Source organism: Bradyrhizobium sp. F1.13.3 (assembly GCF_040548265.1).
Taxonomy (GTDB): domain Bacteria; phylum Pseudomonadota; class Alphaproteobacteria; order Rhizobiales; family Xanthobacteraceae; genus Bradyrhizobium.
The window spans coordinates 391,527-446,600 of the sequence record NZ_JBEPRI010000007.1 but is presented as its reverse complement, the minus strand read 5'-3'; the positions used below and the strand labels follow the sequence as shown (position 1 = coordinate 446,600).

Annotated in this window: 56 protein-coding genes and 1 tRNA gene (2 of these 57 running past the window's edge); 32 read left to right on the top strand and 25 right to left on the bottom strand. The window is 64.2% G+C overall.

Annotated elements, in window-relative coordinates; translation table 11 throughout:
- The 3 genes from ABIB66_RS21840 to ABIB66_RS21830 all read right to left on the bottom strand — a co-directional run.
- Positions 1–930: the 5' portion of an acyltransferase family protein gene (locus ABIB66_RS21840; RefSeq protein WP_354210718.1), read on the bottom strand. The gene continues 294 nt to the left of window position 1, outside the view; only the first 930 of its 1,224 coding nucleotides appear in the window; the start codon lies at positions 928–930; its stop codon lies off the left edge, out of view.
- Positions 931–1,060: 130 nt separating this feature from the next.
- The gene (locus tag ABIB66_RS21835) at positions 1,061–1,729 is read right to left on the bottom strand and encodes a helix-turn-helix domain-containing protein (RefSeq protein WP_354058858.1); all 669 of its coding nucleotides are present in this window, start codon (positions 1,727–1,729) and stop codon (positions 1,061–1,063) included.
- Between the two features lie 905 nt (positions 1,730–2,634).
- Positions 2,635–2,865: a hypothetical protein gene (locus ABIB66_RS21830; protein ID WP_354210719.1), complete on the bottom strand. Its 231-nt coding sequence runs from the start codon at positions 2,863–2,865 to the stop codon at positions 2,635–2,637.
- Positions 2,866–3,041: 176 nt separating this feature from the next.
- On the opposite strand from ABIB66_RS21830, the gene ABIB66_RS21825 reads away from it, so the two are divergent.
- Both ABIB66_RS21825 and ABIB66_RS21820 read left to right on the top strand, forming a co-directional pair.
- Positions 3,042–3,281: a DUF378 domain-containing protein gene (locus tag ABIB66_RS21825; protein WP_275167922.1), complete on the top strand. Its 240-nt coding sequence runs from the start codon at positions 3,042–3,044 to the stop codon at positions 3,279–3,281.
- A 10-nt stretch (positions 3,282–3,291) separates the two neighbouring features.
- Positions 3,292–3,936 (top strand): hypothetical protein, encoded by a 645-nt coding sequence (locus ABIB66_RS21820; protein ID WP_275167921.1) that lies wholly within the window; start codon positions 3,292–3,294, stop codon positions 3,934–3,936.
- A 95-nt stretch (positions 3,937–4,031) separates the two neighbouring features.
- Here the strand turns inward: ABIB66_RS21820 and rpmG are convergent, their stop codons facing one another.
- The 6 genes from rpmG to topA all read right to left on the bottom strand — a co-directional run bounded on the left by rpmG (position 4,032) and on the right by topA (position 12,211).
- Positions 4,032–4,199, bottom strand: coding sequence for a 50S ribosomal protein L33 (gene rpmG, locus ABIB66_RS21815; RefSeq protein WP_007603295.1), 168 nt, complete (start codon positions 4,197–4,199; stop codon positions 4,032–4,034).
- Positions 4,200–4,323: 124 nt separating this feature from the next.
- Complete coding sequence (locus tag ABIB66_RS21810) at positions 4,324–5,649, bottom strand: LLM class flavin-dependent oxidoreductase (protein ID WP_354210720.1); 1,326 nt, start codon at positions 5,647–5,649, stop codon at positions 4,324–4,326.
- A gap of 245 nt (positions 5,650–5,894) precedes the next feature.
- On the bottom strand, positions 5,895–6,641 hold the full coding sequence (locus ABIB66_RS21805) for an NUDIX hydrolase (protein WP_354210721.1): 747 nt from the start codon (positions 6,639–6,641) through the stop codon (positions 5,895–5,897).
- A gap of 32 nt (positions 6,642–6,673) precedes the next feature.
- Positions 6,674–7,108 (bottom strand): DUF983 domain-containing protein, encoded by a 435-nt coding sequence (locus tag ABIB66_RS21800; RefSeq protein ID WP_275167918.1) that lies wholly within the window; start codon positions 7,106–7,108, stop codon positions 6,674–6,676.
- On the bottom strand, positions 7,102–9,459 hold the full coding sequence (rnr, locus tag ABIB66_RS21795) for a ribonuclease R (protein ID WP_354255516.1): 2,358 nt from the start codon (positions 9,457–9,459) through the stop codon (positions 7,102–7,104). The genes ABIB66_RS21800 and rnr overlap by 7 nt, the downstream gene beginning before the upstream one ends.
- 7 nt (positions 9,460–9,466) lie before the next feature.
- Positions 9,467–12,211, bottom strand: coding sequence for a type I DNA topoisomerase (gene topA, locus ABIB66_RS21790; RefSeq protein ID WP_354058862.1), 2,745 nt, complete (start codon positions 12,209–12,211; stop codon positions 9,467–9,469).
- Between the two features lie 227 nt (positions 12,212–12,438).
- On the opposite strand from topA, the gene ABIB66_RS21785 reads away from it, so the two are divergent.
- A complete protein-coding gene (locus tag ABIB66_RS21785; RefSeq protein WP_247286819.1) occupies positions 12,439–12,678 on the top strand; it encodes a hypothetical protein in 240 nt (79 codons plus the stop codon).
- A gap of 33 nt (positions 12,679–12,711) precedes the next feature.
- Here the strand turns inward: ABIB66_RS21785 and ABIB66_RS21780 are convergent, their stop codons facing one another.
- Both ABIB66_RS21780 and ABIB66_RS21775 read right to left on the bottom strand, forming a co-directional pair.
- Positions 12,712–13,296 carry a flavodoxin family protein gene (locus ABIB66_RS21780; RefSeq protein WP_354255513.1) on the bottom strand — a complete coding sequence of 195 codons (585 nt, stop codon included), beginning with the start codon at positions 13,294–13,296 and terminating at the stop codon, positions 12,712–12,714.
- Positions 13,297–13,616: 320 nt separating this feature from the next.
- Positions 13,617–14,087 (bottom strand): winged helix-turn-helix transcriptional regulator, encoded by a 471-nt coding sequence (locus ABIB66_RS21775; protein ID WP_354210723.1) that lies wholly within the window; start codon positions 14,085–14,087, stop codon positions 13,617–13,619.
- Between the two features lie 121 nt (positions 14,088–14,208).
- On the opposite strand from ABIB66_RS21775, the gene ABIB66_RS21770 reads away from it, so the two are divergent.
- Both ABIB66_RS21770 and ABIB66_RS21765 read left to right on the top strand, forming a co-directional pair.
- Positions 14,209–14,982 (top strand): SDR family oxidoreductase, encoded by a 774-nt coding sequence (locus ABIB66_RS21770; protein WP_354255510.1) that lies wholly within the window; start codon positions 14,209–14,211, stop codon positions 14,980–14,982.
- 176 nt (positions 14,983–15,158) lie between these two features.
- A complete protein-coding gene (locus ABIB66_RS21765; protein WP_354210725.1) occupies positions 15,159–15,341 on the top strand; it encodes a hypothetical protein in 183 nt (60 codons plus the stop codon).
- Between the two features lie 71 nt (positions 15,342–15,412).
- Here the strand turns inward: ABIB66_RS21765 and ABIB66_RS21760 are convergent, their stop codons facing one another.
- Positions 15,413–16,021, bottom strand: coding sequence for an FMN-dependent NADH-azoreductase (locus ABIB66_RS21760; protein ID WP_354058865.1), 609 nt, complete (start codon positions 16,019–16,021; stop codon positions 15,413–15,415).
- Between the two features lie 83 nt (positions 16,022–16,104).
- Between ABIB66_RS21760 and ABIB66_RS21755 the strand changes: the two genes are divergently transcribed.
- On the top strand, positions 16,105–16,515 hold the full coding sequence (locus ABIB66_RS21755) for a winged helix-turn-helix transcriptional regulator (RefSeq protein ID WP_275167910.1): 411 nt from the start codon (positions 16,105–16,107) through the stop codon (positions 16,513–16,515).
- Here the strand turns inward: ABIB66_RS21755 and dprA are convergent.
- The gene (gene dprA / locus ABIB66_RS21750) at positions 16,512–17,654 is read right to left on the bottom strand and encodes a DNA-processing protein DprA (protein WP_354210726.1); all 1,143 of its coding nucleotides are present in this window, start codon (positions 17,652–17,654) and stop codon (positions 16,512–16,514) included. The genes ABIB66_RS21755 and dprA overlap by 4 nt on opposite strands.
- Positions 17,655–17,744: 90 nt before the next feature.
- On the opposite strand from dprA, the gene ABIB66_RS21745 reads away from it, so the two are divergent.
- On the top strand, positions 17,745–18,989 hold the full coding sequence (locus tag ABIB66_RS21745; RefSeq protein WP_354210727.1) for an amidase: 1,245 nt from the start codon (positions 17,745–17,747) through the stop codon (positions 18,987–18,989).
- On the opposite strand, the gene ABIB66_RS21740 is transcribed toward ABIB66_RS21745, so the two are convergent.
- The 4 genes from ABIB66_RS21740 to ABIB66_RS21725 form a co-directional block, all read right to left on the bottom strand.
- Positions 18,981–20,183, bottom strand: coding sequence for a patatin-like phospholipase family protein (locus ABIB66_RS21740; RefSeq protein ID WP_354210728.1), 1,203 nt, complete (start codon positions 20,181–20,183; stop codon positions 18,981–18,983). The two genes, ABIB66_RS21745 and ABIB66_RS21740, sit on opposite strands and share 9 nt — an antisense overlap.
- Positions 20,184–20,327: 144 nt before the next feature.
- Positions 20,328–20,924, bottom strand: coding sequence for a glycerol-3-phosphate 1-O-acyltransferase PlsY (gene plsY / locus ABIB66_RS21735; RefSeq protein ID WP_354210729.1), 597 nt, complete (start codon positions 20,922–20,924; stop codon positions 20,328–20,330).
- A gap of 32 nt (positions 20,925–20,956) precedes the next feature.
- Positions 20,957–22,258 (bottom strand): dihydroorotase, encoded by a 1,302-nt coding sequence (locus ABIB66_RS21730; protein ID WP_354210776.1) that lies wholly within the window; start codon positions 22,256–22,258, stop codon positions 20,957–20,959.
- Between the two features lie 5 nt (positions 22,259–22,263).
- Positions 22,264–23,211, bottom strand: coding sequence for an aspartate carbamoyltransferase catalytic subunit (locus ABIB66_RS21725; protein WP_007603315.1), 948 nt, complete (start codon positions 23,209–23,211; stop codon positions 22,264–22,266).
- 210 nt (positions 23,212–23,421) lie between these two features.
- Between ABIB66_RS21725 and ABIB66_RS21720 the strand changes: the two genes are divergently transcribed.
- A complete protein-coding gene (locus tag ABIB66_RS21720; RefSeq protein WP_354210730.1) occupies positions 23,422–24,171 on the top strand; it encodes a M15 family metallopeptidase in 750 nt (249 codons plus the stop codon).
- A 46-nt stretch (positions 24,172–24,217) separates the two neighbouring features.
- Positions 24,218–24,988, top strand: a complete 771-nt coding sequence (locus tag ABIB66_RS21715) for a CPBP family intramembrane glutamic endopeptidase (RefSeq protein ID WP_354210731.1) — start codon at positions 24,218–24,220, stop codon at positions 24,986–24,988.
- Here the strand turns inward: ABIB66_RS21715 and ABIB66_RS21710 are convergent.
- Together ABIB66_RS21710 and ruvX are read right to left on the bottom strand one after the other, a co-directional pair.
- On the bottom strand, positions 24,985–25,908 hold the full coding sequence (locus tag ABIB66_RS21710) for an AEC family transporter (protein WP_354210732.1): 924 nt from the start codon (positions 25,906–25,908) through the stop codon (positions 24,985–24,987). The genes ABIB66_RS21715 and ABIB66_RS21710 overlap by 4 nt on opposite strands.
- Positions 25,909–25,911: 3 nt before the next feature.
- The gene (gene ruvX / locus ABIB66_RS21705; protein WP_275167902.1) at positions 25,912–26,403 is read right to left on the bottom strand and encodes a Holliday junction resolvase RuvX; all 492 of its coding nucleotides are present in this window, start codon (positions 26,401–26,403) and stop codon (positions 25,912–25,914) included.
- A gap of 46 nt (positions 26,404–26,449) precedes the next feature.
- On the opposite strand from ruvX, the gene ABIB66_RS21700 reads away from it, so the two are divergent.
- Entirely contained in the window at positions 26,450–26,662 is a 213-nt protein-coding gene (locus tag ABIB66_RS21700) for a hypothetical protein (RefSeq protein WP_275167901.1), read from the top strand.
- A 303-nt stretch (positions 26,663–26,965) separates the two neighbouring features.
- Positions 26,966–29,191 (top strand): DNA/RNA non-specific endonuclease, encoded by a 2,226-nt coding sequence (locus tag ABIB66_RS21695; RefSeq protein ID WP_354210733.1) that lies wholly within the window; start codon positions 26,966–26,968, stop codon positions 29,189–29,191.
- A 175-nt stretch (positions 29,192–29,366) separates the two neighbouring features.
- Here ABIB66_RS21695 and ABIB66_RS21690 read toward each other — a convergent pair whose 3' ends face one another.
- Together ABIB66_RS21690 and ABIB66_RS21685 are read right to left on the bottom strand one after the other, a co-directional pair.
- The gene (locus ABIB66_RS21690) at positions 29,367–30,302 is read right to left on the bottom strand and encodes a cyclase family protein (RefSeq protein ID WP_275167899.1); all 936 of its coding nucleotides are present in this window, start codon (positions 30,300–30,302) and stop codon (positions 29,367–29,369) included.
- 216 nt (positions 30,303–30,518) lie between these two features.
- The gene (locus ABIB66_RS21685) at positions 30,519–31,409 is read right to left on the bottom strand and encodes a LysR family transcriptional regulator (protein WP_354210734.1); all 891 of its coding nucleotides are present in this window, start codon (positions 31,407–31,409) and stop codon (positions 30,519–30,521) included.
- Between the two features lie 97 nt (positions 31,410–31,506).
- On the opposite strand from ABIB66_RS21685, the gene ABIB66_RS21680 reads away from it, so the two are divergent.
- From ABIB66_RS21680 to ABIB66_RS21645, 8 genes are all read left to right on the top strand, one after another.
- The gene (locus tag ABIB66_RS21680; protein WP_275167897.1) at positions 31,507–32,484 is read left to right on the top strand and encodes an NAD(P)H-dependent flavin oxidoreductase; all 978 of its coding nucleotides are present in this window, start codon (positions 31,507–31,509) and stop codon (positions 32,482–32,484) included.
- Between the two features lie 17 nt (positions 32,485–32,501).
- Positions 32,502–33,578: an NAD(P)H-dependent flavin oxidoreductase gene (locus ABIB66_RS21675; RefSeq protein WP_275167896.1), complete on the top strand. Its 1,077-nt coding sequence runs from the start codon at positions 32,502–32,504 to the stop codon at positions 33,576–33,578.
- A gap of 76 nt (positions 33,579–33,654) precedes the next feature.
- Positions 33,655–33,942, top strand: coding sequence for an Asp-tRNA(Asn)/Glu-tRNA(Gln) amidotransferase subunit GatC (gene gatC / locus ABIB66_RS21670; RefSeq protein WP_275167895.1), 288 nt, complete (start codon positions 33,655–33,657; stop codon positions 33,940–33,942).
- 82 nt (positions 33,943–34,024) lie between these two features.
- Positions 34,025–34,237: a hypothetical protein gene (locus ABIB66_RS21665; protein ID WP_007611210.1), complete on the top strand. Its 213-nt coding sequence runs from the start codon at positions 34,025–34,027 to the stop codon at positions 34,235–34,237.
- Positions 34,234–35,709, top strand: a complete 1,476-nt coding sequence (gatA, locus tag ABIB66_RS21660) for an Asp-tRNA(Asn)/Glu-tRNA(Gln) amidotransferase subunit GatA (RefSeq protein ID WP_354255503.1) — start codon at positions 34,234–34,236, stop codon at positions 35,707–35,709. The genes ABIB66_RS21665 and gatA overlap by 4 nt, the downstream gene beginning before the upstream one ends.
- The gene (locus ABIB66_RS21655) at positions 35,700–36,002 is read left to right on the top strand and encodes a hypothetical protein (protein WP_354210736.1); all 303 of its coding nucleotides are present in this window, start codon (positions 35,700–35,702) and stop codon (positions 36,000–36,002) included. Before gatA ends, ABIB66_RS21655 begins: the two co-directional genes overlap by 10 nt.
- Positions 35,999–37,477, top strand: coding sequence for an Asp-tRNA(Asn)/Glu-tRNA(Gln) amidotransferase subunit GatB (gene gatB, locus ABIB66_RS21650; protein WP_354255499.1), 1,479 nt, complete (start codon positions 35,999–36,001; stop codon positions 37,475–37,477). The genes ABIB66_RS21655 and gatB overlap by 4 nt, the downstream gene beginning before the upstream one ends.
- Positions 37,478–39,184: 1,707 nt before the next feature.
- Positions 39,185–39,451: a hypothetical protein gene (locus ABIB66_RS21645; RefSeq protein ID WP_275167891.1), complete on the top strand. Its 267-nt coding sequence runs from the start codon at positions 39,185–39,187 to the stop codon at positions 39,449–39,451.
- A gap of 153 nt (positions 39,452–39,604) precedes the next feature.
- On the opposite strand, the gene ABIB66_RS21640 is transcribed toward ABIB66_RS21645, so the two are convergent.
- Positions 39,605–39,697 (bottom strand) — tRNA-Ser (locus tag ABIB66_RS21640).
- Positions 39,698–40,331: 634 nt separating this feature from the next.
- A complete protein-coding gene (locus ABIB66_RS21635; protein ID WP_354210777.1) occupies positions 40,332–42,737 on the bottom strand; it encodes a transglycosylase SLT domain-containing protein in 2,406 nt (801 codons plus the stop codon).
- Positions 42,738–43,030: 293 nt separating this feature from the next.
- Here ABIB66_RS21635 and dapA point away from each other — a divergent pair, with 293 nt between their 5' ends.
- The 4 genes from dapA to ABIB66_RS21615 are packed head-to-tail and all read left to right on the top strand — an operon-like array spanning position 43,031 to position 45,521.
- Positions 43,031–43,921 (top strand): 4-hydroxy-tetrahydrodipicolinate synthase, encoded by an 891-nt coding sequence (dapA, locus tag ABIB66_RS21630; RefSeq protein WP_007603384.1) that lies wholly within the window; start codon positions 43,031–43,033, stop codon positions 43,919–43,921.
- A gap of 52 nt (positions 43,922–43,973) precedes the next feature.
- Entirely contained in the window at positions 43,974–44,390 is a 417-nt protein-coding gene (mscL, locus tag ABIB66_RS21625) for a large conductance mechanosensitive channel protein MscL (protein ID WP_473305171.1), read from the top strand.
- A gap of 59 nt (positions 44,391–44,449) precedes the next feature.
- The gene (smpB, locus tag ABIB66_RS21620) at positions 44,450–44,923 is read left to right on the top strand and encodes an SsrA-binding protein SmpB (RefSeq protein ID WP_027567292.1); all 474 of its coding nucleotides are present in this window, start codon (positions 44,450–44,452) and stop codon (positions 44,921–44,923) included.
- Positions 44,924–44,927: 4 nt separating this feature from the next.
- A complete protein-coding gene (locus ABIB66_RS21615; protein ID WP_275167887.1) occupies positions 44,928–45,521 on the top strand; it encodes a peroxiredoxin in 594 nt (197 codons plus the stop codon).
- Here the strand turns inward: ABIB66_RS21615 and ABIB66_RS21610 are convergent.
- Together ABIB66_RS21610 and ABIB66_RS21605 are read right to left on the bottom strand one after the other, a co-directional pair.
- A complete protein-coding gene (locus ABIB66_RS21610; RefSeq protein WP_354210738.1) occupies positions 45,518–46,192 on the bottom strand; it encodes a uracil-DNA glycosylase in 675 nt (224 codons plus the stop codon). The two genes, ABIB66_RS21615 and ABIB66_RS21610, sit on opposite strands and share 4 nt — an antisense overlap.
- Entirely contained in the window at positions 46,173–46,820 is a 648-nt protein-coding gene (locus ABIB66_RS21605) for a LabA-like NYN domain-containing protein (protein ID WP_007603390.1), read from the bottom strand. The genes ABIB66_RS21610 and ABIB66_RS21605 overlap by 20 nt, the downstream gene beginning before the upstream one ends.
- A gap of 329 nt (positions 46,821–47,149) precedes the next feature.
- Between ABIB66_RS21605 and rpoZ the strand changes: the two genes are divergently transcribed.
- The 9 genes from rpoZ to recO all read left to right on the top strand — a co-directional run.
- Positions 47,150–47,542, top strand: coding sequence for a DNA-directed RNA polymerase subunit omega (gene rpoZ, locus ABIB66_RS21600; RefSeq protein WP_007603391.1), 393 nt, complete (start codon positions 47,150–47,152; stop codon positions 47,540–47,542).
- Between the two features lie 207 nt (positions 47,543–47,749).
- A complete protein-coding gene (locus ABIB66_RS21595; RefSeq protein WP_275167885.1) occupies positions 47,750–50,035 on the top strand; it encodes a RelA/SpoT family protein in 2,286 nt (761 codons plus the stop codon).
- A gap of 45 nt (positions 50,036–50,080) precedes the next feature.
- Positions 50,081–50,833, top strand: a complete 753-nt coding sequence (locus ABIB66_RS21590) for a pyridoxine 5'-phosphate synthase (RefSeq protein WP_354210739.1) — start codon at positions 50,081–50,083, stop codon at positions 50,831–50,833.
- Positions 50,830–51,249 (top strand): holo-ACP synthase, encoded by a 420-nt coding sequence (gene acpS, locus ABIB66_RS21585; RefSeq protein WP_354210740.1) that lies wholly within the window; start codon positions 50,830–50,832, stop codon positions 51,247–51,249. The genes ABIB66_RS21590 and acpS overlap by 4 nt, the downstream gene beginning before the upstream one ends.
- Positions 51,250–51,497: 248 nt before the next feature.
- A complete protein-coding gene (gene lepB / locus ABIB66_RS21580; RefSeq protein ID WP_275167883.1) occupies positions 51,498–52,262 on the top strand; it encodes a signal peptidase I in 765 nt (254 codons plus the stop codon).
- Positions 52,259–53,125 carry a ribonuclease III gene (gene rnc, locus ABIB66_RS21575; RefSeq protein WP_354255494.1) on the top strand — a complete coding sequence of 289 codons (867 nt, stop codon included), beginning with the start codon at positions 52,259–52,261 and terminating at the stop codon, positions 53,123–53,125. Before lepB ends, rnc begins: the two co-directional genes overlap by 4 nt.
- Complete coding sequence (gene era / locus ABIB66_RS21570; protein WP_354210741.1) at positions 53,115–54,041, top strand: GTPase Era; 927 nt, start codon at positions 53,115–53,117, stop codon at positions 54,039–54,041. The genes rnc and era overlap by 11 nt, the downstream gene beginning before the upstream one ends.
- A 21-nt stretch (positions 54,042–54,062) precedes the next feature.
- On the top strand, positions 54,063–54,443 hold the full coding sequence (locus tag ABIB66_RS21565; RefSeq protein WP_275167881.1) for a hypothetical protein: 381 nt from the start codon (positions 54,063–54,065) through the stop codon (positions 54,441–54,443).
- Between the two features lie 90 nt (positions 54,444–54,533).
- Positions 54,534–55,074: the 5' portion of a DNA repair protein RecO gene (recO, locus tag ABIB66_RS21560; RefSeq protein WP_354255491.1), read on the top strand. 212 nt of this gene lie beyond the right edge of the window; 541 of the gene's 753 nt are visible here — the first part of the coding sequence; the start codon lies at positions 54,534–54,536; its stop codon lies off the right edge, out of view.

Below are 55,074 nucleotides of genomic sequence, written 5' to 3'. Positions count from 1 at the left end.
GGTGATCAGTCCGAGCGTTCTCAGATAGGCTGGCGTCTTGGGGGACGCGATGCCCGCCGAGCGCCGGTGCCGGTTCGCGGCGAGGGCAATGAGGAGCACCGCAGCCGCCCACACCATGATCGGCACTAGGGCTGATTGATCCGCGATGGCGGGGATGGACGTCAAGAAAAACGAGGCAAAGAAGCAGATTTCCGCCGCGCCCGAAAGGCACGTGATGGCAATTGCGATCTGTTCGAGCACCGTCAATTGTCTGTTCGCGGAGATGAACAGCCAGATCCCCAGCGCAAAGAAGCAGCCATGCGTCAGCAGGAACGCCGCGCACGGCACCCGGAACATGAGAATGACCAGATAAGGCAAGTCGGACGGCGTCGTGCAAGACAGCACGAGCAGCGCGACGGCATTGAAGATTGCGCTGTAGATGGTGAGCCCCCAGGCCAGGTGCCGCAGGGTGATCCTCTTCGTGAGCATCGCGCAGAACACGAGACCATAAAATGCCGTCTCGGCGGCCAGCGTCCAGTAGACCTCGTCAAGCCATTGGCCTGTGACGCCCTTCGGGACCATCAGCATGGCGTGGATATAGGGCAGAATGAATTCGGATGCGGGTCCGCTTCCGAAGAGGAGCAGAACGAGGAAGGTCGCGGTGGCGCAAACCCAGACCGCCGGATAAATCCTGAGCGCGCGGCCAAGGAGAAACTCGCCCGGCGAAGATGTGCTCGCGGAATTCGCGATGACGAAACCGGAAATGACAAAGAAGATTTCAACGCCGACCCAGCCGAACCATGTGTAGGGCGCGGCGGACGGGTAGAGAACATCGGCGGCGACGGTGCGCTCGAAACCCGGGACGCCGATCGAGGTCCAAGCCCAGGACCAGAACATCTGGTGAAACATGGCGACGCCGAGGGCGGCGGCGAAGCGCAGCGGATCCAGCAACGGCAAATGGCTCTTCACGGGAATGGACCAGGTTCATGCAACGATCCCGCTGGAGATATTGAAACCGGTCACGGCGCTCTGCGAGGTGGGTCACACTTGGTCTGTCCCGGGCCAAATGCATCAATTCCGCTCATTGATCGAACTCGGTCAATTTTGCTCGATCCCGCAATATGATTTGTCGCTGGGACTGCCCGATGAAGCTGAGAATGTCACGATCCCTGAGTTGTGACAGAGCACGTGACACCGTCTCCAGCGTCAGCCCCAAATAGTCGGCGATATCGCGACGGTTCATGGGGAGGCTCATAATTCCGGCCGCAGTCAAGCGGACGTCCATCTCGATCAAGAAAGCCGCGACCTTCTCGATTGCCGTTTTCCTCCCGAGTAACAGCATGTGAGTTTCGGCATGTTGAAGGCTGCCGGTGACGAGCCTGAGCACGTTGTTGGTCACGGTCGCACTGCCACGCTCGTGCTCGGCGACATTCTGGCGGTCGGTCAGGCGGACAATCGTTTCCACAATCGCCTCGGCGGTAAATCGGTGAACTGCACCGTTCTCGACGCCGAAGATGTCACCCGGCAGATGAAAGGCCATAATCTGCCGCCGACCGTCGGCCAACAATTTATAGCTTCGAACCGCCCCGCTCTTGACCTGGTAAAGATATTGGATCGGCTCCGCCTCTCCGAAGATCTCGGTGCCGCGTCGATATTTGAATTCGCTGCAAAACACAGCGTGCCCGGCGAGCGCATTCAATTCGCTCGAGCTTGGCCGTTGAGGCACAATTTGTTGCTTTCTTACGAGCATCGTTCCTCCCCCGCTTGCGCGGAACCCAACTGAGGCTATGGGAAAAATCGGCAAGCAAGATTGAGGGAGATCAAATTCGATGCAATGAGCGCAGCGGTACTGCAGCAAGGCAAAATGAAAAGCCGCCAGCTTTTGGGCAGGCTGGCGGCTCGTTGTTCGCTACGCCAGCGGTATGAACTAACGCGTGCGTCCTGACCGCTTGAGATCGGCGACCTTAAACCTGTTGCCGGCGGCCAGGCTGCTGCACAACCAGTGGGCCTTGTTGCGGCCTTCGCCCAAGAACGTCTTTGTTTCGACGCAACCCAGGTAAGATGTGTGGGTGATGGTGTCTCGGCAGGTTGGTGAGAAGGGTCCGTAGTCTAGTTGGCCGCCCGACTCGCTACATCCGATCCAAGGCTCCTTGCCTTTCGGAAAGCTCGATGCACAGCCACCGTTGCAGCTGCTGGCGACTTTCTCCAGGCTGGCAATTCTCCCCATCACAGAACCCGGCGCGTAAGAAGGCGTGCGCGCGGCTGACGTTTGAGCTGTTGGCGCAGTCCGACGCGGCGCAATTGTGTTTGCACCCCGCACCAGCACGTGCGGCCTTGCCACCTGTTTCGGCGCGTCGACCGTGACAGGGGGAATCGTGGCGGCGGAGCCGGTTGGGATTTGCGACGCTGCCGGCGCGCACAGCAAGATTGTTGACAAGGCAGCGACGGCTGAAGGCACGACAAGGCTTGATGAGAATCTCATGACCATGTCCTTCCAAAGCCGGGACGGACATTCTGCCCGGCAAGTGCACGGTAACATACATTTTGCGCCGAGCAACCGGGGGTTGAGAGGATATTCCTGTCGACACGCGAGAGCCGGCATCGTGGCCAACAGATCGGCGAGGTTTTTGGGCTTGCCAATCTGAGGTCAGCTGGTCAGTCGCGCACCTTGGCGATATTCCGAGGCTGCTGACGCGCAACCTTGCCGGGCTTCTGTCCGGTCTTGTTTGCAAGATCAGGCACGTCCAGCAATTCGGTGTCGAGCTGGCGCTGGCTGTAGGACGCGTCGAAGATCACGAGCACAGTGGCGGCAATGACGAGACCGAATCCGCCGAACGCTGTTGCCGTTCCGAACAACGCGAGCACTGCATTGTGGGGAATGATCACATCCAGCCCACCCGCGATCATCGTCAGCAGGAACAAAATGGCCGAGGCAAGACCGCTGAAGCAGGTCCTTTGATCCAGGTTCTTGCTTGATCCAAGTTAATGCGCGTTGGTGTTCTCAGGAACGGTGGCTGGCCGGGTGCTTTGACTGCGCGTGTTTTTTAGCTCGGAGGTCAATAATGCGCGCAGTCAACATCATCTCTTTGCTTCTGGTTATCGTCGGCGGTGTGAACTGGGGCCTGGTCGGACTTTTCGACTTTGATCTCGTGAGTGCCATCTTCGGCAACGGCGCGGCAGAGACCGCGACATCGTCGGCAGCATCCCGCGTGATCTATGTGGTCGTGGCGCTCTCGGCGATCTGGCAGATTGGAGCGCTCGCACGTACAGCGTCGGCGGACCGACAAGTCAGTTATCGGTGAACGCGGGCCGGTGGACCAGTTCGCAATTCTGGAAGGCAGCGCCCGGACAGGGCCGATCTACTTCCTGCCGTGGCGAACGGGGTTTGGGCTGGCGCAGAAGGTCGGATTAATTCCGAACTCCGCGTTCGCCGCCTGTTACCGCCTGCCAGACGATGTGGTCTGCCCAAATCCCCTGATCTGTGCGGCTCGCATCGGCGACATGGTCGACATTGCGGTTCGGCGTGCACGTTTGCATGACCTGCCGCGGGCCGTCGTGGGCTACAGCATGGGGACAGTTCCGGCGACGCTTGTCGCTGCAGCGCTCGGCGTACCGCTCTGGAGCTTCGCGTCGGCTGACAGGGGGGACCTCATGATATGGTCGAGCCCGGCTGCGCGTACGGTCCAGCGCGATGCGGTGCGCATGGGATTTTCGCGGAATGATTTCTCTATCGCGCTCAGGAATCTCAACCCGATCGATTCGATCCACAGTGTCCACCGGGATAGCCGGATTGTCGTTGGACGTTTTGACCGTCTCGTTCCGCGAGCCCGCAGCCAGGCGTTAGCGGAGAGGGCGCGTCGATACCTGCCTACGAAGAACGTCGTCGAACTGCCGCTTGGTCACCTCGGCGTGCTCGGGCTGAGCCCGTGGTTGCAGCGACGATGGATGGCCGGGTAACGGCCGCAGCGCGTCCGGCACCCGAGAGGCTGGGCGCAAAATGAAACGGGGCCCGAAAGGGCCCCGCGAAAGTCTTCTACGTTCCGCGATCTTGCTTACTTGATCTTGGCTTCGCGGAATTCGACGTGCTTGCGCGCGACGGGGTCGTACTTCTTCTTGACCAGCTTGTCGGTCATGGTGCGCGAATTCTTCTTGGCGACGTAGTAGAAGCCGGTGTCGGCCGAGGACACGAGCTTGACCTTGATGGTGACCGCTTTGGCCATGTTCAGAACCTCAGGAATGAAGGGAATCTGGAGCCGGCCAAATGGCCCGCGTTGGCCGGCAACCTAGCCAGAAACGGCTTGATGTCAAGATTTTAGGGGTCGGAAACCGCTCAAATCGGCCCGATTACGCCTCGAAGAACCGGTTTTTAGGCCGGGGCAGGCCCAGATTCTCTCTCAAAGTGGGCCCTTCGTACTCTTTCCGGAAAATCCCGCGGCGCTGCAGCTCCGGGACCACCTTGTCGACGAAATCGTCGAGGCCGGCGGGCAGGAACGGGAACATGATGTTGAAGCCGTCGGAGCCGCGCCCGACCAGCCATTCCTCCATCTGGTCGGCGATGGTTTTGGCCGTGCCGACGAAGGACAGCCCGCCATAGCCGCCGACGCGCTGGGCGAGCTGGCGCACGGTGAGCTTGTCGCGGGCGGCGAGGTCGACCATGCGCTGCCGGCCGCTCTTGCTGGCATTGGTCTCGGGGATTTCGGGAAGCGGTCCATCCGGATCGAAGCCGGAGGCATCGGTGCCGAGAACGACCGAAAGCGAGGCGATGGCGCTGTCGTAGTGCACGCGGCTGTCGAGCAGCGCGCGCTTCTCCCTGGCCTCGTTGACGCTGTCGCCGACCACGACGAAGGCGCCGGGCAGGATCTTGAGGTGCTCAGGGTCGCGGCCGATCTTCGCCATGCGGCCCTTGACGTCGGCATAAAGCTTTTGGCTGTCGGCAAGGCTGCCGCCGCCGGTGAAGACGGCTTCCGCGGTCTCGGCGGCGAGCTGCCGGCCGTCCTCGGAGGCGCCAGCCTGCACAATCACCGGCCAGCCCTGGACCGGCCGGGCGATGTTGAGGGGACCGCGCACTTTCAAATATTTGCCTTGGTGGTCGAGCACATGCATCTTGGCGGGATCGACGAACACGCCGCTTTCGACGTCGCGCACGAAGGCGTCGTCGGCGAAGGAATCCCACAGGCCGGTGACGACGTCGTAGAACTCGCGGGCGCGCTTGTAGCGCTCGGCGTGCTCCATGTGGTCGTCGAGACCGAAATTCAGCGCCGCATCCGGGTTCGATGTGGTGACGATGTTCCAGCCCGCACGGCCGCCGCTGAGATGGTCGAGCGAGGCGAAGCGCCGCGCGACGTGATAGGGCTCGTCGAATGTGGTCGAGCCCGTCGCGATCAGGCCGATCCGCTCGGTGACGGCGGAGAGCGCCGACAACAGCGTGAAAGGTTCGAACGAGGTGACCGTGTGGCTGCGCTTGAGCGCATTGACCGGCATGTTCAAGACGGCGAGGTGATCGGCCATGAAGAAGGCGTCGAACTTGCCGGCCTCGAGCTTCTGGATCAGCGTCTTGATGTGGCCGAAGTTGAAATTGGCGTCCGGCCAGGCCCCGGGATAGCGCCAGGCGCCGGTGTGGATGCTGATCGGGCGCATGAACGCGCCAAGCTTGAGTTGCCGTTGTGCCATCGCCCGGTGTCCGTTCTTGGTGTCGTTCCGGAAGACATAGGCATGCCCTGGAACTCCGCCATCGGGGGAGGCGGGAAGATTATTTTGTTTTTGAGTGGCCGCTCAGCACATTCCCGTCATTCCGGGGCGCCGCGTAGCGGCGAACCCGGAATCATCGAGCAGCAAGGACGGTGATGAATGGATTCCGGGTTCGCGCTTCGCGCGCCCCGGAATGACGGAGGAGAGACGTGGGCCCGCGCGGCCAGTCAGCTCAAAATATCCTTCTGCATCTTGCCGCCGTAGAAATGGAAGAACGGCACCGGCGCATCATGGCGGAGCGGGCCGGTGGCAAGGCGCGCGTCGAGCTCGTTGAGCACGTTGCGCGTCATCGGATGCAGGTCGGCGAGTGGCTTCGAGCCGAGCTCGACCCAGACCAGTTCGACCAGCTCGGCATCGGCATGGATCACGCCGTCGACGCGATGAGCGATCGCGGAGGCGTCCGCCGTGAAGAAGCGCGTGTCGAACCGCTTGACGCGGCCGGGCGGGGTGATCGCGCGCGCGATCAGGAACAGGCTGGAGGGATCGGGCAACAGTCCCGCATCCGCGAACGGCTTCCAGGGGCCTTCGAGCTTGGCCTTCATCTCCGCCTTGCGTCCCAGGCAGAGACCCGTTTCCTCGCAGGCCTCGCGGATCGCGGCAACCGCGAGCGACTTCGCGCGCGAGGCCGGCGTCTTCGGACTGCCCTTGGCGAGATTGGCTTCCAACTCGGCGGTGACCGGCGCCGCGCACGGCACGCGATAATCGTCCTTGTCGACACGGCCGCCGGGGAAGACGAACTTTCCGGGCATGAACACCACGTTGTCGTGGCGCTTGCCGACCAGGACTTTTGGAGTTGTGCCGCTGCGATCGACCAGGATCAGTGTCGCCGCATCCCGCGGGCGGAAATAGGGATGATGGTCGGCTTCCTTGCCCTCGTGGATCTTCGCCTTTTCTGCCTGCGCCGTATCCGTCATGTCCTCACCCAAACCACTTTTGCTTATTTTGCTTACACCGGCGGAATACCATCGGTCGGGTTCTCGTCAAACCCATGCATGCGCAGAGCCCATTGCAATCCTACCACGGCTCCCTTCACCGGCTGCAGCAGGGCGAGCGAGGCGACGAAGGTGAAGGGCAGATAGGCCGCGAAGCTGATCCAGACCGGCGTGGTGTAGTTGGTCTCGATCCACAGAATAGCCGGCACCACGATGTGCCCGACGATGACGATGACGAGATAGGCGGGCAAATCGTCGGCGCGATGCGGCGTGAAATCGAGGCCGCAGACCGAGCAATTGTCCGCGGTCTTCAGGAAGGCGCGGAACAGCTTTCCCTCGCCGCAGCGCGGGCAGCGGCCGCGAAAGCCGCGCCTCATCGCAGCAAAGACGTCACGCTTCTCGACGAGGCCGGTCTCGCGCGTCCAGATCTTCGGGGCTGCGCTCACCATGCCTTGCCCTTCTGGCCCTTGCCCTTGCTTTTTCCCTTGGCCTTTTTGCCCTTGCCGGGTTTCTTCGGCTTGTCCGGCTTGCGCTTCTTGTCGGGACTGCGCCCGGGGTGCGCCTTGAACGAGGGGCGGCGCTGCGGACCGGATGACCTGCGGCCCCGCGGCGCGGTCTCGCCGGACGATGACGACAGCAGCTCGAAGCGTAGCGCGCCTGCGATGGGGGCTGCTTCAATCAAGCGGACGTCAACGACGTCACCGAGCTGATGCATGGTGCCGCTGCGCGTGCCGACCAGGGCATGGCGGCCCTCGTCATAGTTGAAATATTCCGTGCCGAGGGAGCGGATCGGGATCAGGCCGTCGGCGCCGGTCTCGGCGAGCTTGACGAACAGGCCGGCGCGCGTGACGCCGGAGACGCGGCCCTGGAAGCTCGAACCGATGCGGTCGGCGAGATGGTGCGCGATCAGGCGGTCGACGGTCTCGCGCTCCGCTTTCATCGCGCGCCGCTCGGTGACCGAGATGTGGGCTGCGACCTCGCTTAAGGTTTCCGGCGTCTCGGTGTCGGGCAGCGCGCCTTCGCCGAGCCCGAGCGCGCGAACCAGCGCACGGTGCACGACGAGATCGGCATAGCGGCGGATCGGCGAGGTGAAATGCGCATAGCGGCGCAGGTTCAGGCCGAAATGACCGTAGTTCTCCGAGGAATATTCGGCCTGCGCCTGGGCGCGCAGCACGACCTCGCTCACCAGCGGAAAGTGGTCGTGGCCTTCGAGCTGCGCCAGTACGCGGTTGAACAGAGCGGGGCGCAGCGCGCCGCCTTTCGCGAACGGAACGTCCAGCGTCTCCAGGAATTCCGCAAGCGCGTGGACCTTTTCCAGGGTCGGCTCGTCATGCACGCGGTAGATCAGCGGCAGCGACTTCTTCTCGAGCATCTCGGCTGCCGCGACATTGGCGAGGATCATGAACTCCTCGATCAGCTTGTGCGCGTCGAGCCTGTCGGGGACGACGACGCGGTCGACGGTGCCGTCGCTCTTCAACAGGATCTTGCGCTCGGGCAGGTCGAGATTGAGCGGATCGCGTTCGTCTCGTGCGCGCTTGACGCAGGCATAGGCGGCATAGAGCGGCCGCAGGATCGGATCGAGCAGGGGGCCCGTGGTGTCGTCCGGCCGGCCGTCGATCGCGGCCTGCGCCTGGGCATAGTTCAACTTGGCTGCGGAGCGCATCAGGATGCGATGGAAGCTGTGCGAGCGTTTCCGCCCGTCGGGGCCGATGATCATCCGCACTGCGAGCGCGCCGCGCGGCTCGCCCGGCACCAGCGAGCACAGATTGTTGGAGATGCGCTCCGGCAGCATCGGCACGACGCGATCGGGGAAATAGACCGAGTTGCCGCGATCGAGCGCGTCGCGGTCGAGCGCGGTGCCCGGCCGCACGTAGAAGCTCACATCGGCGATGGCGACATCGACGATGAAGCCGCCCTTGTTGTTGGGATCAGGATCCGGCTGCGCGTGCACCGCGTCGTCGTGATCCTTGGCATCCGGCGGATCGATGGTGACGAGCGGCACGTCGCGCCAGTCCTCGCGCCCCTTCAAAGTGGCCGGCTCCGCCGCTTCGGCCTCGCGCTCCGCCGCGGGGCGGAATTGCAGCGGGATGTCGTGCGCGTAGATCGCGATCAGGCTGATCGCCTTCTCCGACTTGACCGAGCCGAGCTTCTCCTTGACGCGGCCCGATGCCAGCCCAAAGCCGCGCGAGCGGATGATGTCGACGCTGACGAGATCGCCGTCCTGCGCGCCGTGCGTCTCGGTCGGGGCGATGTTCAGCTCGCGGTCGGCGGACTTCTTGTCGACGGGGATGATCCGTCCGCCGCCTTCGGGCAGGCTGCGGAAGACGCCGAGGATGCGGCTCTTGGTCTTGTCGAAGACCTTGATGATGTGGCCGCGATAGGCCGGGCCTTCGGTCTCATCGGAGCGCTCGACCCGCAGCAGCGCGCGATCGCCGACGCCGGCCGCGGTGCCGGGCTTGGGCCGGCGCGGCATCGTGATGAGGATCTTTGGCGGTTCGCCGCTTTCGACCTCGTCCCATTCGGTCGGGGAGGCGACCAGCTCGCCGTCGGCGTCGCGCCCGGTGATGTCGGCGACCAGCGTCGGCGGCAGGCTGTCCGGCTCTGAAATCGCATGGCGCTTTTTCTTGACGAGCCCGTCGTCGGCGAGCTCGCGCAGCATGCGCTTGAGCTCGATGCGGTCGGCGTTCTTCAGGCCAAACTCGCGTGCAATTTCGCGGGTTCCGACCTTGCCAGGATTTGCCTTAATGAAGGCGACGATGGCTGCCCTGTCGGGAAAGCCACGGTCATTCTTGCGTTTCACTTAACCTCTATTTGGTGCCGGCACTTTTCTTGGCCGGAGCTTTGGCGCCAGCTGCCTTGGTCGGCGACGTTTTGGCCGTCGACGACACGGCGGCGCGCGCCTTGCTGGTGGATTCGGATTTGGGTTTGGCCGCCTTCTTCGCGGCCGGCTTTTTGGTTTTTGGCGCGGCGTCGTCGCCGTCGGCGGCCTTCGCCGCAGCCTTCTTGGCCTTGGCCGGCTTCGCCGCCTTCTTCGGTTTCTTGCCGCCGCCCTTGGCCGCGCGCTCGTCGATCAGCGCGATCGCCTGCGGCAGCGTGATGGCATCTTTCTCGATGTCGCTCGGGATCGTCGCATTGACGCCGCCCGCCGTGACATAGGCGCCGTAGCGGCCGCCCTTCACCGTGACGGTGCCGAGGGTGGGATGATCGCCGATCGCCTTGCCGGGATCGGCGCCGAAGCGGCGGCTCGGGCCCTTGGCGATCTTCTCCGCGATCAGCGTCACGGCGCGGTTGATGCCGATGTCGAACACTTCGTCGCCGGCCTCCAGGCTCGCGTAGGTCTTCTCGTGTTTCACGAACGGGCCGAAGCGGCCGAGACCTGCGGTGATCGGCTCACCGGTTTCCGGATGCTTGCCGATCTCGCGCGGCAGCGACAGCAGCTTGAGCGCAAGCTCGAGCTCGACATCTCCAGGGGAAGTCCCCTTCGGAATGCCTGCGCGCTTCGGCTTCTCGCCCTCCGCATAATCCTTCTGCTCGCCGAGCTGGATGTAGGGGCCGAACCGGCCGGCCTTGACCCAGACATCGCGACCCGTATCAGGGTCCTGGCCGAGAGAGCGGTCGGCCGTCGCCTCGCCGTCGGCGGCGAGCTGACGGGTGTAGCGGCATTCCGGATAGTTCGAGCAGCCGACGAAGGCGCCGAACTTGCCGGCCTTGAGATTGAGCCGTCCGTTGCCGCAGCTCGGGCATTGCCTGATGTCGCCGCCATCGGTGCGGGGCGGATAGATGTGCTGCCCCAGCATGTCGTCGAGCACGTCGAGCACCTGGGCTACGCGCAGATCCTTGATCTCGTCGACCGCGCCGATGAAGCCGGTCCAGAAATCCTTCAGCACCTGCTGCCAGGAGATCTCGTTGTTGGAGATGCGGTCGAGCTGCTCTTCCAGATTGGCGGTGAAGTCGTATTCGACGTAGCGGGCAAAGAAGCTTTCGAGGAAAGCGACCACGACGCGGCCCTTGTCCTCGCCGTGCAGGCGCTTCTTCTCGAGCTTGACGTAGCCGCGGTCCTTGAGGACCTGGAGGATCGAGGCATAGGTCGAGGGCCGGCCGATCCCGAGCTCTTCCATGCGCTTGACCAGCGAGGCTTCGGAGAAGCGAGGCGGCGGCTCGGTGAAGTGCTGGGTGACGGCGAGCGACTGCCGCTTCAGCGCGTCGTTGGGGCTCATCGCGGGCAGGCGGCGGGAGTCCTCGTCCTCCTCGTCGTCGCGGCCTTCCTGATAAAGTGCGAGGAAGCCGTCGAACTTGACGACCTGGCCGGTGGCGCGCAGGTCCAGCGTGCGGCCGCCGACCTTCGCGGTGATGTCGACCGTGGTGCGTTCCAGCTCGGCCGATTCCATCTGGCTCGCGATGGTGCGCTTCCAGATCAGTTCATAGAGCCTCGCCTGATCGGACTCGAGCTTGCGGCTCATGCTGTCGGGACGGCGCGACATGTCGGTCGGCCGGATCGCTTCGTGGGCTTCCTGGGCGTTCTTGGCCTTGGCCTGGTACTGGCGCGGCGCGTCCGGCACATAGGCGTTGCCGTAATCCTCGCCGATCACCTTGCGTGCCTGGGTGATCGCGGACGGATCGATCTGCACGCCGTCGGTCCGCATATAAGTAATGAGTCCGGTGGTCTCGCCGCCGATGTCGATGCCCTCATAGAGCCGCTGCGCGATGCGCATGGTGTGCGCCGGCGCGAAGCCGTATTTGCGGCTGGCTTCCTGTTGCAGCGTCGAGGTGGTGAAGGGCGCCTGCGGATTGCGCCGGGCCGGCTTGGCATCGACCGCGGTCACGGCGTAGCTGGCGGCTTCCAGCGCCTTCTTGAAGTCCTCGGCTTCCGCGCCGGTGCCGATGTCGAGGCGCTGGATCTTCTTGCCGTCGGCGCCGACGAGACGTGCCTCAAAGGCGTCGCCGCGCGGCGTCAGCAGGGTCGCGATCAGCGACCAGTATTCGCGCGCAACGAACTTTTCGATCTCGAGCTCGCGGTCGCAGACCAGCCGCAGCGCGACCGACTGCACGCGGCCCGCCGAGCGGGCGCCCGGCAGCTTGCGCCACAGCACGGGGGAGAGGGTGAAGCCGACCAGATAGTCCAGCGCGCGGCGCGCCATATAGGCGTCGACCAGCGCACCGTCGATCTGGCGCGGATGCTTCATGGCGTCCGTGACCGCCTGCTTGGTGATGGCGTTGAACACCACGCGTTCGATCTTGTGGTCCTTGAGCGCGCGCTTCTCTTTCAGGACCTCCAGCACGTGCCAGGAGATGGCCTCGCCCTCGCGATCAGGGTCGGTCGCCAGAATCAGGCGATCGGCGTTCTTGAGGGACTTGGCAATGTCGTTGAGCCGGCCGGCCGCCTTGGGGTCGACCTCCCAGATCATCTTGAAATTGGCGTCGGGATCGACGGAGCCGTTCTTCGCGGGCAAGTCGCGGACATGGCCAAACGAGGCCAGAACCTCGTAGGACGAGCCCAAATACTTGTTGATCGTCTTGGCTTTCGCCGGCGACTCCACAATGACGATATTCATGTAGTTCCAGTAACTTATGGGGAAATTTGGGGCCGAATTCGATGAGATTCGGGTCGGCCCTTTCGTCCCGAACATGGGTGGTGAGGCCCTCGCTGTCAAATCGAGGGGTGTTGAAAGCCATCCAGATGGGAAAAGTTTCATATCGAGAAAGTTGTAAAACACCACCTTTGAGTTGCGGCCGATGTCGGCGTAATGTTTCTGCGGGGCATGGATTCGGGTGGGGGCTGGTGACTAAGCCAGGAAAGAAACGGGCGGGCGCCGCATCGCGCGCGGCTGGAGGCTCGCGTCACGAGGAACCGGGGGAGGGCGGCGTCGAGGAGGCGGTCGCCTTCATCGCCGAGCAGGTCGGGGCATTGCGCAAGCTTGCCGAGCGGCACAAGCTCGACGTGCTGCATTATCTCCTGGGCATGACCAAGCTGGAAGCCGACGAGCATCTGCGGCTGCGGAGCAAGCGCAGGCTGTCGTGAAGAGGGCGATGTGCTGCTCCAACGACGGTGCGGTTAGCCGTTGCGGCTTGCCATTTTGGCCAATCGCTGGCCGAGATATTCGGCCGTGGTGAGGTCGCTCTGGGGCAAGCTGCTGTCGACCAGATGCGTCGCAAGGCCAAGCTGGCTGCCTAAGCGATTGCGGCCGCTCGGGTCCTCCCCACCCGGAATATCCAGTCCGCACCAGAGCATGCCGTGCTGCGCGGCCAGAATGGAAAAGTAGGTCAGCGTGTGGAGTTGATCGCCGCCTGCGCAGGCGCCCGTCGTGAACCCGGCTGCGATCTTGTTGGCCCATTGCTGCCGGCTCCATCGATCACTTGAAGCGTCGGCAAACGCTTTGAATTGAGCAGCTGGTCCGCCCATGTAGGTCGGGCTGCCAAACGCAACTGCGTCGGCGCGATCGATCGTTTCCAGTAAGCTCTCATTCTGGAAGCGGCCTGATACGATGTCGCCGCCGGTGATGCGGCATAGGGTGACTTGCGCCTTGCCATCCGCTCCGCGCGCAACCGCATGCGCCAGCTTCTCGGTGGTGCCGGAGATGGAAAAATAGACGATGGCGAGCAGGGGCATGGTGGTGCCACTTTGGTGGGACCTCGCCATCTTTGACGCTGTCGATGTCTTGTACAAGTCCCGCCACGCCGTCATTGCGAGTTCGGACGCTCGGCTACAGGCCGACCCGCCTTCGATGAAAGTGGGTCAACTGCGGAGCAAGCGCGGGCTGTCGTATCCGGGAAGACCGAGCGGAATCGGTCTCGTTCGCTCTCTCTCCGGAGTCGTCCTGGCGAAAGCCAGGACCCATACCGCGAGGTCTATCGACCTGAGCGCGGTGGGAATTCCGGGTGACACGTCTTCGCCAAACTGCTCGTTGGGCTAATGGGTCCTGGCTTTCGCCAGGACGACGTTGGAGAGATAACGCGCCGCTATCCCGCCGACCGTCGGCGCGGCGCAGGCCGCGGCTTCAGCGTGGTATCGGCTTGCGCGAGCAGTCGCCCGTCCTCCGCGCGCAGTTCGAGCTTCTTCACCGGGCGGCCTTTCTCGCGATCGACCAAAATCGTCGCGATCTCCGACGGCCGATCGTCGAAGGCCTCGCTCCATTGCCGCAGTGCTACCAGGATCGGGAAAGTACCGCGGCCCTTTTCCGTCAGCACATACTCCTGATAGGCGCTGCCGTCGGAGGCGGGGGCCGTGGTCAGGATGCCGTGGTCGACCAGCGCGCGCAGCCGTGCCGACAAGATGTTCTTGGCCATGCCTAGCTTGCTCTGAAACTCGCCGAAGCGGCGCAGGCCGAACAGCGCCTCGCGGATGATCAGCAGCGACCACCGGTCGCCGATCGCTTCCAGCGAGCGTGCGATCGGACAGGTATCGCCCTCGAAGCTCGTTCGTTTCACCATTGCTTAGTCCTTTCGCGATCGCCCGATCTCAGAGCCGATCACGCGCTTGTGTGGTTGCATCATAAAACCATATGCCCTAGATGGCAATCATAGTTTTATGATGCAACCACTGGAGGCGAACGTGAGACTGAAGAACAAGACGGCCCTGATCACCGGCGGCAATAGCGGCATTGGACTGGCGACGGCAAAGCTGTTCGTGGCCGAGGGCGCCAAGGTGGTGATCACCGGGCGCAACAAGGAGACGCTCGAGGCGGCCGCGAAGGAGCTCGGGCCGAACGGGCTCGCGCTGGCCGCCGACGCCACCGACATTGCCGCGACCGAAGCTGCGATCAAGAAGGGCGCGGAAAAATTCGGCAAGTTCGACATCGTGTTCGCCAATGCCGGTATCGCCGGCGGCACGCCGCTGGGGTCGGCCACGCTGGAGGTCTTCGAGAAGGTCATCAGCACCAATCTGACCAGCGTGTTCTTCACCGTTCATTCCGCGTTGCCTTATCTCAACGACAACGCCTCGATCATCCTCAACGGCTCGGTGATCTCCGTGCTCGGCATTCCCGGCTATTCGGCGTATGGCGCCGCCAAGGCCGGCGTGCGGGCGATGGCGCGGATCATGGCATCAGAACTGTCGCCGCGCGGCATTCGCGTCAACGTGGTCGCGCCCGGTGCGATCCGCACGCCGATCTGGGGACCTGCGACCGCGACGCCCGAAGCCGAGAAGGCGTTTGAGAAGCGGATCGCGCTGACGACGCCTCTGGGGCGCATCGGCGAAACAGATCACGTCGCGAAGACAGTGCTGTTCCTGGCCTCAGACGATTCCGCGCATGTGCAGGGCCAGGAAATCTTCGTCGACGGCGGTGCGGTCGCCTCGCCGAGCGGTGCGCCGATCTATCGCGGCTGATCAATTGAAGTGAAAATTGAATCGGTCGGCGCACGCAAAGCGGTTGCGCCGGCTGATCCCCACCTCTCGCGAGCTGTATTTTCTGAACGTTGCGTGAGGCTTTGAACCTTCGCTTTGGCTGCCAAGACCCTTTTACGGGCAGGGGTCACGAAGACTCATTTTCAAGGGAGCCCGATATGCCAAAGGCAGCTCGTATTATTTCCCCGATTTCAGCACCGCGTATTTACACTGAAAATACCACCGTTCCCGCCAAGCGTTCCGACACCTCCGAGTTCATCGGGGTCGCTCTTTTTGCCGGCATCGGCCTGTTCGTCTCGCTCGTCGCCGTCATCCTCGGCATTCAGGGCGCCTGGTTTTAGCTTCGCCGATCGCGCACCGCTCGATCAGCCGCCGCGACCGAGTTGCGGCGGCTGACGATGTGCGCGTTGCGTCAGGCCGCGCGAAGGCTGGTTGCCGCCTGAAGCGCGGTTGCAAGCGACTTCTCGCGATGCTCCGGCCCGACCTGGATTCCGTCGGCGCTGATGAATTCGGGGTGATGGATGCCCATGAAGCCGAACACGCCCCGCAGATAGCTTTCGAGGTGCTCCAGCGACGCGGCGGGCGAGCCGGCGCCGTAATAGCCCCCGCGCGAGATCGCGAAGATCACGCGCTTGCCGCCGGCAAGGCCCTGCGGGCCGTTGGCTCCGTAGCTGAACGTCTTCCCCGCCACCAGGACCCGGTCGATCCAGGCCTTGAGCTGGCTCGGAATCGTGAAATTGTACATGGGCGCGCCGATCACGACGATGTCCGCTGCAAGAAACTCGTCCAGCGCGGCCTTGCTGGCGGCGAGGTCGGGGCCGAGTTCCGCCGGCGCAGGCGCGCCTTGCGCGGCCGCCAGATGCGAGCCGGAGAGATGGGCGAGCGGGCTCTGCGTCAGGTCGCGATAGACGATGTCCAGCGATGGCGTCGCCTGCCTGAGACGGTCGACGATGGCGGCCGAGACCTGCCGGGAGACGGAGTGGGGGCCGAGCACGCTGGAGTCGATGTGGAGGAGTTTCATTCGGGATCACCCTGGTATAAGTTTGTAACCAGAGCTACATGAGTGACTATCGAAATCCCCGCAAGAACGCACCTTTTTGAGCCATGGGCACATCTTTGAAACCTGCGCACGTCGATTTGCCTGCCACGCCGATGCCGGATCGCGACCACGCGGACTGCCGTGGCGTCGCCTCGATCCTCGCGCGCGTCGGCGACAAATGGAGCGTGTTCGTGATCATGATGCTGAGTGATGGACCCAAGCGCTTCAACGAGCTCAAGCGCATGATCAACGGCATCTCGCAGCGGATGCTGACCCTGACACTGCGCGGGCTCGAGCGCGACGGCCTGGTCACGCGCACGATCTTCCCGACCATTCCGCCGCGGGTGGATTACGAGCTGACCGATCTCGGCCGCGGATTGCAGCAGCCGGTGAAGGCACTCGGCGAATGGGCGATCACGCATCAGCAGCAGATCGCCTCGGCGCGCACGCGCTTCGACGAGCGGAACACTCCTTAAAGCAGCGAGACAAGGCCACCGCCGTGGCGTTCGAGCCGGCCGGCGAGCTCGAGCTCCAAAAGCACGGTGCGCACGATGGCAGGCGAGGCGCCGGACATCCGCACGAGATCGTCGATCGTGACAGGGGCAGGGCCGAGCAGACCGGTGATCTGATCGCGGTCGTGTCCTTGCGGATCGCTTTCGAACGGCTCGCTGTCGGGCTCGCGCGCGGTGCGCATCAGCGGCCGCTCCATGATCGGTGCGACTGCGTTGACGACGTCGGCGGCTTCGGTGACGAGCGTCGCGCCCTGCTTGATCAGATCATTGGTGCCGGCGGCGCGCGGATCGAGCGGCGAGCCCGGCACCGCGAACACTTCGCGGCCCTGTTCGGCCGCCATGCGCGCGGTGATCAGCGAGCCCGAGCGGTGCGCCGCCTCGACCACGACCACGCCGAGCGCGGCGCCCGAGATCAGCCGGTTGCGACGGGGGAAGTCGCGGGCGCGCGGCTCATGGCCGAGCGGCATCTCGGAGATCGCAGCACCCTTGCGGTCGAGGATCGCGGCGATGAGATCGCCATGCTCCGGCGGGGAGATGCAGTCATGTCCGCCGGCGAGCACGGCGATGGTGCCGCTCTCGATGCTGGCGCGGTGCGCGGCCTGATCGACGCCGCGGGCGAGGCCGGAGATGACGACAAAGCCGGCTTCACCAAGCTCGCGGGCGAGCTGACCGGCGAATTTCAAGCCTGCACCGGAGGCATTGCGCGAGCCGACGATCGCAATCATCGGCCGCACCAGCGTTGCATTGTCGCCGCGTACGGCGAGCAACGGGGGCGCATCGTCGAGCGTTGCCAGCCGCGCCGGATAGCCGTCCTCGCCGGGCGCGAGCCAGGCGATGCCGAATTTGCGGCTGGCGGCAAGCTCGGCTTTCGCCTCGTCGGCGCTACAGATGCGCGCCGATCGCTGCGCACCGCCACGGCGTGCAAGATCCGGCAGCCGCTCCAGCGCCGCGCGCGCCGTGCCGAAATGATCGACCAGCGACCGAAAAGTGCGCGGCCCGACATTGTCGGACCGGATCAGCCGCAGGCGGTCGATCCTGTCGGCTTCGGTCAGCTCTACGCTGGGATTGATGGCGTCCACGGCGGCTCCTTGCAGGCACAGCATGGAACAACCTGAGGGCGTGGGCAACAGTGGCGTGCGCTTGCGCGGCTTCGTCGCGATGCTAAAAGCGATCCCAATAAGAAGGGTTTTGCCATGATCTCACTCGCCGACCTCCAGCGCCGCATCGAAGCGGGCGAGCTTTCGCCTGAGGCCGCCATCGCGCAGTCGCATGCAGCCATCGAGGCCAGGGAGAAGGACGTCCACGCCTTCGTCCGTCACGACAGCTCCGCGAAGGCGCAAGGCGCCGGGGCGCTGCGCGGCATCGCGGTCGGGATCAAGGACATCATCGACACAGCTGATTTCCCGACCGAGATGGGATCGTCGATCTATCGCGGCTGGCAGCCGCGCGCGGACGCGCCTGTCGTGATGATGCTGAAGCGGGCAGGCGCCACCATCATCGGCAAGACCACGACCACGGCGTTCGCCTCGCGCGATCCGACCCCGACGCTCAATCCGCACAATCTTGGACATACGCCGGGCGGCTCGTCCTCGGGCTCGGCCGCGGCCGTCGGTGCCGGCATGATCCCGCTGGCACTGGGCACCCAGACCGGCGGCTCGGTGATCCGGCCTGCCGCCTATTGCGGCGCCGCCGCGATCAAGCCGTCATTCCGGATGCTGCCGACGGTCGGCGTCAAATGCTATTCGTGGGCGCTCGACACGGTCGGCCTGTTCGGCGCGCGCGCGGAAGATCTCGCGCGCGGACTGCTCGCAATGACCGGTCGCACCGAATTCGCCGGCATCGCCCCGGCGAAGGCGCCGCGCATCGGCGTTATCAGGCAGGAGTTCGCCGGAGCGGTGGAGCCGACCGCCGAAGAGGGGCTGCAAGCCGCGATCAAGGCGGCGACGCACGCCGGCGCCAGCGTGCAGACCCTCGATCTGCCGCAGGCGGTGCAGGAGGCCTGGCGCATCCATCCGATCATTCAGGACTTCGAGGCGCACCGCGCGCTCGCCTGGGAATTTTCCGAACGCCACGACGAGATCGCGCCGATGCTGCGCGCCAGTCTCGATGCGACGGTCGGTCTCACACCCAAGGACTATGACGACGCACGCCGGGTCAGCCGTCGCGGGCGCCGTGAGGTCGGCGAATTATTCGAGAGGTTCGACGTGCTGCTGACATATTCGGCGCCGGGCACGCCGCCGGCCAAGGAGCTCGCGAGCACCGGCGACCCCCGCTACAACAGGCTCTGGACGCTGATGGGCAACCCTTGCGTCAACGTGCCGGTGCTCAAGGCCAATGGCCTGCCGATCGGCGTGCAGGTGATCGCGCGCTTCGGCAACGACGCCCATGCGCTGGCGACGGCGTGGTTCCTGGAGCAGGCGCTGGCGAAATCAGGCTAGCGCAGGTTCGAGAGCGACGACGCGCTGGCCCGATGCGGCCGGCGCTGGACTGTGATCGGTACCTTGCTTGAGCCAGCGCCCCGCGGCCTCGCGGCCGCTCCGGTGCAGCGCGCGAATGAAGCCGCGGCCGAGATCGGTGGACGAGCGCTGCGCCAGGCCGTCGACGAAATCTTCCGCGGCGATTCTTGAGAGCCGCAACGACGATGCGGTCTGCGATTGCGCCCATTCCATCGCCGCGATCTCGGCATTGAGGGCGGCGTTGGCCGCGATCTGATCCAGCCTGCGGTCGATCGCGGCGAGCGTGATCGGCACATAGCTGTCGCGCGCCGGCGTGACCTGGACGAGCAGGATTTCGGTGCACGTCGTGTCCTGCACGAGCCGTAGCAGTGGCGGATTGCCGCCGAGGCCGCCGTCCCAATAAGCCTCGCCCTCGATCTCCACCGCGCAATGAACCAGCGGCGGACAGGTCGAGGCCAGCGCGACGTCGGCGGTGATCACGTCGTTGCGGAAGATCTGCTGCTGCCCGTCGCGGATCCGGGTCGCTGCGATCAGAAGCTTCGGGCAGCGCGGGTCGCGCAAGGCGGAAAAGTCGATGTCGCGCGACAGCGCCTGCCGCAGCGGATCGAGATCGAACGGATCGAACTGGCCGGAGCGCAGCGTCGGACCGAACGCGACCGAGCTTCCCGCCGGCGAGAAGCCGCCGATCAGCATCAGCGATCGGAACGAGGCCTCGTGCATCAGCCGGATCCAGAACCGGTTCAGCCGTGCGCGCGCGCCTTCGCGGCCGCCCTCGGCGAAACCGGAGGCGAGCAGCAGCGCGTTGATGGCGCCGGCACTGGCGCCGCTGATGGTGTCGATCGCGATGGATGGCTCTTCCAGCAGCCGCTCCAGCACGCCCCAGGTGAAAGCGGCGAAGGTGCCGCCGCCCTGAAGCGCCAGCGACAGCTTTTGCGGCGGCCATTGCCCCGGCGTTCGATCGTGCGTGATGGGCGCTGCGACAGTTACGCTTTCGACCGGTTTCCGCGCTTCCACGATCGGATCGGGCTCGCGCGATGGTGGCGAGACGGAAGCAGCCTCCGGTGCGACAAGCGGCGAGGGCGCACCGGACCAGATGTCCGTCGTCGAGAGCATCCGGCTTGCCGCAGTGCCCTGCAAGCCACCTTCAACATGCGCGCCGACAATCTTCTCGCTCATTCTGAGCAACCGCGTAGAGCCATGCCCACGATCAGGGCCAAGCCAGGAACCCGTTCGTCCATACAGCCGTGATTCGGCTGCAAGTTGCGAACACCATTTGGATATAATGCAGAAGGGGTGCCGCGGTATCCGTGGATTCCCGGCTTATGCCTTCTCGCCGATCCGGCTTTCCTTGCCCGATTGCAGTCGCTTGATGTTCTCGCGATGAGCATAGAACAGCAGCAGCGTCAGCACGGCCGCCAGCGCCGCGAGCGCGGGCTGGCCGAACCACAACAGGAACAGCGGGGTGATGAACGAGGCCACCAGGGCCGAGAGCGAGGAATAGCGGGCGGTGAACGCGGTCGCCAACCAGAGCAGGCAGAACACAACAGCGGCCGGCCAGAACAGCCCGAGCATGACGCCGATATAGACGGCGACACCCTTGCCGCCGCGGAACTTGAGCCAGATCGGGAAGAGATGGCCGAGGAAGGCGCCGAGTCCGGCCAGCATCGCGGCATTGGGACCGGCGATGTAGCCGGCGATCACCACCGCCACGGTGCCTTTGAGTGCGTCCAGCAGCAGGGTCCCCGCGGCCAGACTCTTCCGTCCGGTGCGCAGCACATTGGTGGCGCCGATGCTGCCGGAGCCGATCGAGCGAATATCCTGCGTGCCGGCGAGTCTGGTCAGGATCAAACCGAACGGAATCGAGCCGAGCAGGTATCCGATGACGAAAGCCACCGGCAGGAACAATTCAAGCGCCATGTCTGCAAATTCCGTGGCTGCAGCTCCGCACGTCAGACATGCTCGTACACCGTCCGTCCGCTGACAATGGTGCGCACCACGCGGCCTGTAAAGCGGGCCTCGTCGAATGGCGTGTTCTTGCAGGGCGATTTGAGGTCGGCGGGATCGACCACCCAGGGGACATCGGGGTCGATCACGATGACGTCCGCCGGACTGCCTGGACGCAGGGTTCCGCCAGGCAATCCCAAAATCTCGGCCGGCCGCGTCGACATCGCCCGGATCAGCGTCTTGAGGTCCAGCTCGTCATTATGCACGAGCCGAAGGCCCGCCGGGAGCATGGTTTCCAACCCGATGGCGCCGGGGGCTGCTTCCGCGAAAGGCAGGCGCTTGACCTCGACGTCCTGCGGATTGTGGTCGGACATGATGACGTCGACGAGGCCGGAGGCAACGGCGGCGACCAGCGCACGGCGGTCGTCCTCGGTGCGCAGCGGCGGCGACAGCTTGAGGAATGAACGGTAAGGGCCGATGTCGTTCTCGTTCAGCGCAAGGTGGTTGATCGAGGCCGAGGCGGTCACGGCCAGCCCGGCGTCGCGGGCGCGCTTGAGCACGTCGAGCGACTCGATGCAGGTCAGCGAGGCCGCGTGATAGCGGCCGCCGGTGAGCGCGACCAGGCGCATGTCGCGCTCCAGCATCACGGCTTCCGCCGCGTTCGGGATGCCCATCAGGCCGAGCCGCGACGCGAACTCGCCCTCGTTCATCACGCCTTCGCCGACGAGATCGCGATCCTCGGTGTAGTGCACGATCAGCGCGTCGAAATCGCGCGCGTAGGTCAGGGCGCGGCGCATCACCTGCGCATTGATCACGCTTTTGTCACAGTCGCTGAAGGCGATCGCGCCGGCTGCCTTGAGCAGGCCGAACTCGGTCATCTCCTCGCCGCGCATGCCCTTGGTCAGCGCCGCCATCGGCTGAATGTTGACGATGGCAGTGTCGCGGGCGCGACGCATCACGAAGTCCACCGTCGCCGAGTTATCGATCACCGGAGAAGTGTCGGGCTGGCAGATGATGGTGGTGATGCCGCCGGTCGCAGCCGCCTGGCTCGCGGAGGCAAAGGTCTCGCGATGGCTGAAGCCGGGCTCTCCGACGAAGGCGCGCATGTCGATCAGGCCGGGCGCGACGATCTTGCCGGCGCAGTTGACGACGTCGGTGCCCTCGGGGACGCCGGCAGCGCCAATGCCGCGGCGGGTCTCCCGGATGATGCCGTCGGCAATCAGGACATCGCCGGGGCCATCGAAATCCCGGGAGGGGTCGACGACGCGGGCGTTGGCAAGCAGGATGGGTCGGCGGTCGGTCAACATGAGCATCACGCGTTCGGCAGGTTGCGGGCGAGCGCTTCCAGCACCGCCATGCGCACGGCCACGCCCATTTCCACCTGTTCGCGGATCAGGGACTGGGCGCCGTCAGCGACCGCAGTGTCGATCTCGACGCCGCGGTTCATGGGGCCGGGATGCATGACGAGGGCGTCTGGCTTGGCGTAGGCCAGCTTCTTCTGGTCCAGCCCGAAATAATGGAAATACTCGGAGGTCGACGGCACGAAGGAGCCGTTCATGCGCTCGCGCTGGAGCCGCAACATCATGACGATGTCGGCGCCGTTGAGCCCCTCGCGCATGTCGCGCGCGACCTCGACGCCCATCCGCTCGATGCCGGGCGGCAGCAGCGTGGAGGGGCCGACGACGCGGACGCGGGCGCCCATCGCGTTGAGCAGGATGATGTTGGAGCGGGCGACGCGCGAATGCAGCACGTCGCCGCAGATCGCGACCACGAGACCCTCGAGCCGGCCCTTGTTGCGGCGGATGGTCAGCGCGTCGAGCAGGGCTTGGGTCGGATGCTCATGCGCGCCGTCGCCGGCATTGATCACGGAACCGTCGACCTTGCGGGCCAGCAGTTCCACCGCGCCGGAGGCGTGGTGGCGCACCACCAGGATATCCGGGTGCATGGCGTTGAGCGTCATGGCCGTGTCGACCAGCGTCTCGCCTTTTTTGATGGACGAGGAGGAGACCGACATGTTCATGACGTCGGCGCCCAGCCGTTTGCCGGCGAGCTCGAACGAGGATTGGGTCCGGGTGGAAGCCTCGAAGAAGAGGTTCACCTGCGTCCGTCCACGCAGGACGGTGCGCTTCTTGTCAACCTGGCGGTTGAGCTCGACATATTCTTCGGACAGGTCGAGGAGGCCGGTGATGTCGGCCGCGGAAAGGCCCTCGATGCCCAGCAAATGCCGGTGGCCGAGGACGAAGGTCGATTTCGATGTCATTAAAGCGAGAGCTATAGGCGGGGATGGCCGGGGGGGCAAGGGCCAAAGCCCGGGCGGGGAGTTATCCCCCGATCTGTACCTTGTCGTCATTCCGGGGCGATGCGAAGCATCGAACCCGGAATCTCGAGATTCTCTGGTGCGGGAGCCCGCCGCACCATAGTTCGACTCTTCGAGCCGCCCCGGAATGACGCCGGAGGATGTGGAGGCATCGTGAAAACAGGTCTTACCGTTCTTGTAGCAATCGGCTTCATCTCATCCGCCCATGCCCAATCGCTTCCCGGCGGTTTCGTCTATTTGCGCGACGTCGACCCCAGTATCGTCCAGGACATCCGCTACGCCACCTCGAACAATTTCGTCGGCCGTCCGCTCGCCGGCTACGGCGCTGGCGAGTGCGTGGTGAAGCGGGAGGTTGGGCTGCGGCTGAAGGCGGTGCAGCAGGAACTAGCGGCGCAAAATCTCTCGCTGAAGATGTTCGACTGCTACCGGCCGGCGCGGGCCTCGCTCGATATGGTCAGGTGGTCGCAGAACGGCCACGAGACGGCCGCCGAGCGACGCTACAATCCCAAAATTCCCAAGACCGAGTTGTTCCGCCTCGGCTACATCGCAAGCCGCTCGCAGCATTCGACGGGCGCCGCGCTCGATCTCACGCTGGTCGATCTCAAGGCCGACAATTCAGGCAAATACGACCCGTCAAAGGCCTACGCTGACTGTACCGCGCCGGTCGAGTCGCGCCCGCCCGAGGGCAGCGTCGACATGGGCACCGGCTATGACTGCACCGACGTGAAAGGGCATACCACCGCGCCGTCGATCAGTCCGGACCAGCGCGCTTGGCGCAAGCGGCTCGTGGCAGCGATGGCGAGGCAAGGCTTTGTGAACTATGCGAAGGAGTGGTGGCATTTTTCCCTGCCGGGGGCGGGCGGGGCGGCCTATGATTTCCCGATTCCGCCGCGGACGAAGTAGATCGCAATCCGACCAGCCCGGAATGCTCCCCAATGAAAGCGCCTTGATGGACTCGCTCAATCCGGATCATCCGCCGCTGACCGCGACGCCAGCGCACGAGGCGCCGCGCGTCTGGAAATTCTGGGGCACGGCGATATGGGGCGCCGTCATTTTCGCTGCAATGTTCGTCGGGCAGATCGGTGCCATCGTTCTGCTGGCGGTGCAGCGTGGCCTGCCGATGGACCTCGCCTCGCTTCAGCTCGTCGGCGGCGAGCCGCAGGCGCTGGCGCTGTCGGTGATCATGGGCCTGCCGGCGACACTGGCCGCGGTGTGGCTTGCCATCCGGATCAAGAAGGCCTCCTTCGTCGACTATCTCGCGCTGCATTGGCCGTCCTGGAAGCAACTCCTGTTTGGCGCCGTTGGCCTCATCCTGATCGTCGTGGCCTGGGAGACGATGTCGCGGAGCCTCGGCCGCGAGGCCACGCCGGGCTTCATGACCGATCTGTTGAAATCTGGCCGCGACAAGGGCGCAGCCTTCTTCCTGCTGTTCGCATTCAGCGTGGCCGCGCCGATGTCCGAGGAGGTGTTGGCGCGCGGCTTTCTCTATCGCGGCTGGTCCGCGAGCTTCCTGCGCGTGCCCGGCGCGATCATCCTGTCGTCGCTGCTGTGGACGGTCGTGCACCTGCAATACGACCTGTACTTCCTCGCCGAGGTCTTCTCCATCGGCCTGTGGTTCGGCTACATGCGTTACCGCAGCAACTCGCTCTGGCTCACGATCGTGCTGCACGCGCTGAACAATCTGACAGCGGTGGTGCTGACGATGTGGCTGGGGAGTTAGGCCACCAGCGCGATCACGATCGGCATGGTGATCGCCGCCAAAATCGTTTGCAGCGTGATGATCTGCGCCAGCAGCGGGGCATCGCCGCCCATCTGGCGGGCCAGCACATAGGCGCTGGTCGCGGTCGGCACTGCGGCGCAGATCGCGACGATGGCGAGGCTGTCGCCGGACAGTCCGAACCAGACGGCGAGCACCAGCGCGACCATGGGCATCAGCACCAGCTTGAACACCACGCCGATAGCGGCGCCCGCGCTGGGGCGGAGCAGGCCTTCAAGATGCAGTCCGGCGCCGGTGACGAGCAGGCCGATGGCGAGGGAGGAGCGGCCGAGTGCGTCTGCCACCTCATGCCAGATCCTAGGCAGCGGCAGATGAATGACATTGATGACGAGGCCGATCGCGCAGGCCCAGATCAGGGGATTGCGGACAACCGTCATGACGATCGCGCGCGCGGATTGCTTCTCCGGCGCGGCGAAGTGCGCGAGCACCGCGACGCTGAGGACGTTGACCAGCGGAATGATCGCCACCATCGCGACCGAGGCGAGCGCCAGCCCGATCTCGCCGAACATGTTGGCGGAGATGGACAGCGCCACATAGGTCTGCCAGCGGATCGCGCCCTGGAAGATCGAGGTGAAGGCGGGACCGTCGATGTCGAGCCGTGCGAGAGCCGGGCGGAGCGCGAGGCAGAGCAGCGACATCGCGAGCGCCGACAGCAGCAGAGCGCCGCCGACGCCGGCGACCGGCACGCTGGACAGGTCGGCCTTTACCAGCGTCTGGACCAGCAGCATCGGGAACAGGACGAAATAAGTTAGCCGCTCCAGCCCGTTCCATTGCGTGTCGAGCCGCATCAGGGTGCGCCTCAGCACCACGCCGAGCACGATGAGGATGAAGACGGGGAGGAGCGCCGCGATCACGACGGCCATGGATCAGCCGGGCCCCGGGGCTGCGCGCAGATTGGCGAGGCGGTCGAGCGCGCCTTGCAGGATGAAGATCGCGGCGTGCTCGTCGATCACTTCGGCGCGCTTGGCGCGGCTGACGTCCATGCCGATCAGCTCGCGCTCGACCGCAGCGGTCGACAGGCGCTCGTCCCAGAGACCGATCGGCAGCACGGTCAGGCCGGCGAGGTTGCGGGCAAACGCCCGGGTCGATTGCGCGCGCGGGCCCTCGCTGCCGTCCATGTTGATGGGCAGGCCGAGCACGAAGCCGACGGCCTTGCGTTCACCGGCAATCGCGAGCAGCCGGGCGGCATCCTGCTTGAACGCCTTGCGCTGGATCGTCTCGACGCCGGTCGCTAACCGGCGGTCCGGATTGGAGACGGCAACGCCAATGGTCTTGGTACCCAGATCAAGGCCGACCAACCCGCCGCGTTCGGGCCAGTGGATTGCAGCATCGACGAGAGGCAGGATAAGAGCCGGCATGGTGTTAGCGCATATCACGCGTCGCGCTGCGGAGTGAACCCGGAACATGGATGCGCTGACACTATTTGGCCTGTTCGCCGTGACGGCGATGCTGGTCACTTACGCCCTGGAAGACCGCAGCCACTGGTTCGTGCTGCTGTTCGCAATGTCCTGCGTGCTCGGTTCGGCCTACGGCTTCCTGCAAGGGGCCTGGCCGTTCGGCGTGGTCGAGGCCATCTGGGCCGTCGTGGCGCTGCGGCGCTGGCGTCTCAGGCCGTAGATCGTCCGGCGGCACCACGACGCGCGAAATCGTGATGCGCAGGTGTATCGACCATTTGTGGCAAATCTCACACGGGTGACGTCGCGGACGATGGCATGATGTCGCGTCTCCGGCCGCGCGCATCGATTGACGCTCTGGTTGCGGTAAGTTAAATTTATAGTCTAAAGTAGTGCGGGGCGAAGCCTCCGATTTCCAGAACGATGGGCAGCACCCGACAGTCCGGCGGCGCTGCAACCTTCGCGCAAATTTTCGATGCGCTCCCGACAACGTCCAGATTCGTCCAGTCATTTTTGAGAGGTCATCATGCTCATCAAGCCAAGCCTGATCGCAGGCTCAGAAAGGCGATTTAAGCAAGCCGAGTTTTCACCTGAAGCCCTGAACCGAAAATTAGGCGATGGCCCGATCCAGATAAGCTCCGACAAGAAAATCCTGCGCCAGCGCCAGCTGTTCGCGGAGACGGGGAACGTGCAGGCGGCAGAGATTGGCCTGGAGCGGATCATCCAGGGCAATGATCTCGACAGCATCAACTATCTCGCCAAGGGCACCGCGGCCTCGCGCTCGGTGTGTCGCATTCAGCTCAGGGACATGAAGTCGAATCTGCTCGGCTATGGTTCGGGCTTTCTGATCGGGCCGGGCCTGCTGATGACGAACCATCACGTTTTCGGCAAGCCGGTCGACGCAGCCAATTCGATCGCCGATTTCGATTATGAGCTGGACATTTCGGGAGAAGAGCGGGTGCCGATCCGGTTCGGATTCGAACCGGCCAAATTCTTCTACACCAACGACAGACTCGATTTCTCAATCGTCGCGATGGCGCCGACCTCGCTGTCAGGTCACGAGGAGCTCGAGAATTGGGGTTGGTTGCCGCTCAGCGGTGCGCCCGGCAAGGCGGACCCCGGCGAGTACCTCACCATCATCCAGCATCCCAGCGGACAGATGAAGCAGGTCTGCGTCCGCGAGAACAAGCTGCTTAAATATGTCGGAGACTTCCTCTGGTATAACACCGATACGACGGCCGGGTCGTCTGGTTCGCCGGCGTTCAACCGCTTCTGGCAGGTGGTCGCGCTGCACCACAGCGGTATTCCAAAGAAAAATGCGCAGGGCCGCACTCTCACCAAGGACGGCAAGGTTTGGGATCCATCGATGGATGAAACCTCGATCGACTGGATCGCCAACGAAGGCATCCGGATCAGTGCAATCGTTGCCGATCTCAAGATTGCCGTTGGTTCCCATGCCCTGATCAGACCGGTTCTTGACGAGGTTGAGCCGCCGACCCGGCACGAGGTCCAGAGAGCCCAGCCGCCTTCGATCGTGACAGCGCCGTACGGCACCAACGTCTGGGTCGAGCAATCCGTCGACGGCACGTCGCTGGTGGTCCCGTTTCGCGTGCCGCTGCCCATGTTCAGGAAGGATGTTTCTTTGCCTCCGTTGGCTCGCCTGCCAGTCCCGGCCGGAGGCAACGGAGGGGCACCGAATGGCGGCAAGCAGAACGGCAGCAGGCCTTTGGTCGCTCCGCCGGTCGGCTTGTTGCCTCACATCAGCGCGAACAACGGTCTGCCCATGGAGGCAGTGCATATCGACCAGAGCACGCTTAAATCCCGTCCGGGATTCAAGGCTAATTTTCTCGGCAGCGGCAAATTCTCCGTCGCCTTGCCGAAGATTCCCGCTGAACTTAAACCCGAGATTGCGATGTTGAAGGGGAAGTCCAAACAGTTCGAGCTGAAGTATTTCAACTATAGCGTCGTCATGAACAAGCAGCGCAGGCTTGCCTTCTTCAGCTGCGTCAATATCGACGGCGGAAAGCAGCAGGACGTCGGCAAGCGCGAGGGTGATTCCTGGCTGCGCGATCCGCGCATCGACGAGGACGCCCAGATCGGCGACGAGTTCTACCGCAAGCAGGCCACTTTCGAGGCGGATCGCAGCAAGAATCCGTTCGACCGCGGGCATCTCGTGCGCCGCCTGGATGCGACCTGGGGCGATACGGTCGCCAAGGCCAAGCAACACGGCGACGATTCCTTCCATTTCACCAATTGCTCGCCGCAGTTCTTCTCGTTCAACCAGGGCAAGCAGCTTTGGGCAGGGTTGGAGGATTACACGCGTAATGTTCTGCTTGAAGGCAAGGAGAAGGGCATCGTGATGAACGGACCGGTCTTCAACGGACCGGACGCCGATGGATCCAACCTGCCCAATCCGTCCGGTCGGCCGCACAAGGATCCGAGCTTCGGTGGTATCCAGATTCCGAAGTATTTCTGGAAGATACTGATCCGGCGCGACCGCGAAGACGATGTCCTCAAGGCGGCGGCATTCCTGATGAGCCAGAGAGAGCTGGTCATGGGGATCGACCGGATCGAGGAGGCGGATCTGCTCGAGCGCATGTCCGAGGAAGATGTCAGCGTATTTCAGGTCTCGATTGCGGATCTTGCGAAGCTGACCAAGCTCGGCTTCGGCAATCTTGCCGACGCGGACTCGCACGAGGAGACCTCGGTCGGCCCGCGTCTCATCGAGTCCTACGAGGAGATCCGAATCTAGGCGGACGCGGTCGGGTATGCTGCGGAGGGGTGTTGCGAGACCCCAGGCGATCCGGGCCGTCGTCGCGCTGCGGCGTAGGCATCTCAGGCCGCGATGACGGGCGGGACAAACGAAAAGCGGGCGAGGCGGCCTGCCGGGCGGCAGGCCATCCTCGCCCGTGATGGGCAGCTCCCGATCAACGGATCGCGATCGGGTTGATCATCGCCTGCACGCCGCCGGTCCAGCGCGGCTGGCCGAGCACGAACAGGAATTCGTAGCCCTTGTCCCGGGCGAGCGCGGCCGTGTCCATATTCTCGAGGATGTAGGTCCCGTTCATCGCGAGCAGGATCTGGTGCACCTCGAACACGTTCTTGGACTCGAACGGCAGCACCTCGAGCGCCCAGGTGTCGGCACCGATCGCGACGACGCCCTTGCTGGTCAGGTATTTTGCGCCTTCCACGCCGAGACCGGGCTCGCCTGCCGAATAACGCTTGTCGTCCTTGCCGATCAGGCTGAGCCAGCCGGTGTGGAAGATGACGACGTCGCCCTGTCGGATCTCGACGCCCTGCTTCTTGGCGACTTCGTCGATCTCCTTGGCGTTGAAGGCGGTGCCTTCCTTCACGATATCAGTGTTGTAATACGCCGCCATGTCGAGCAGCACGCCGCGGGTGACGATCGGAGGGACCTTCTCGATACCGAGCTTCTTCAACCCGGTGGGATCGGCGAAGTCGGCGAGCTTGTTGCCATTGTAGTAGACGTGCTCGACGCCGAGATGGCCGAGGCCGTCGAGCTGGCTGCCGATGCCGACCCATGTGTCCAGGATGTCGTCGTTATAGGTCGCCTTGTTCGGTCCGAGACCTGCGCTGCCCGCCTGTCCCGGCTGCACCACGGTGATCTTGAAGCTGCGCGGCGGATAGGCCGGCGTGCTGGACGTAACGGGAATGCCGAGTGCGTAGGTCTTTCCGGTCTTCACCAGAGATGCGGCCTTCAGCACGAGTTCGGGCGTCATGTAGTTGGCAGCACCGATCTCGTCGTTCGGCCCCCATTTCGATTTGGTCCAGTCTTGGGCGCTTGCTGTTTCGATCGTCGCAGACAACGCGGCGACACAGCACAACACGAGCGTATTGCGCATCAATAGTCCTCCCGATGTTTTTGCCGGTGTTTGGCTTCGTTATGATTTCGCGCTGGCCAGTCGCTCATCCTAACGTAGAAAAGCCGCGGGCTTCAAAACTTTTCGCGGTGCCATGCTGCGGCGGCTGAACGCAGCACTCGCTGCGCCCAGCGTCGATCGGATCAAGTGCGACAGATTTGTGACGGTGAATTTCGCGCGGTGGAACGCGCTGGCATCTCAGGCTGCGATGACTTCGTCGTCTTGCTTCAGGCAGCCGGCAAACCCGCTCAGCGCACTGGTTTGATGTCCGGCACGACGCTGGATGAAGAGCGTCTCGACCTGCGCGTGCGAATGGCTCAGTGCGTGGATCGACACGCTGCCGTTGATCGCGCTACGTTCGACGACGGCGCGCGGCAGCAGCGTCACGCCCATGTCGGCGGCGACACAGCCGATCATGCCGTCGAGCGTGCCGAGCTCGAAGCGTGCGGCTGACGGCCAGCCGAACTCGACAAAGATCTGTTCCAGCCGCTGCCGGTAGGTGCAGCCGGTGCGGAACGCCAGCGCGGTCGGGCCGGATTCCGGCGTGCCGGCGCGCAGCTCGGCCAGCGTGGCCCAGCGCCGCGCGCTGACCAGCACCAGCTCTTCGCGGAACGCGCTTGTCGCGATGAGATCGGCATGCGCGATCGGACCTGCGACGAAGGCGCCGTCGAGCGTGCCTTCGAGCACGGAAGCGACGAGGTCGGCGGTGGGCGCGGTGCGCAGGCTCAGCCGGACGGCTGGAAAGCGGTGATGAAAGTCCGCGAGCAATGGCGGCAGCCGTACCGCCGCGGTCGTTTCCATCGAGCCGATCGCGAGCGGTCCCTTGGGCTCGCCGTCGTCGCAGGCCGCGAGCACGGCCTCGCGCGCCAGTGCGGACATCCGTTGCGCGTAAGGTAACAGCCTTTTGCCCGCGCCGGTCAGGGTCATGCCGCGGCTATGGCGTTCGAACAGCGGCGTACCGATCTCCGCCTCCAGCGCCTTCACGCGCTGGGTCACGTTGGACTGCACCGTGTTGAGCTCTTCGGCCGCGCGGGTGATGCCCCCGGTACGGGCGACGGCGGCGAAGGTCTGGATGTCGCTGAGTTCCATAATATCGTTTCTCTTTTGAGATGGCAGCGTTCGCAAGATTTCAATTTTAGAGAATGGTATTCGCGCCTAGTCTCCCTGTCCAGACCTGGGAGGTGCCATGCCGATCGCGACGTCGCTGACCACGCTATTGGAGATTGAGCATCCGATCCTGCTGGCGCCGATGGACGTCGTGGCAGGCAGCCGCCTCGTGGCGGCGGTAAGCCGCGCCGGCGGCTTCGGCATCCTGGGCGGCGGCTACGGCGAGAGGATTTGGCTGGAGCAGGAGATTGCCAAGCTCGCCGGCATGAAGGCGCCGTTCGGGATCGGCTTTATAACTTGGAGCCTCGCCAAGCGGCCCGAACTTCTCGACATTGCGCTCGCCGCAAACCCATCCGCGATCATGTTGTCGTTCGGCGATCCCGCACCCTTCGCGGCGAGCATCAAATGCGCCGGTGCACGCCTGATCTGCCAGGTGCAGGACGAGACGATGGCGCGGCAAGCGCTCGATGCGGGCGCTGATATCCTGATCGCACAGGGGACGGAGGCCGGCGGTCACGGCGCTTCGCGCACCACGATGGATCTCGTGCCGGCAATCGTCGATCTTGCCGCGGGTCGTGTGCCGGTGGTCGCGGCCGGCGGCATTGCCGATGGGCGGGGACTTGCGGCCATGATGATGCTCGGTGCAAGCGGCGTGCTGCTCGGCACGCGCTTCTACGCGAGCCAGGAGGCCGATGGTGCGGAAGAGGCCAAGCGGCGCATCTGCGCGGCAGATAGTGGCGCAACGGTGCGGGGAATCATTTTCGATCTCTCCCGCAACAATGTCTGGCCCGCGCCGTTTACCGGCCGGTGCCTTGTCAACGATCACGCCAGACGCTGGATCGGCCGCGAGGTCGAACTGATGCAGAATGTCGCCGCGGTCGGGGCCGACTATGCGGCCGCGAAGGCAGCCGGCAATTTCGACATCGCCGCGGTGATCGCGGGCGAGGCGGTCGGCCTGATCCATGATATTCCGTCTGCCGCCGAAATCGTCGAACGGATTGCGACCGAGGCCGAGCAACTGCTAACCGGTCGGCGCAATTCCAGCGTGTCCGCCTAAAGTGCGAGAGAACAACCATGTGGCCGAACCGTCGACTGATCGATCTCTTCAAGACCGAATTCCCGATCGTGCTGGCGCCGATGGCCGGCGTAATGGACGCGGAGTTGGTGATCGCCGTTGCGCAAGGCGGCGGGCTCGGCTCGCTGCCGAGCGCAATGCTGTCGCCGGAGAAGGCGCGCGAGCAGGTCAACATCATCCGGCAGCGCGTCTCCGCGCCGGTGAACATGAATTTCTTTTGCCACACACCGGTCGAGCTCACGGCCGAGGCGGAGGCGCGCTGGAAACAGCGCCTCGCGGGCTACTACAATGAGCATGGCCTCGATCCCGCCGCACCCATCAATGCCGCGAACCGCGCGCCGTTCGACGCCGGCTTCTGCGAGGTCGTGGAGGAGCTGAAGCCGGAGATCGTCAGCTTCCATTTCGGCTTGCCGGAGGACGCGCTGCTCAAGCGGGTCAAGGCGGCTGGATGTCTCGTCATCTCCTCGGCGACGACGGTGAAGGAAGCGGTCTGGCTCGAGCAGCACGGCGCTGATGCGGTGATCGCACAAGGTGCGGAGGCCGGCGGCCATCGTGGCATGTTCCTGACCGACAAGATCTCGGAACAGCCCGGCACCTTTGCGCTGGTACCGCAGGTGGTCGACGCGGTGAAGGTCCCGGTGATTGCGGCCGGCGGCCTTGCGGACGGCCGCGGCATCGCAGCCGCCTTCGCGCTCGGTGCGGCCGGCGTGCAGATCGGAAGTGCCTATCTGCGCTGTCCGGAATCCAAGGTCGGTGCGGCGGCACGCGCGGCGCTCGCCGAGGGGCGGGATGATTCAACCGTCATCACCAATGTCATGACCGGGCGGCCGGCGCGCGGCGTCCAGAACCGCCTGATGCGCGAGGCGGGCCCGATTTCGCCGGACGCGCCGCCATTTCCCCATGCCGCAACGGCGCTGGGACCGCTGAAGGCGGCTGCCGAAAAGCAGGGCAGGGTGGATTTCACCAATCTCTGGGCCGGGCAGGCGATCGCCCTGGGCCGCGAGGTCCCGGCAGCGGAATTGACGCGGGATCTCGCCAAATCGGCGCTTGCCCGGATGAAGGCCCTCGCCGGATAGGTCCCGCGGCCGGTTGCGGCGCAAAAGCGGCCTCTGCTATACGGCACATAGGTTTTGCCGTGAGAGGCCTTATATAATGTCCGTCGACGCCGCTACCGTCCGCCGCATCGCGCATCTGGCGCGCATTGCGGTTTCAGAGGGCGAGGTTCCGCATCTGCAGGGCGAGCTCAACGCCATGCTCGCTTTTGTCGAGCAGCTCTCGGAGGTCGATGTCGAGGGTGTGGAGCCCATGACCTCGGTCACCCCGATGCAGATGAAGAAGCGGCAGGATTTGGTCAATGACGGCGAGATCGCCGACGATATCGTTGCCAACGCGCCTGCGACCGAAGGTCACTTCTATCTTGTACCCAAGGTCGTCGAGTAATTTACATAGCGTTTTCGAGCGAAGTGGAAACCGGTTCGCATAAAGAAAACGCGTCAAACTAAAGAGTCTTAGGACGCTGTCGATGTGCATGCTTTGCGACGACGAGAAGGCCTATCAGGCCTACATGAACTATCTCGACAAGATGGAGCGGCAGGGCAAGGCTGCCGACCCCAACGTCGCCGTCAATGCCGTGCTCGACGAGATCGAGGCGGCTGCGAAAGCGGCCGCCAAGAAAGACGACCCGGCCAACGACAAGTCCCTGTCTCCGTTCTTCTGCAGCCCGATCAATAAATGACCGATTTGACATCGCTGACGCTCGCGGAGGCCCGCAAGGGCCTCGCGGCCAAGACTTTTACGTCCCTTGAGCTGACCGACGCGCATCTGAACGCGATCGAAGCCGCGCGCGTGCTCAATGCTTTCGTCATGGAGACGCCCGACCGCGCGCGTGACATGGCGAAGGCCGTCGACGAGAAGATCGCCAAGGGTGATGCGGGACCGCTCGCCGGCATTCCGCTCGGCATCAAGGACCTGTTTGCGACCAAGGGCGTCCGCACCACCGCGTGCTCGAAAATCCTCGGCAATTTCGTGCCGACTTACGAGTCCACCATCACCTCGCAGCTCTGGCGCGACGGCGCGGTGATGCTGGGCAAGCTCAACAATGACGAGTTCGCGATGGGCTCGGCGAACGAGACCTCGTGCTTCGGCCCCGTCGGCAATCCCTGGCGGCGTGATGGCTCCAACACGACGCTGGTGCCGGGCGGCTCGTCCGGCGGCTCGGCCTCGGCCGTTGCGGCGCTGCTGTGCATGGGTGCGACCGCGACCGATACTGGCGGCTCGATCCGTCAGCCGGCGGCGTTCACCGCGACCGTCGGCATCAAGCCGACCTACGGCCGCTGTTCGCGCTGGGGCATCGTCGCTTTTGCCTCCTCGCTCGACCAGGCCGGTCCGATCGCGCGCAGCACGCGCGATGCCGCGATACTGCTGCGCTCGATGGCCGGCCACGATCCGAAGGACACGACCTCGGTCGACATGCCCGTGCCGGATTACGAGGCTGCGATCGGCAAGTCCGTGAAGGGCATCCGGATCGGCATTCCCAAGGAGTATCGTCTCGACGGCATGCCGGCCGAGATCGAAAAGCTCTGGAGCGAGGGCGCGGCCTGGCTGAAAGCGGCCGGCGCCGAGCTCGTCGAGGTGTCGCTGCCGCACACCAAATACGCGTTGCCGGCCTATTACATTGTGGCGCCGGCGGAGGCGTCCTCCAACCTCGCCCGCTACGACGGCGTGCGCTTCGGCCTGCGCGAGCAGGGCCGAAACATCAACGAACTCTACGAGAACACCCGCGCAGAAGGTTTTGGCGCCGAGGTGAAGCGCCGCGTCATGATCGGCACCTACGTGCTCTCGGCCGGCTATTACGACGCCTATTATTTGCGTGCCCAGAAGGTGCGCACGCTGATCAAGAAGGACTTTGAGGATTGCTTCGCCAAGGCCGTCGACGCGATCCTGACGCCGGCGACGCCGTCGGCGGCGTTCGGCATCGGCGAGAAGGGCGGCGCGGACCCCGTCGAGATGTACCTCAACGACATCTTCACGGTGACCGTGAACATGGCGGGCCTGCCGGGCATCGCCGTGCCCGCCGGCAAGGATGCGCAGGGCCTGCCGCTCGGCCTGCAGCTGATCGGCCGGCCATTCGACGAGGAGACGCTGTTCTCGCTCGGCGAGGTGATCGAGCAGGCCGCCGGCCGCTTCACGCCGGCGAAATGGTGGTGAGCATGGCGGCGTATATCGCCAGCCTTGACGGCGCCGCGCCGCCGCCGGATCTCAGCGCGCCGCTCGCCGCACTGTGGTGGGCCGCCAAGGGTGACTGGGACCAGGCGCACAGAATCGTCCAGGACGAGAGCAGCCGCGAGGCCGCCTGGGTGCACGCCTATCTGCATCGCGTCGAGGGCGACCTTGGCAATGCCGGCTATTGGTACCGCCAAGCCCGCCAGCCCGTGGCAACGGATTCATTACAAGCAGAGTGGGAGCGGATCGCTGCCACGCTGCTCGGGAGCAAGACATGAGCACGGCCACGCACAAGCTTCTGAAGGGCTCAACCGGTGACTGGGAGATGGTCATCGGCCTGGAGGTCCACGCTCAGGTGACGTCGAACGCGAAGCTGTTCTCCGGTGCCTCCACCGCGTTCGGCGGCGAGCCGAACACGCATGTGTCGCTGGTCGACGCGGCGATGCCGGGCATGCTGCCCGTCATCAACGAGGAATGCGTCAGGCAGGCTGTCCGGACCGGATTAGGCCTCAACGCGCAGATCAATCTGCGCTCGGTGTTCGACCGCAAGAACTATTTCTATCCGGACTCGCCGCAGGGCTACCAGATCAGCCAGTACAAGTCGCCAATCGTCGGCGAAGGCGAGGTCGTGGTCGAACTGGACGGCGGCAAGACCGCCACGATCGGCATCGAGCGGCTGCATCTGGAACAGGATGCCGGCAAATTGCTGCACGATCAGTCGCCGACCATGTCCTATGTCGACCTCAACCGCTGCGGCGTGGCGCTGATGGAGATCGTGTCGAAACCCGACATCCGCGATGCCGAGCAGGCCAAGGCCTATGTGACCAAGCTGCGCTCGATCCTGCGCTATCTCGGCACCTGCGACGGCGACATGGAGAAGGGATCCCTGCGCGCCGACGTCAACGTCTCCGTGCGCAAGCCGGGCGCGCCGCTCGGCACCCGCTGCGAGATCAAGAACATGAACTCGATCACCTTCATCGGCCAGGCGATTGAGTACGAGGCCCGGCGCCAGATCGAAATCCTCGAGGAGGGCGGCGCGATCGACCAGGAGACCCGGCTCTACGACCCTAACAAGGGCGAGACGCGGTCGATGCGGTCCAAGGAAGAGGCGCACGACTACCGCTACTTCCCTGATCCCGACCTGCTGCCGCTGGAGTTCTCGCAAAGCTTTGTCGACGAGCTGAAGGCTGGGCTGCCCGAGCTGCCGGACCAGAAGAAGACGCGCTTCGTCGCGGATCTCGGCCTGTCGGCCTACGACGCCGGCGTGCTGGTCGCCGAGCGCGAGAGCGCGGTGTTCTACGAGACCGTGCTGGAGAAGCTCGCCAACCGCGCGCGCGATGGCAAGGTCGCCGCCAACTGGGTGATCAACGAGCTGTTCGGTCGTCTCAACAAGGAAGGCCGGGACATTACGGACTCTCCGGTCGATGCCGCACAGCTCTCAGGGATCATCGACCTGATCGGCGAGGGTACGATCTCCGGCAAGATCGCCAAGGATCTGTTCGAGATCGTTTGGCAGGAGGGCGGCGATCCCCGCGCGCTGGTCGAAAGCCGCGGCATGAAGCAGGTCACGGATCTTTCCGCGATCGAAAAGGTTGTCGACGACATCATCGCGGCCAATACCGACAAGGCGGCGCAGGTCAAGGACAAGCCGCAGTCACTCGGCTGGTTCGTCGGCCAGGTGATGAAGGCATCCGGCGGCAAGGCCAACCCGCAGAGCGTCAACGAGCTGCTCAAGTCCAAGCTCGGCATCTGACCTCGCGCGTTCGAACGAGGTGACGGACAGGAGTCGTCACCTCGCTTTCGGTTCACGATGCGACGCTCGCGCGCATCCTCGGCGACGAACTTCATCCCGATCGAACGCGACACGCCGACCGAATCGCCGTCACGCGATTCGCGCAAAACGGCGACTTGCACACGCTCTGACGAGCCCTCGCGCCGTTAATCATGGAAATATTTTCGTTGCCAAAAGTCGCGACTCAGAGTCCGCGAAGCGCCTTCGCGAGGCGCTCGCGCGATCGGCGCGATACGTCATGACATCGATCGCGCGCGATGCGCGCGTGCAGAAAAATACTTGCTGCATAGTGTTTTTCTGCAGTCGCATCTTTTGCAAACGTCGATGCCGCGGGCACTCTCTGCGATCGCAAGCACAACTCATGCAGTCCGCTTGCATCGCGTTCGCCAGCGCAGGCGCGTTTCGCCGTCAACACTTCTTTAAGCGAGACGCTGTTTTTTTCGTTGTGTTGGTGTATTCGGGATGAGTGTGCACTCGATCCCCGACTGCATGCAGCGATTAAGCCATCTCACACATCGGAGGGCAACATGGCCAAGAAAGCTAAGAAGGCAAAGAAGGCGAAGAAGGCGAAGAGCGCAGTGAAGAAGACTGCGAAGAAGACCCGCAAGGTCGCCAAGAAGAAGTAACTTCGCTTTTTGAAGTTGCCGGCTCCTAGAGAGCCGGCACGTCATCAGCGCCTCTCAAAAGGTTCTGGTCGACGATAGAGGGTGTCGGCGAGACATCAGGTCAACGGTCGGATCGTTCTCTTCGCGGGTTCGCTCGCTAAGCCCGATCCGGCAGAAGAAACAGGTTTTCTTCGTTCGGTGCGGTTCTCCGTAAGGGCTCCGCAATTTCACAAGCGGCCTTCGGGCCAACGTGGAATCTGGTCCTGACGTGTTCGCCGACGCCCTCGTTCTCTTGAGGCCGGGGTATTGCCGGCATTCCCATCTCCCGACATTGTTGATCTGACCGCGGCGTGGCTGTGCTGCCTTGAGCAGGCCGGGCTCTCGCATGTGACGTCTCGGCGACGCCTGAGCGAGCGCCTCGTCCTTCGAGACGACCGCTTCGCGGCCTCCTCAGGATAAGGCTCGGCTGCGTCCATCTGCGTTGTGATGCTGCCGCATACTCATCCCCATCCTGACGGCCCGCCGCAGGCGGGCGTCTCGAAGGATGGCCGCAGTCGAACTTCCAGCCATATGTTTCTTCATATGCGCGCGCTTCTTGAGCAGGGAGGCTGCGGCGCTGTTGCACGCTGTTCGCGCGCCGCTTCTCCATTCGCCGTGTCGTCGCCTGGCTCCGACCTGGCGATCCAGTTCGCCGCGGCTTCTCGTGGGACCATTGCTGTCTCTGGAATACCGGTGACGGCAGCGGGCGGGGACACCACAGGACACGCGTCACCGTGCGCGATGGTTATCGTTCTCCCAAAATCCCAAGGTAAACCGAATCTAACAAATTGCAGAAGTGCCTGCGAAACCGGGATTTCTTGTATTTGTCGTGCGCCCCTGGGGCTGGCGCGTTTACGTCTGCTTCATCGCGATACTTAAACTGCCATTCAAATTTGCCCGCCATCATTACCTCCAACAAGCCGGCAAACGGCACGGGCAAGAAACCCCGGGATGAGTTGAACAGTTGATTGGACGGGAGCCGCGCTCGGGGGACGAGGCGGCATAAGAAAAAAGGGGATGCGTTATGTTTCAGGGTACTTTCGATCTGGAGACCGCGACGCCCATCGACGCAGGCGCGCTGTCGGACGTGCTGTTCGAGCGCGGCCTCTATTGGGCGAGCGGACGCTCCGGTCTTGTCGATCTCGTCGCCGCGCACAAATGGTTCAACCTCGCCGCGCTCAAGGGCCGCAAGGACGCCGTGACACTGCGCCAGGAAGTCGCCGGACAGATGTCGGACGCCGATATCTCGGCCGCGCAGCGCGACGCGAGGGCGTGGGTCTCCGCCCACTGAGCGGAGAATCAGGTCCCGGACGTCGTTTCGGAGGTGAACCTGGCTTTCGCTGAATCAGGTTCCCTCGTGGTCCTCCATCCGGTTCGGAGCGGCATGAGACCGCCGTCGGGTGTCAGGTGAAGGAACGCACAGATCTCAGATTCTGCTGAGGAGTGGCGGAGAGGGAGGGATTCGAACCCTCGATACAGCTTGAGACCGTATGACGCTTTAGCAAAGCGTTGCCTTCAGCCACTCGGCCACCTCTCCGGTGCGAGCCTTATGCATCTAATTACTTGGGCTGGTCAATTTGGAAGCGTGTGTTTTTGCTCGAATATTCCCAGCGAATTCCGAAACCAAGCGGTTTGCTCCCGGGGCGAGAACGTAACGCCGCGATAACGGACACAAAGCTGGAGGTTCTGGCGCCTGTATGATGAGCGGTTTTGGCGCGGACAAAGGCTCCCTTTATCCACGTAAACGACTGATTTTGCTATCAAATTAGATCGGATCACTCGCGCGGGGGACGACTGCCTTCGTCGCCGATCGCCTCTGTCGAGTGATGCATTTGCAAGTGATTGATTTGATTGCCTCTTTCCCCGATTCGCCACAAGCTGAGGAGCGGTGATCGCTCTCGGATCGGCCGACGGGTCCCGTGTCAGGCTGCGGAAAGGCTCTCACTATTATAGTCGGGATAACTCGCTCGCCGGCCGAGGAGCCGCCCCGTCGCGCCAGGCGTCGCCGCAAGGAAGGCCAATAGTTCTCCCTTTGCTTTGCCGCCAACGGGCATCGCGAGAAAGCCCGCCTGACGCTTCGCACCCCAGCTCTTCGCCGGTGGCTCAAGTACTGGCGACGATGGCAGCTGCCGCCAACGGACTCACCGCAGCGCGTCGAGGGAGGATGATCGCTACTCCACGCTGCCGGCGCCGCGGCGCAAATCGGCTTCGATCTGCAACCGCGTGCCGCCGCCGAAGCGGGCGCGGTAGACCTGAAGGTTCTCCATGATCCGCTGCACGTAGTTGCGCGTCTCGGAGAACGGGATCAGCTCGACCCAGTCGACCGCGTCGACCTTGGGGTCGCGCGGATCGCCGTAGCGATCGATCCACTTCTTCACACTGCCGCGGCCGGCATTGTAGGCGGCGAAGGTCATGATGTAGGAGCCGCGATAGTCCTCGAGCAGCCCACCGAGCTCGGCCGAGCCGAGCGTGGCGTTGTAGGCCGAATCGTTCTTCAGACGCCCCAGATCGTAGGTCCCGCCGTGCCGCTTGCAGACATAGCGCGCAGCGTCCGGCGTCACCTGCATCAGCCCATAGGCCTGCGCCGGCGAGACGACCGAAGGATTGAAGGCGCTCTCCTGCCGCGCAATGGCGTAGATGATGCTGCGTTCGACCTCGGGGCCGATCGGCGTGAACTGCGGAATGCCGTTGACGGGATAGGCATAGAAATCGAACGGCAGCCCGCGATTGAGCGCGGCCTTGCCGAGCAGCAGCATGCCGCGCGCGTCGCTGTAGCGCTGGGTGAGCTCGCCGAGGCCGGCAAGCGCTTCGGGATCGCCGTTCTCGCCCATGTCGGCGAGAACAGGTATCGCCATCTCACGCTCGTCGAGCTCGTAGAGCAGCTGCGCGGCGCGCACGATCTCCAGCCGTTCGGCACCGCGGCTGCGCGGCTGCGCGTTGAGCTCGATCTGCGGCAGGCCGAGCTTGGCGCGTGCGAGCTGGCCGTAATAGCTAGTGGATTGCTCGGCTGCCCGCGCGTAGGCGTTACGCGCCTCCTGCTGGCGGCCTGCAGCTTCGGCGGCGCGGCCCTGCCAATAGCCGGCGCGCGCCAGCGCGGTCGGATTGACGCTGCCGATCCCGATGCGGGCAAAATGCTGGGTGGCGGCCGCGGGATCGTTGAGGAAGCGCAGCGCGATCCAGCCGGCGGTGAACTCCTGCTCGGTCTTGTAGATGTCGCGGGAGGGCAGGGCCGCATCGCGCGCGATCAGATAGGCGCTGCGGAATTCCTCGGTGTCGATCATCTTGCGCGCCAGGAGGCGCCGCTCGATCCACCATTCGTCGAGATTGTGGAGCCGGCCCGGATCCTTCGGTGCCGACAGCATGAGCTGGGCGGCTTCGGCAAATTTCTCCTCGCGACGCAGCAGCTGGATCTTGCTGAAGATGAAGCCGGGATCGCCGTGCAGCTCGCGCGGCACGGCTTCGAGCAGCGCACGAGCGTTTGGCGCTTTCTTGAGGGAGGCGATGCGGGCCTTGGCGAGTGCGACATAGCCGGCCCCGAGGCGCTTTGCAGCACGCAGTGCGGCCTCGTTCTCGCTGCCGTAGAGCAGCGTGTCCATCCGCGCCTTCTGATCGCCGGGCGTCAGCAGCGCGCCGAACTGGTCGAGTGCGTTGTTCTCGGTGTCTTCCGACATCGGATCGCTGCGCCAGGCATCGCGCACCAGACGTTCGGCGTTGGCGCGATCGCCGCGCGCCAGCATCGCCTTGGCGAGCGTGAAGCGGCCCTTGGCGGACACGGGGGATTCGTTCTCGAACCACGACCACGCGACCTGGTCGTCGCGCCTGTCGTCCCACATCGCGGCCTCCAGGCGCCGGCGCAGGAAGGTCTGCGACGGCCAGCTCGGATTGGCGGACAGGAAGGCGCGGTAGCGCTCCACAGTCGCGCCATTGTCCTCGCTGCGAAGGATGATCCATTCCGCCAGTTTTCGCGCGACTGGATCGGAGATCGTGGCCGCGGCATTGCTGGCGTCGCCCGCCTTGCGCTTGCGCACGAGCTCGATCACGGTCTCCAGCGTGTCCTTGTCGGCTTGCGACGTCGAGGAGGTCGCAGCAACCGCAGCCGGTGTGACCGGCTTGCGCGGGGCGGCATGCTGGCGGGTCGCCGGAGCCAGGACAGGAGCCGCGAGGGGCTTGGCGGGGGCCGGGACGGTCGGTCTGACGGTGGCCGTCGCAGCCGGCGCGGGTGCGGTCTTCGGGACCGAGCCGCCAGCGGTCGGCGTTGACTTTGGCGCGGCTGCCGTAGGCTTCAGCTTCTCCTTCGCAGGTTCTTTGCCTGCGTTCTTGCCTGCGTTCTTGCCAGCATCCTTGGCAGGCTTCTTCGCAACATCCTTGGCGGGGGCACTGGTCGCGCCGTTGCTTGCCCCCTTGGCGGCGTCCTTCGAAATTTCCTTGCCGGTTCCCTTGGACGCCCCCTTCGTAGAGTCCTTGGCGGCTGGCTTGGCCGCGGGTTTCCCGGTTTCCTTCGCGGTTTCCTTGACGGTCTCCGCGGTTGTCTCATTGGATTTGGCCCAGGCGGCGCAGCCGGCCGACAGCCCTGCCATCAGGCACACGATCAGAGTAGTGGATCGCCATGCGGCGCGCGGAAAGGAGATCACGGCGTTTCGTCGCCCCGAATCAGTCAATTGGCTCAAGACCCAGCTGTACAAGATCTGGCTGTATTTGATTGAATATGCGGACAAAATACCAACAGCCGCTTACCTTCGCCGGGTTTGCACCACCACCGCGGCAAAATCGCGGCCTAAACGGTGCGTCACGCCGAGGCGGGTCTTTTACCGGCGGGATAGACCCGATATGAATGCGGCTTGCTCAAGATTGCCGCGTACGGAGGAAGTCCATGGCAGCCAAGACGAAATTCCGGGGATCGTTCACCGCCTTGGTCACGCCGTTCAAGAACGGCTCGCTGGACGAGGCGGCGTTCCGCTCCCTGGTCAACTGGCAGATTTCAGAGGGCACCAACGGCCTGGTCCCGGTCGGCACCACCGGCGAGAGCCCGACGCTGAGCCATGACGAGCACAAGAAGGTCGTCGAATGGTGCATCGAGGAAGCGAAAGGCCGCGTGCCTGTCGTCGCCGGCGCCGGCTCCAACTCGACCAAGGAGGCGATCGAGCTCGCCCAGCACGCCGAGAAGGCGGGCGCGAACGCGGTTCTGGTCGTGACGCCCTACTACAACAAGCCGACCCAGGAAGGCATGTACCAGCACTTCAAGGCGATCAACGACGCGATCGGGATTCCGATTATCATCTACAACATCCCGCCGCGCTCGGTGATCGACATGTCGGTCGACACCATGGCGCGGCTGTGGGAGCTGAAGAACATCGCCGGCGTCAAGGACGCCACCGCCAGCATGGTCCGCGTCTCGCAGCAGCGCGCGGCGATGGGCGAGGACTTCAACCAGCTCTCGGGCGAGGATGCGACGATCCTCGGTTACATGGCCCATGGCGGCCATGGCTGCATCTCGGTGACCTCGAACGTCGCGCCGCGGCTGTGCTCAGAGTTCCAGGCCGCCTGGGCGAAGGGCGATCATGCCACCGCGCTGAAGCTGCACGACAAGCTGATGCCGCTGCACAATAATCTCTTCATCGAGAGCAATCCGGCGCCGATCAAGTACGCGCTGTCGCTGCTCGGCAAGCTGGACGAGACGTTGCGGCTGCCGATGGTGCCGGTCACCGAGCCGACCCGCGTTGCCGTGCGCAGCGCGATGGTTCATGCCGGCCTCATCAACTGACGCGCTAGCCGATCGGGGAGCTTTCATGGCGATCGAGGAAAGAGGCACGCGGATGCTCACGGAGTTCCGCGAGTTCGCCATGAAGGGCAACGTCGTCGACCTCGCGGTCGGCGTCATCATCGGCGCGGCCTTTGGCGCCATCGTAACATCGCTGGTCGGCGACGTGATCATGCCGATCATCGGCGCAGCCACCGGCGGCCTCGACTTCTCGAACTACTTCACGCCGCTTTCGGGCAAGGTCACCGCCGCAAACCTCGCGGACGCGAAAAAGCAGGGCGCCGTCTTGGCTTGGGGCAACTTCCTCACGCTGACGATCAACTTCATCATCATTGCCTTCGTGCTGTTCCTGGTGATCCGTGCCATGAACAAGTTGAAGCGCAAGGACGAGGCGCAGCCTGCCGCTCCACCAAAGCCGTCGGCCGAGGTCGAGCTCCTGACCGAGATCCGCGATCTCCTCAAGAAGTCTTGACGCGCGCGCTTCATCCAAACTGTTAGCGTCCTCGCGCATCCCGATCAGGTTTGTCATCCATGGCCGACAAGAACGAACGTCCGATCAAGGTCATGGCGGAAAACCGTAAGGCCCGCTTCAACTATGCGATCGAGGATACGATCGAAGTCGGCATTGCGTTGACCGGCACCGAGGTCAAGTCGATCCGCAGCGGCAAGAGCACCATCGCGGAATCCTACGCCGATTCCAAGGACGGCGAGATCTGGCTGATCAACGCCACCATTCCCGAATATCTCCAGGGCAACCGCTTCAATCACGAGCCCAAGCGGCCTCGAAAACTGCTGCTGCATCGCAAGCAGATCAACAAGCTGATGGGTGCGGTCGACCGCGAAGGCATGACGCTGATCCCGCTCAAGCTTTATTTCAACGAGCGTGGTCGCGCCAAATTGCAGCTCGCGGTTGCAAAAGGCAAGAAGCTGCACGACAAGCGCGAGTCCGAGAAGAAGCGCGACTGGAGCCGGGAGAAGGGCCGCCTGATGCGGGCGAGGGGATAGCGGGATGACTCAGAGAAACCTGCTCGAGGTTGATTGGACCCGGATTCCCGCACCAGCGGACGACGGCGGCGCCGCGCACCTGAAAGGCATGACGCTGCCGCCGGTCAGCCTGCTCGCCACCGACGACACGTCAGTCGCGCTGTCGGCGCTGCGTGGCCGGACCGTGGTGTTCGCCTATCCGCGCACCGGCGAGCCCGGCAAGATCGCGCTGGTCGATGATTGGGACATGATCCCGGGCGCGCGCGGTTGCACGCCGCAGACTTGCGCATTTCGCGATCTGTTCGCCGAGCTGAAGGCCGCCGGCGCCGCGCAGGTGTACGGCCTCTCGACCCAAAGCAACGCGTACCAGACCGAGATGGCCTCGCGGCTGCATCTGCCGTTCCCGGTGCTCTCGGACGAGAAGCTGGCGCTTACGAGCGCCCTGAATTTGCCGACGATGGACGTCGCGGGCCTGACGCTGATCAAGCGCCTTGCGCTGATCGTCGACGACGCCAGGATCACGCATGTGTTCTATCCGGTGTTTCCGCCCGACCGGAACGCCGGCGATGTCCTGGACTGGCTGAAGGCCAATCCGGCCAAGGGCTTGTCTAAGGATTAGTCGAGGTCGGCCTTCACCTTCGCGAACACGGAGCGGAACATGTCCGGCGTCAGCACGCGGGTGTTCGTGTTGTAGCGGGAGCAGTGATAGCTGTCGTAGAGCCTGAATGCGCCGGCCTGATGCACGGCGCCGTGGCCGAAGGGGGCTTGCGATCCCTTCAGGTTCAGCGGCTTGAGCACGGTATCGTGCGCAATGCGCCCGAGCGCGACAATCGCGCGCAGGTTCGGCATCGTTGCGAGATTCGCGGCGAGAAACTGCCGGCAGGTGTTGATCTCGACCGGTAGCGGCTTGTTCTGCGGCGGCACGCAATGCACCGCATTGGCGATCCGACAGTCGACCAGCTTCAGGCCGTCGTCGGGACGCGCCTCATATTTGCCCTTGGCGAAGCCGTATTCGAGCAGCGTGGCGTAGAGCAGGTCGCCGGCATAATCGCCGGTGAACGGACGGCCGGTGCGGTTGGCGCCCTGCATCCCAGGCGCAAGGCCGACGATCAGCAGGCGCGCCTTGATGTCGCCGAAAGGCGCAACCGGCGCGTTATGCCACAATGGCTCGCGCGCGCGGTTCGCCTCGCGAAAAGCGACCAGGCGCGGACAGAGCGGACAGTCACGGTCGGGGACGAGGCTGAGAGGCTGGCGGCTTGACCGGGCCGCCTCACTCCTCGAAGTCGTCATCGCCCCTCGCCGGCGCCATCGTGGTTGCGCGCTGGAGGAACTGCGGAGCGTGGTGGCGCGCCTCGCGGTCGCCGCGGTCACGCGGGGCGGGGCGTTCGGACGGGTCGCGGCCGAGCTTGGACTGCAGCTCGACGAGGTCGGTGAAGACGTCGGCCTGGCGGCGCAGCTCGTCGGCGATCATCGGCGGCTGGCTGGCGATCGTGGAAATCACGGTGACCCGCACGCCGCGGCGCTGAACGGCCTCGACCAGAGAGCGGAAGTCGCCGTCACCCGAGAACAGCACCATCTGATCGATGTGCTCGGCGAGCTCCATCGCGTTCACGGCGAGCTCGATGTCCATGTTGCCCTTGACCTTGCGGCGGCCGGAGGCGTCGATGAACTCCTTGGTCGCCTTGGTCACCACGGTGTAGCCGTTGTAGTCGAGCCAGTCGATCAGCGGCCGGATCGAGGAGTACTCCTGATCCTCGATGATCGCGGTGTAGTAGAACGCCCGAAGCAGCGTCCCGCGGCTCTGAAACTCCTTCAGCAGGCGCTTGTAATCGATGTCGAAGCCCAGAGTTTTCGCCGTCGCGTAGAGATTGGCTCCATCGATGAAGAGCGCGATCTTGTCGGTAGAGGAAGGTGACATTCAGTTTGCTCGCGTAGAGTTCGTGATTGATCGTTTATTGTTGGCGCGGCGACAGCAAGCCGCGCACTTCTAAAGTCCCGCCGAAACCCGTCGAAACCGCAAATCCGGAGAAGTCGGGGCAATCAAGGTATAGTTATGGCCAACTTGCATAGACCCGGCGCTGCCGTCGCCAACAACCCGGGAAACCACCCATCCCAGCCCCAATGTGGGGGTAGCAGAGCCGTTTGGCGAGGCCAAATCACAAATTGGCCTTGCGAAACCCTCCCGGCCCCTATAACTAGCGGCATTCATCCACATATTTCGTCCCACCCACAACGGAGCGACAGTCGATGGCTCGCGTCACCGTAGAAGATTGTATCGACAAGGTCGACAACCGGTTTGACCTGGTCCTGCTGGCCGCCCACCGCGCCCGCATGATTTCGTCTGGTTCACAACTAACGGTTGACCGCGATAACGACAAGAACCCTGTTGTGTCTTTGCGCGAAATTGCAGAGACCACCATTTCGCCGGAGGACCTCCGCGAGGAGCTGGTGCATTCGCTGCAGAAGTTCGTCGAGGTCGACGAGCCCGAGCCGGACACTGTGCCGCTGATCGGTTCCGCCGGTGCAAGCGTGGATGCAGACGATACCGAAGTCGCAGTGGAGCGCATGACAGAAGAAGAGCTCCTGAAGGGTCTCGAAGGCCTCGCGCCGCCCGAGGAGCAGCCCGAGGAAGACGAGTAAATCGTCCCGTCGCGCTCATCGACTTCTTTGTGATCTGATAAGGCCCGAACCGTCGTTCGGGCCTTTGCTTTTGTTGGCGTTTTCGTGGTTACCATAGCGTCGTCGGTTCGCGCCTGTCCCTGTCACTGAATTGATCGGACACGCGCGCGATCGGCGCTAAGATGTATACAACGGGCTGTGTCGTGGTCCGTTTGAAGGCAGGACGGCATGGTATATCGACGCCGCACACCAGCGCAGATGCAGGCCGCAACCGAATCGGTTGCCGTGGCCCCGACTGCGCCGGTGGCACGCCCGGCGAAGCCTCGCGCCCGCATGATGCGTCAATATGACCTCGTCGAGCGTGTCAGGTCCTACAATCCCAACACCGACGAAGATTTGCTGAACCGCGCCTATGTCTACGCCATGAAAGCGCATGGCTCGCAGACCCGCGCCTCGGGCGACCCGTACTTCTCCCATCCGCTCGAAGTGGCGGCGATTCTGACCGACCTGAAGCTCGACGACGCCACCATCGTGGCTGCGCTGCTCCACGACACGATCGAGGACACCGAAGCGACGCGGGCCGAGATCGACCAGATCTTCGGGCCCGAGATCGGCGCGCTGGTCGAGGGCCTGACCAAGCTGAAGCGGCTGGAGCTGGTGTCGCGGGAGGCCAAGCAGGCCGAAAATCTGCGCAAATTGTTGCTGGCGATTGCCGACGACGTTCGCGTGCTCCTGGTGAAGCTCGCCGATCGCCTGCACAACATGCGCACGCTGGACTTCGTGCCGACGGAATCGCGACGGCGCATTGCCGAGGAGACGCTCGACATCTATGCGCCGCTGGCAGGGCGCATGGGCATGCAGGAGATGCGCGAGGAGCTGGAGGACCTGTCGTTCCGGACCCTCGACCCGGAAGCCTATTCGGTGGTGATGCAGCGGCTCGATGCGCTGGCGGAGCGCAACCGCAACCTGATCGGCGAAATCGAGGACCAGCTCTCCAACAATCTGCGCCACCGGGGTCTTGGGGCGCGGGTCTATGGCCGCCGCAAGAAGCCATTTTCGATCTGGACCAAGATGGAGCGCAAGTCGGTCGGCTTCGAGCAATTGTCCGACATCTTCGGCTTCCGCGTCGTCGTCAACGATATCGAAGCCTGCTATCGCGCGCTCGGCATCGTCCACACCAACTGGCCGGTCGTGCCCGGGCGGTTCAAGGACTACATCTCGACGCCGAAGCAGAACGATTATCGCTCGATCCACACCACCGTGATCGGCCCCGGCAACCAGCGCGTCGAGTTGCAGATCCGCACCGAGGCGATGGACCAGATCGCCGAGCGCGGCATCGCCGCGCACGTGTTCTACAAGGAAGGCGTGGGCTCGCCGACCGAATTCCTCAAGCGCGAGTCCAATGCGTTCGCCTGGTTGCGCCACACCATCGGCATCCTCTCGGAGAGCGCCAACCCCGAGGAATTCCTCGAGCACACCAAGCTCGAGCTGTTCCACGACCAGGTGTTCTGCTTCACCCCGAAGGGCAAGCTGATCGCGCTGCCGCGCCATGCCAACGTGATCGACTTCGCCTATGCCGTGCATACCGACGTCGGCAACAGCGCAGTGGGCTGCAAGATCAACGGCCAGTTTGCGCCGCTGTCATCGGAGCTCCAGAACGGCGACGAAGTCGAGGTGCTGACCTCGGAAGCGCAAGCGGCGCCGCCGTCCGCATGGGAAACACTCGCGGTCACCGGAAAGGCGCGCGCCGCGATCCGCCGCGCCACCAGGACCGCGGTGCGCGATCAATATGTCGGTCTCGGCCGACGGATCGTCGAGCGCCTGTTCGAGCGCGCCAAGATCGAATATGCCGACGACAAGCTCAAGGGCGCGCTGCCGCGGCTCGCGCGGACGTCGATCGAGGATGTCATGGCGGCCGTGGGGCGCGGCGAGATCAAGGCCTCCCACGTCGCGCGTGCGATGTATCCCGACTACAAGGAGGAGCGCATCGCGCGCTACGGCGTCAAGAAGGGGCTTGCCGCCAAGCTCAAGGAGAAGTCGTCCGAACCGCCGCGCAGCCCGGTCGCGATCCCGATCCGCGGCATCAATTCCGACCTGCCGGTGAAGTTCGCGCCGAACGGCGGCGCGGTGCCCGGTGACCGCATCGTCGGCATCGTCACGCCGGGCGAGGGCATCACCATCTACCCGATCCAGGCGCCGGCCCTGAAGGATTTCGAGGAAGAGCCGGAGCGCTGGCTCGACGTGCGCTGGGACATCGAGGACTCCGCGCCGCAGCGCTTCCCGGCCCGCATCAAGGTCGAGAACGTCAACGAGCCCGGCGCGCTGGCGCAGATCGCGACCGTGATCGCCGAGCACGACGGCAACATCGACAACATCAGCATGCAGCGCCGCTCACCGGATTTCACGGAGACGACGATCGATCTCGAAGTCTACGATCTCAAGCATTTGAGCGCGATCCTGGCCCAACTGCGCGCGAAGGCGGTCGTCGCCCGCGCCGAACGTGTTAATGGATAGACGCCTCCCGTCCTGGTCTATTCCTATGATTCCGTGAGTCCTGAAATGCCTGCACCTCCGCTCCGCCTCGGCGTCAATGTCGACCATGTCGCGACCCTGCGTAACGCGCGCGGCGGCCGCAACCCCGATCCGGTGCGCGCGGCGCTGGTGGCGATCGAGGCCGGTGCCGACGGCATCACCGCTCATTTGCGTGAGGATCGCCGGCACATCCGCGACGAGGACATGGCGCGGCTGAAAGCCGAGATCTCCAAGCCGCTCAATTTCGAGATGGCGGCGACCGACGACATGATGCGCATTTCGCTCGCCACTAGACCGCACGCGGTGTGCCTCGTGCCGGAGCGCCGCCAGGAGGTGACGACCGAAGGCGGGCTCGACGTCGTCGGCCAGCACAATGCGCTGGCGCCCTATATCGCGCGGCTGAACGATGCCGGCATCCGGGTGTCGCTGTTCATTGCGGCCGATACCGCCCAGATCGAGATGGCGGCGCGGCTGCGCGCGCCCGTGATCGAGATCCACACCGGCGCCTGGTGCGACGCTGTCGTCGACGGCCACGCCGACAAGGCCGAGGCCGAATGGCGGCGGATCGTGGCGGGGGCGAAGCTGGCGAAGGAAGCGGGGCTGGAGGTTCACGCCGGACACGGGCTGGACTACGCGACGGCGGAGACGATCGCAGCCTTGCCTGAGATCATGGAGCTCAACATCGGGTACTACATGATCGGCGAAGCCCTGTTCGTCGGTCTCGCCGAGACGGTTCGCGGCATGCGCGCGGCGATGGACCGCGGCCGGAGCCGGGCATGATCATCGGCATCGGCTCCGATCTGATCGATATCACCCGGGTCGGCAAGGTGATCGACCGCCATGGCGAGCGCTTCCTCGACCGCATCTTCACCGCGGCCGAGCGGGCCAAGGCGGAGCGGCGCGCCAAGAACGAGAAGATGGTGGTGGCAACCTACGCCAAGCGCTTCGCCGCCAAGGAGGCCTGCTCCAAAGCGCTCGGCACCGGCATCAGGCGCGGCGTATGGTGGCGCGACATGGGGGTGGTCAACCTGCCGGGAGGGCGGCCAACCATGCAATTGACGGGCGGGGCGCTGGCCCGGCTCCAGGCCCTGACGCCGGAGGGGTTCGCGCCGCAGATCGACCTGTCGATCACCGATGACTGGCCGTTGGCACAGGCCTTCGTCATCATTTCCGCCGTGCCGCTGGCCAAACCCTGAAGGCGCCCCGATCATTTTATAATTCGCTTTCAAAATCAAGCGCTTATGCAGTTTTGATGCGATCCTTGATTGCGTGGTCTCCGACAACCGTCTAAAAGTCCGCGGACGCAAATCAGGCTGGGCGAATTCGGCTTTACGCCGGAATTGGCCCTCATTATCAGAATCAGGACAATCTCCTTCGGCCGCGAGCGATGGGCTGTTCGCGGGAGGAGGGCGCGCTGTGACCGCCCGCCGGAATTGAGAGAGCAATGAGCGTGACTTCAGGAACGAAAACTGAGAGCGGCGTCGGCGAAACGATCCGGGTCGTCATCCACGCTCTCCTGATCGCGCTGGTGATCCGCACCTTCCTGTTTCAGCCGTTCAACATCCCATCCGGCTCGATGAAGGCGACACTGCTGGTCGGCGACTATCTGTTCGTCTCGAAATATTCCTACGGCTACAGCCACTACTCGATCCCGTTCTCGCCGCCGCTGTTCTCGGGGCGGATCTGGGGCTCGGACCCGAACCGCGGCGACATCGTCGTATTCCGCCTGCCGAAGGACGATTCCACCGACTACATCAAGCGCGTGATCGGCCTTCCCGGCGACCGCATCCAGATGCGGGACGGGCTGCTCTACATCAACGACGCGCCGGTCGAGCGGCAGCGCATGAGCGAATTTGTCGGCGAGGACCCCTGCGGCGCTGAAGGCAGCGGCGTCTCCCGGGTGAAGCGCTGGAAGGAAACGCTCCCTAACGGCGTGTCCTACGAGACGCTGGACTGCGCCGATAACGGCTACGTCGACAACACCAACGTCTACACCGTGCCGACCGGCCACTTCTTCATGATGGGCGACAACCGCGACAACTCCACCGACAGCCGCTTCCTCGGTCAGGTCGGCTACGTGCCCCAGGAGAATTTGATCGGGCGCGCCCAGATGATCTTCTTCTCGATCGCCGAAGGCGAGCATGCCTGGATGTTCTGGCGCTGGCCCTGGGCGGTGCGCTGGAATCGCTTCTTCAAAATCGTCCGATGAAAGACGAAGCCAAGGACATCGCGACCCTGCCGACCGAGGCGCAAGCGGGCCCCGACGGCGAAGCTGCGACCAAGAGTCTTGAGAACAAGACCCTTGAGATCAAGACGCCTGAAAACAAGGCGCCTGCAAAGAAGAAGCGGGTGCGGAGCAGCAAGGCCAGGGGCTCGGATGCGAATGCGGGGCTCGAGGCACGCATCGGCTACAGCTTTGCCGATCCGAACCTCTTGATGCAAGGCATCACGCATGTCTCCGCGCTGAAGTCCGGGCGCAAGCGCGGCGACAGCTATCAGCGGCTGGAATTCCTCGGCGACCACGTGCTCGGGCTCGTCGTCTCCGACATGCTCTATCACACCTTCCCGAACGCCGACGAAGGCGAGCTGTCCAAGCGACTTGCCGAACTGGTGCGCAAAGAGAGCTGCGCCGATGTCGCCAAGTCGCTCGGTCTGCGCGACGACATCAAGCTCGGCTCGGTCGGCTCCAGCGCCGACGCGCGCCTGCGCAAGAGCGTGCTCGGCGACATCTGCGAGGCCGTGATCGGCGCCGTCTTCCTCGACGGCGGCTACGCGGCGGCGGCCGACTTCGTCAAGCGCAACTGGACCGAGCGCATGCACAAGCCGCGGCGTCCGTTGCGCGATCCCAAGACCGTTCTCCAGGAATGGGCGCAGGGCAAGGGATTGCCGACGCCGGTTTACCGCGAGGTCGAGCGCACCGGCCCGCATCACGATCCGCAATTCCGCGTCGCGGTCGACCTGCCGGGACTCGCTCCGGCGGAAGGTATTGGCGGCAGCAAGCGCGCGGCAGAGAAGGTGGCAGCTTCAGTGATGATCGAACGTGAAGGCGTTGGCGGCGGCAATGACGGTTGAAGCAAGCGGCGAGGTGCCCACTGCGACGCGCTGCGGCTTCGTCGCGCTGATCGGCGCGCCCAACGTCGGCAAATCCACGCTGGTCAACGCGCTGGTCGGGGCCAAGGTCACGATCGTGTCGCGCAAGGTGCAGACCACGCGCGCGCTGATCCGCGGCATCGTGATCGAGAACAACGCGCAGATCATCCTGGTCGATACGCCCGGCATCTTCCTGCCCAAGCGCCGGCTCGACCGCGCCATGGTCTCGACCGCCTGGAGCGGCGCGCATGATGCCGATCTCGTCTGCGTGCTGCTGGATGCCAAGGCCGGCATCGACGAGGAAGCCGAGGCGATCCTCACCAAGGTCGCCAGCGTCAAGCACGAGAAGATTTTGGTCATCAACAAGGTCGACCTGGTCCAGCGCGAGAAGCTGCTGGCGCTGGCGCAGGCCGCCAACGAGCGCATGGCGTTCGCAAAGACCTTTATGATCGCGGCGATTTCCGGCGACGGCGTGGACGATCTCAGGCATACACTGGCCGAGATCGTGCCGCCGGGTCCGTTCCTCTATCCCGAAGACCAGATGTCGGACGCGCCGATGCGGCAGCTTGCGGCCGAGATCACCCGCGAGAAGATCTTTCGCAAGCTGCACCAGGAATTGCCCTACCAGTCCACGGTCGAGACCGATAAGTGGGAGGAGCGCAAGGACAAGTCGGTGCGCATCGAGCAGACGATTTTCGTCGAGCGCGAAAGCCAGCGCAAGATCGTGCTCGGCGCGGGCGGCGCCACCATCAAGTCGATCGGCGCGGACTCGCGCAAGGAGATCGGCGAGATCCTGGGCGTGCCGGTGCACCTGTTCCTGTTCGTCAAGGTGCGCGAGAACTGGAGCGACGATCCTGATCGCTACCGCGAGATGGGCCTGGAATTTCCCAAAGAATAACCAAGAAAAGATCGGTCAGCGATGAGCGTACCCAGCAACGTACGGCGCTTCGAAGCGTTGCTCTATGCATCGTTGATGCTTGATGCCTTGTCGGTGGCGGTGCAGGACCGCACGCCCACAGCCGAGATGACCGAGCAGATGATCATGACGTCGATGCTGTTCGCCGGCGGCATGATCCTGCTGCTGGTCTATTTCGTCAGGCTGGCCGCGCACGGGCGCAAGAACTGGCCGCGCTGGGTGCTGGCGGCAGCGCTCGTGCTGTCGGTGATCTCGCTCGGCCAGATCATCGGCCAGAAGGGCATGGAACTCGACAGCGCCATCGAGATCGTCTCCTGCGTGCTGACGGCGATGGGGCTGTATTTCTCGTTTCGCGGCGACGCGCAGGGCTGGTTTAACGCGTAAGGCCGCGCCGGGTGGATTAGCGGCGCTTCAGCTTCCGGCCCCGCCCAATCCGCCCTACGATTGAAGACCGGAATCCGCTAGACTTCACCGATGGAATGGACCGACGAAGGCATCGTGCTGGGGGTGCGGCGGCATGGCGAATCTAGCGCCATCGTCGAGCTGCTGACCCGTGCGCACGGCCGCCATCTCGGTCTCGTCCGCGGCGGCGCAGGCTCGCGGATGCGGCCGCTGCTGCAGCCCGGCAACAGCCTCAGCGTGGTGTGGCGGGCGCGGCTCGACGAGCATCTCGGCACCTATGCCATCGAGGGCCTCAAGCTGCGGGCGGCGACGCTGCTGGGATCATCCCACGGCGTCTACGGCATCACCCATCTCGCCTCGATCGCGCGGTTGCTGCCAGAGCGCGATCCGCACGAAAACCTCCTGGCGCTGCTCGAACATTCGCTGGACGATTTCGACGACATCGGCAGCGCCGCCGTACACGTGATCCATTTCGAGCTGGCGATGCTCACCGAACTCGGCTTCGGGCTGGCGCTGGAAAACTGCGCGGTGACCGGAGAGACCACGGACCTGATCTACGTCTCGCCCAAATCCGGCGGCGCGGTGTCGCGCGGGGCGGGCGAGCCGTGGCGCG

Excerpts from the sequence above, each read along its gene's own strand:
- ABIB66_RS21835 (WP_354058858.1), bottom strand. The coding sequence starts at position 1,729 with ATGCTCGTAAGAAAGCAACAAATTGTGCCTCAACGGCCAAGCTCGAGC.
- ABIB66_RS21825 (WP_275167922.1), top strand. The coding sequence starts at position 3,042 with ATGCGCGCAGTCAACATCATCTCTTTGCTTCTGGTTATCGTCGGCGGT.
- rpmG (WP_007603295.1), bottom strand. The coding sequence starts at position 4,199 with ATGGCCAAAGCGGTCACCATCAAGGTCAAGCTCGTGTCCTCGGCCGAC.
- ABIB66_RS21810 (WP_354210720.1), bottom strand. The coding sequence starts at position 5,649 with ATGGCACAACGGCAACTCAAGCTTGGCGCGTTCATGCGCCCGATCAGC.
- ABIB66_RS21805 (WP_354210721.1), bottom strand. The coding sequence starts at position 6,641 with ATGACGGATACGGCGCAGGCAGAAAAGGCGAAGATCCACGAGGGCAAG.
- ABIB66_RS21800 (WP_275167918.1), bottom strand. The coding sequence starts at position 7,108 with ATGGTGAGCGCAGCCCCGAAGATCTGGACGCGCGAGACCGGCCTCGTC.
- topA (WP_354058862.1), bottom strand. The coding sequence starts at position 12,211 with ATGAATATCGTCATTGTGGAGTCGCCGGCGAAAGCCAAGACGATCAAC.
- ABIB66_RS21780 (WP_354255513.1), bottom strand. The coding sequence starts at position 13,296 with ATGGCGAGGTCCCACCAAAGTGGCACCACCATGCCCCTGCTCGCCATC.
- ABIB66_RS21775 (WP_354210723.1), bottom strand. The coding sequence starts at position 14,087 with ATGGTGAAACGAACGAGCTTCGAGGGCGATACCTGTCCGATCGCACGC.
- ABIB66_RS21765 (WP_354210725.1), top strand. The coding sequence starts at position 15,159 with ATGCCAAAGGCAGCTCGTATTATTTCCCCGATTTCAGCACCGCGTATT.
- ABIB66_RS21760 (WP_354058865.1), bottom strand. The coding sequence starts at position 16,021 with ATGAAACTCCTCCACATCGACTCCAGCGTGCTCGGCCCCCACTCCGTC.
- ABIB66_RS21755 (WP_275167910.1), top strand. The coding sequence starts at position 16,105 with ATGGGCACATCTTTGAAACCTGCGCACGTCGATTTGCCTGCCACGCCG.
- dprA (WP_354210726.1), bottom strand. The coding sequence starts at position 17,654 with ATGCTGTGCCTGCAAGGAGCCGCCGTGGACGCCATCAATCCCAGCGTA.
- ABIB66_RS21745 (WP_354210727.1), top strand. The coding sequence starts at position 17,745 with ATGATCTCACTCGCCGACCTCCAGCGCCGCATCGAAGCGGGCGAGCTT.
- ABIB66_RS21740 (WP_354210728.1), bottom strand. The coding sequence starts at position 20,183 with ATGAGCGAGAAGATTGTCGGCGCGCATGTTGAAGGTGGCTTGCAGGGC.
- plsY (WP_354210729.1), bottom strand. The coding sequence starts at position 20,924 with ATGGCGCTTGAATTGTTCCTGCCGGTGGCTTTCGTCATCGGATACCTG.
- ABIB66_RS21730 (WP_354210776.1), bottom strand. The coding sequence starts at position 22,258 with ATGTTGACCGACCGCCGACCCATCCTGCTTGCCAACGCCCGCGTCGTC.
- ABIB66_RS21725 (WP_007603315.1), bottom strand. The coding sequence starts at position 23,211 with ATGACATCGAAATCGACCTTCGTCCTCGGCCACCGGCATTTGCTGGGC.
- ABIB66_RS21715 (WP_354210731.1), top strand. The coding sequence starts at position 24,218 with ATGGACTCGCTCAATCCGGATCATCCGCCGCTGACCGCGACGCCAGCG.
- ABIB66_RS21710 (WP_354210732.1), bottom strand. The coding sequence starts at position 25,908 with ATGGCCGTCGTGATCGCGGCGCTCCTCCCCGTCTTCATCCTCATCGTG.
- ruvX (WP_275167902.1), bottom strand. The coding sequence starts at position 26,403 with ATGCCGGCTCTTATCCTGCCTCTCGTCGATGCTGCAATCCACTGGCCC.
- ABIB66_RS21700 (WP_275167901.1), top strand. The coding sequence starts at position 26,450 with ATGGATGCGCTGACACTATTTGGCCTGTTCGCCGTGACGGCGATGCTG.
- ABIB66_RS21695 (WP_354210733.1), top strand. The coding sequence starts at position 26,966 with ATGCTCATCAAGCCAAGCCTGATCGCAGGCTCAGAAAGGCGATTTAAG.
- ABIB66_RS21690 (WP_275167899.1), bottom strand. The coding sequence starts at position 30,302 with ATGCGCAATACGCTCGTGTTGTGCTGTGTCGCCGCGTTGTCTGCGACG.
- ABIB66_RS21685 (WP_354210734.1), bottom strand. The coding sequence starts at position 31,409 with ATGGAACTCAGCGACATCCAGACCTTCGCCGCCGTCGCCCGTACCGGG.
- ABIB66_RS21680 (WP_275167897.1), top strand. The coding sequence starts at position 31,507 with ATGCCGATCGCGACGTCGCTGACCACGCTATTGGAGATTGAGCATCCG.
- ABIB66_RS21675 (WP_275167896.1), top strand. The coding sequence starts at position 32,502 with ATGTGGCCGAACCGTCGACTGATCGATCTCTTCAAGACCGAATTCCCG.
- gatC (WP_275167895.1), top strand. The coding sequence starts at position 33,655 with ATGTCCGTCGACGCCGCTACCGTCCGCCGCATCGCGCATCTGGCGCGC.
- ABIB66_RS21665 (WP_007611210.1), top strand. The coding sequence starts at position 34,025 with ATGTGCATGCTTTGCGACGACGAGAAGGCCTATCAGGCCTACATGAAC.
- gatA (WP_354255503.1), top strand. The coding sequence starts at position 34,234 with ATGACCGATTTGACATCGCTGACGCTCGCGGAGGCCCGCAAGGGCCTC.
- ABIB66_RS21655 (WP_354210736.1), top strand. The coding sequence starts at position 35,700 with ATGGTGGTGAGCATGGCGGCGTATATCGCCAGCCTTGACGGCGCCGCG.
- gatB (WP_354255499.1), top strand. The coding sequence starts at position 35,999 with ATGAGCACGGCCACGCACAAGCTTCTGAAGGGCTCAACCGGTGACTGG.
- ABIB66_RS21645 (WP_275167891.1), top strand. The coding sequence starts at position 39,185 with ATGTTTCAGGGTACTTTCGATCTGGAGACCGCGACGCCCATCGACGCA.
- ABIB66_RS21635 (WP_354210777.1), bottom strand. The coding sequence starts at position 42,737 with ATGGCAGGGCTGTCGGCCGGCTGCGCCGCCTGGGCCAAATCCAATGAG.
- dapA (WP_007603384.1), top strand. The coding sequence starts at position 43,031 with ATGGCAGCCAAGACGAAATTCCGGGGATCGTTCACCGCCTTGGTCACG.
- mscL (WP_473305171.1), top strand. The coding sequence starts at position 43,974 with ATGCTCACGGAGTTCCGCGAGTTCGCCATGAAGGGCAACGTCGTCGAC.
- smpB (WP_027567292.1), top strand. The coding sequence starts at position 44,450 with ATGGCCGACAAGAACGAACGTCCGATCAAGGTCATGGCGGAAAACCGT.
- ABIB66_RS21615 (WP_275167887.1), top strand. The coding sequence starts at position 44,928 with ATGACTCAGAGAAACCTGCTCGAGGTTGATTGGACCCGGATTCCCGCA.
- ABIB66_RS21610 (WP_354210738.1), bottom strand. The coding sequence starts at position 46,192 with ATGACGACTTCGAGGAGTGAGGCGGCCCGGTCAAGCCGCCAGCCTCTC.
- ABIB66_RS21605 (WP_007603390.1), bottom strand. The coding sequence starts at position 46,820 with ATGTCACCTTCCTCTACCGACAAGATCGCGCTCTTCATCGATGGAGCC.
- rpoZ (WP_007603391.1), top strand. The coding sequence starts at position 47,150 with ATGGCTCGCGTCACCGTAGAAGATTGTATCGACAAGGTCGACAACCGG.
- ABIB66_RS21595 (WP_275167885.1), top strand. The coding sequence starts at position 47,750 with ATGGTATATCGACGCCGCACACCAGCGCAGATGCAGGCCGCAACCGAA.
- ABIB66_RS21590 (WP_354210739.1), top strand. The coding sequence starts at position 50,081 with ATGCCTGCACCTCCGCTCCGCCTCGGCGTCAATGTCGACCATGTCGCG.
- acpS (WP_354210740.1), top strand. The coding sequence starts at position 50,830 with ATGATCATCGGCATCGGCTCCGATCTGATCGATATCACCCGGGTCGGC.
- lepB (WP_275167883.1), top strand. The coding sequence starts at position 51,498 with ATGAGCGTGACTTCAGGAACGAAAACTGAGAGCGGCGTCGGCGAAACG.
- rnc (WP_354255494.1), top strand. The coding sequence starts at position 52,259 with ATGAAAGACGAAGCCAAGGACATCGCGACCCTGCCGACCGAGGCGCAA.
- era (WP_354210741.1), top strand. The coding sequence starts at position 53,115 with ATGACGGTTGAAGCAAGCGGCGAGGTGCCCACTGCGACGCGCTGCGGC.
- ABIB66_RS21565 (WP_275167881.1), top strand. The coding sequence starts at position 54,063 with ATGAGCGTACCCAGCAACGTACGGCGCTTCGAAGCGTTGCTCTATGCA.